The organism is Sphaerospermopsis reniformis (assembly GCF_005402885.1).
Classification (GTDB): Bacteria; Cyanobacteriota; Cyanobacteriia; order Cyanobacteriales; family Nostocaceae; genus Sphaerospermopsis; species Sphaerospermopsis kisseleviana.
Map to the genome: position 1 here is coordinate 1 of NZ_BJCE01000017.1, position 42,343 is coordinate 42,343.

Below are 42,343 nucleotides of genomic sequence, written 5' to 3' on the forward strand. Positions count from 1 at the left end.
TAACTTTTTTAGATTCTGCCAATTCCTTTTTATTATTATGTAGCTCTATTGCTTTCTCTATAAGTTGCTTTAGCTGTTCATAATGCAGTCCTAATAACCGTTGTGATTCTTCAGGATTATTATGAATTTACTCAACTATGTTGCTCATAATCTCAGGGTAGATGCACGATTTTACCTTGTTATACCATAATTTGATTCTTTTTCGGAGATGTCTAATGATAGCCAAAGAAAAGTTAGCAGAAGCTATTTATGTTACGTACAAAGAAGAACATTGGTTAGATTCTGCGATCGCTAAAATATTAATTCAAAATTTACACCCTCAAACTATGGCAGTTCTTCCCAGTATGAAAAAGAAACGAGTTTTCCACCAATATTCACTTAGTTCTAGGGAATTAGAGATTTTGCAGATGATTGCTATTGGTGATAGAAACAATCAAATTGCCAACAAACTTTTTTTGAGTGTAGGTACTGTGAGGTCTCATGTCCATCGCATCCTAACTAAACTCGATTGTCAAAATCGCGCTCAAGCTGCTACGAAAGCAATTGTAGAGGGACTGATAGATAGTCCAGAAACGAATCAAATCAGTTTAACGGCTTGATTTTGATTTTTGATTTAATTGGTCTAGATAACGTTGTCTTTCTTCGTTATTCACAACCCAGACCATACATCTGCCTTTTAATTGAGCTTTTTTTGCTCGACAAACACTCAGGTCAAAATCGTTCCACTTCATAATTTGACGAGCAAATTCTCCGTCTTTTGACTTAGCCCAATTCAGAATTTCCTGTTCTTCCACGGTCAAGCGAACTGGTTCTGTTAACCCTCTACCTCTCCAAAGGAAAAATATATTACCAGTCAGCATAACAATACCAAACAAACCAGATAATACCAGACCAGTGGCTATTAAAGGATTAAAGACGGATCTAGATTTTTTCTGTTCTGCTTTGCTTAACAAGGTTGATATTGCTTTGGCGATCGCGCTTTTTTGTTGAACAATGGCTACACTTGATGCTTTATCAAGTTTGTCATCTATTTCTGTTGTCCAACCCTCTACTACAGTGTTAAGTTTTCCTGGTATGTCTTCCATTAAGACCTCAAATTTACCCAGGGAACTTAACACCAAAAACAACGGATCTTTAGGATTGATACCAGAACGTCTAACTACATCTAGAACTTTCTGTTTAAAATGGTCTGACTGTCCTGCTAATGTTGTATCTAAAGTAGATTCTACAGATGTATTCATAAGCTAATGTTCGTTTTTAGATATAAGGTATCGGGTTTTTATACTAGTTAGCGAAAATAGGGCAACATATAAAAATTAATTGATAATTTTGATTAATAATATACATAATGCTTGTTGGATTTGTAATTGACTAATATAAAATATTTCGGTTTTCAAAAAACTTTGAAAATTAACTTGGATTAGGACTTATATCAATTCTGTATGATAGCGTAGCGTGTCATAGCCATAGATGTGCTGAATTAAAATAAACGAACCACAGAGGCACAGAGAAGCCAGTGCGTTGGGCGGGTTTCCCGACTTGTTAGCGTTCGCGCAGCGTGCAGTAGGCATAGCTCCTCTGAAAGAGGCAGCAACTGGCGCTACACAGAGAGAAAAGCTCAATCTAAAATTTGGCGCAGCCTCACAAAGAAATGGTATTACGTACAAGTCATGGAATAATGAATCATGAAGACATGAAGACATGAAGACACGAACGAAATAGAGTTTGAGAGATATTTTGCGTAAGTCCTGTTTTTTAAACATTTTGAGTCTCAATTTGTTATGATTCTAAATCTTTAATATTGATCAACAGATTCAATCCTTGAAACATAACTTGGTACAGTCTGTTTGTAATATTGAAACTAAAAATTAAAAATCGCCATTTAATTGATTTGATAAATCCAATGACGATGTAATGTTTAATAAACCCAATAATTCCTCAATATGTTTATTCTTGCTAATTTGCTCACTAAATTCTTCCATCCAGTTAAACACACGAGAACGGTTCATAAAATCTATCTCGTAATTTTGCACTGCATAACTATAAGGTGAATCCAAAGATTCTACTAATTCATAACTATCCCTCCATAACCTCCCCAAATACAATTCATTACCTCCATTTGCTTGGATATGCTGTTGGATATCAGAACCGTCATAGTAAGGAAATTCATCACCAAAATACAGATTTTTGATAATGATGTAATCCGCTTTATCGCCATAACAATTAAAAAGTTCTTGCAAATATTCTGTGCAATCTCGACGATATGATATTGGATGCACAAATGTAATGCGATAACCTAATTGTGCAATGGCATCCCACAGCATAACTTCTTGTGCAAATTGTCGGAACTCTTCAAAATTTTGTCCTGGTAAGTCACTCAAAGCTACTTGGACATCAGAAAAAGTTTCTAAATCAATTAATAATTGGTCTGCACCACCTTGGGTTAATGGCAATTGAGCAATAGGTAATAATAGCTGATAAGCATATAACTTATTGCGATTACCACTGTAATAAACTCTGAGATTTAGTTTTGATTCTAGATAAAGTTCAATCAACAATCGTGCTATAGTTGACTTACCTACCCTAGCATCACCAACTGTCATCACCAGTCGTTTAGGATTGGGGATAATCCTTGAATTATTTTGGTTATGCTGCTTGATCTGTGACGACTGCATTCTCTTTTATCCCCAATAATTGATTAGCAGTTAACACGCTTTGTTCAAACTCCTTCAACCAAGCTGAAACACGAGATTTGATGACAATGTTGGCTTCTTTATCCTCTAAAACTTGACCAAAAGTTAAGTTTTTCTCATCAATATAGTCATAGGGTTTGAAAAACAAATCTGGCATTTTAATTTCTACTGCACCAGTAGCTAAAAGTTTAGTCCGAGTATCGGAACTATCGTAGCGTTCAAATTTATCAGCTTCACCGTGAAAAAGATTTTTTACAACTACATAATCAACGCGATCGCCACAGTATTTGTGAAGAATTCGTAATATATTCACTGAGTCTTTTACCCTAGATAGTACACTCACCATTGTGACTCTGTATCCCAAGCCTTTGACAGCATCAAATACACCCAAGTCTTTCTCGAAATTCTCAAAAAACAGACCTGATTGGGCTGGTAAATCTACTAATACCAGTGGGGGAAGTTCTTTTTCTAAGTCTATTAGTAAGTCATCTGCACCACCTCTTGTAAAAATATCAAGTAGCTTTACTCCAGGTTGTGCTGAGTCGTAATGTCTATACAATTGGGCATTACGATGATCTGAGTCATAAGCTAAATACTTTAACTGTTTGTTGAGATATAAATGTAGTAATCCCCTTGCAAATGTGGATTTACCTACACCTCCTTTATCTCCTGTGATAATTACTATTCTTCCTGTTGGATCAGTTTGATTTTCTACTGTTTGATTATCTGTTGTTGCCTGTTGATTTTGTGTAGTGTCTTCATTTGATTGATTCTGTTCGTTTTCATTCACGGTTCTGAGTTTCCTTTTTCTAGTCATAAGTTAAGCTTTCAGTTGCTTAAATTCGCAAATGATTCAAAGTAAAAATAAATTTGCTGATCAATTTAGTTCAGTAGTTAATTTGAATTGTAAGTTTTATTTTGACTAATATTTATTGATTAATAACCTATCATTTGATGTAAACTTGATAGGCTTTTTGATATAATTTACTGTCGGTTATAGTTTTAATTTAATCGTAATGCTACTTCTTGGCTAGGTAATTAAGGTATTATCTAATTGCTTTTGTGGGTTAATTATAGCCAGTAATTTATGTAAATATGAAGTACAAAAGTACCAGAAGTGTTGAATGTTAAGAAATCTGTGATAAAAATAGCCCAAAATATATTAAAATTTGAGCAAGCTATATCAAAATATTGATTTGATCATGATTATAAATTCATTTCCCAAGATTGTCAAAGACATCCTCAAATCCTTGCCAAAAAATGATTATCCGGTTTTGAACACCCGTCTTTACGTTGAGTGTTGGTTGGGTTATGCCTTGGATAATAGTTTAACAAGTATGAGGGACTTATTTAAAAGATTAAACAATACAGGGATTGATGTAAGGATTTCGACTTTTTCCAAGGCTAACACACACAGAAATCAAGAAATCTTCCAAAAGATTTATCATCAATTGAATAAATTAGTCCAGAAAAAAGCTCACAAAAAGTTACATGATAAATACGCCATTTGTCCAATTGATTCTACAGTAATTACCTTAACAAGTAAGTTACTATGGGTTTTAGGACATCATCAAGTAAAACTTTTTAGTTCCCTCAATCTGTCAACAGGAAGTCCAGAAGATAATTTGATAAATTTTGGACATAATCATGATTATAAATTTGGTTCATCAATGATGTCTAATTTACCGCAAGATGCTGTTGGGGTAATGGATAGAGGTTTTGCGGGACTAAATTTTATGCAGGAATTAGTGCAAAAAGACAAATATTTTGTAGTGCGAATTAAGAATAATTGGAAACTAGAATTTGAATCGGGAACTGGATTAGTCAAAATCGGTTCAGCGAGTGATGCTCCCGCTTATAGGGTAGTTAATTTTTGTGATTTAGAAACTAAAACTGAATTTCGCTTAGTCACGAATTTACCGTCAGATGGAGAGGCAGCAGTTACAGATGATGAAATCAGGGATATTTACCGTTTACGTTGGGGAGTTGAATTATTATGGAAATTCTTAAAGATGCACCTAAAACTAGATAGATTAATTACCAAAAATGTTAATGGTATTGGCATACAAATTTATGCCAGTCTCATCGCTTATCTAATTTTACAACTTGTATCTGTTCCTCAAGAATGGGGTAATAAAATGTTAGATAAATTCCGCTATCTTCAAGCTTGTATGTGTCAACAAATTAGTTATGTTCATTGGATGGAAGATATCATGAGATGTTGACATTTTCACCCTTAATAGGACTACTATAACTGAATATGTAAACTTTTGTAACGACATTCAACATTTCTGGTTGAGAATATTACTTTCACCTTTAGTTGTAGCGTAAGCGAAAGCAATTTCACTTTTGTTAGGTGTATAAATTAGCGTCAGTTCTTTGGCGGTGAATTGACGTTTAAATCTTGGATAGGCGGTACGTTCTATTGATGCCACTTGTTAATATGAATATGTGTGTATAGTTTTTAGTTTCAAAAGATATATATCACTAACAAGCGATGAATCTTTGTTTCATGTATAGGAACATTACCAAAAAGAACTATTTTTGGGCAAGTTTTTAAGATGGAATTTGTGGGGAGTTGATTGTGTTGATGATTCTGTCAGAGTACCCAATTATCTTTTATGGGCAAGTTGGTTTTTATGACTCACAATTCTCCTCCTCTGAAAGTTCCCAACTTGGAAAAACGCACACGAGAACATTTGCTGCCCAATGAAGTGGAAGCTATGATTAAAGCGGCTTCAAGAGTGGGTAGGCATGGTTTGAGAGATGGGACTTTAATTTTACTGGCTTATCGTCATGGTTTACGGGTATCAGAATTGGTAACACTGAGATGGGAGCAGGTAGATTTTTCTAGTGGCACGATCTATATCAATCGGCTCAAGCATGGTCTTAGTTCTACCCATCCGTTACGTGCAAGAGAGTTAAGGTGGCTACGACAATTAAAACGAGAGTATCCTAATTCCCCTTACCTGTTTGTTTCTGAGCGTGGAACTCCGATGGCTGCTGCCACAGCTTTTAACATTATTAGGCGCTGGTACTCAGGCTGGCTTGGCGATAAGTGTGCATCCGCATATGTTACGTCATGCTTGTGGGTTTTATCTCGCATCTAAAGGTCATCTTCAGATTCAATTAACTTCTGTTGATTAAGATTTATATAGGCTTCTTTGAGTTCACTGCGTTGACGTTCACACTCAGATTTATAAAAGTTTAATTCTAATTGTAACTGCGGAAAATCAATAAGTTGTTGTTTTAATACATCGTTCTCAGTAATCAAATGTTTGATTCTGTCACCGGAAACAGTGGTATCGGCATTTTGGTAGGCAAGTTTGTAGATTGCGATCACCAACTGTCTCATAGAGTCCAAAAAATCACCGGGGATATCAGACTCATCGAGAACACCGTCATTAGAGAGTTCAAGAATTGCAGTGATGAGGTTGTTGTGGGTTTTGGATTGTTTGAGAACCGCGAGATTATCAGCCCGCCATTCCTTGAGTAAATAGCAAACAGTATCAGCACTGCCACCAATACCATAGATGTATTTTAAAGCAGATTGAACACTACGGGTAACAATACCGATCTGATTTTTTTGGAGAACAGCACAGGCGATGTCTAGCATTTCCCGTGTAATACTATTGTACTGTTTGGTTTCAATGTTAAATCCAGTGAGGTCAAGTTCCTGAAAAGTTGTTGGTAGTTTCATAAAGCACCTTACTCATTATACACAGTATGTAAGGTTAAGTTTACATTGTCAATGGGAATCATCCTCATGAGGAAAAGCCAAAGCAAGTTCGGTGAGGGTGCATTCAAGGATTTCGAGAACTACCAAAGTTTCAACAGGGGAGAATTGGGGTATTGCATGACCATTTACCCAAGCACTAACAGCCTGACGGGAAAGTTTACGACCGGAAATGGTACACCAGGCATTTTCTACGAGTTCAGCAAATCTTTCTTGACTTAAACCACGTCGCTTTAACAGTTTTACAAACTTTTCTTTTTTCATACCTCAAACCGTAAAACTGTTTTTTATGTCAAGTTCACTTTACATATTTATCCATGATAATTACATACAATAGTAAAAAATTTATTATGAAAATATAAAATTTCTATATCTTAATGGTTAGAAATTTTAACAGATGATTTGGAGTCTTAGAGGAAAAAGTCAGTAAATTCACCAATACACAACAAACCCCACCCATAAATGGATGAGGTCACGGAAACTGAACTCTTTTAATAAATGTATTTTTGCTGAATCAATAGGAACAACAATATCAGTCAATACCTTATGGGTATCCTCTAAGAATTTCTGATGACTTGAGCAATTGCTAACATGATATCTGATAATTGTTCTATAGAAGCAGACTGAATATTAAAGAAATTAGTAGCATTTACTTGCGATTGTCCAAATATTACCCTTAAACCACTGTCGCCCAATAACTGCTTAACCAGTTTTGCTTTGACATCTGCACTTACGCCAAAAGTTAAGTATTCTAAAAGATGAGATTTTTGCTGATTATCTAGTTTATCAGCTAAATTTTTGATCACACTAGTAATAGCTACCTGGTCTAAATTATGGCACTGACTAAGGATTTGATTTAGTTGATCTTGGCTCATCCTAATTGCTCTCTATTTTTCTAATGTTGACTTGCATAAAGTTATTGGCACTGTAAAATTATAGCTTTTGATTCTAGGAATACCCTATCAACACTATTGCTGACTCAATGTTTGCAATCCTAAATTGGTAAGAAGTTGTACTATTATGTACTTATATCATCATATAATATTTTGATTAAATTTTTAAACTTAATACTATTAATAGTATTTTTACTGCTTTCTTGACAAGTCTTAGCATATATTAAACTTATAGTCTAAATACTTAGAATTTATTGTTTTATATCAGCATATAAGTAAAAGACTACAAATTACTGAATATTATTCCTAACCACAAATAACTCAATAATTATGGTATTTGTTTAAACGTAAATATTTTTACTATTACTCCGCATAGACAAGGCTATAGCTTCAGCAATATCGGCTCTGTCATCACCATTCAATAACGGAATCAATTGCGCTATTTGTCTACCTTTCAAATATTTCACCATTTCTTCTGGTTTAACTTCAGTTTTTATCCCCAGTTTTGTCATTGCTTCTTTCCGAATATCCTCATCTAAGCAATCCAGAATGTCAAAATAAAATTCTGTCATGATGTCATGCTGTTTCCCAGATATCAAGCGTGAAATAACAGCAGCATTCACACCGGATTGTTGCGCTATATGTGATGCTTTTGTTCCCCGCGCGATCGCTTTTTTTAGGGCATCTACCAAAATTTCTATACGAGTCATTTGATTTATTTAAATAAATGGTATATTATTTAATTGTATCAAGATCCTGATGCTTTGCCAACAGTACCACGAAAGTATCGGACTCATTGAGCGTATAACTTAGAAATTTCCATAAGTTACACATCACTAATTTTAATCTAATTACTTTTAGTTTGCAACGGGGGGCTGAAATTAAATGTAAGAAAATACCTTAACCATAACAGTGGCTAAGGCAAAAAATCAAAAATTAAAATTTCTTAATTACCATTATGAACCATAAACAGGAATTGTTCTACTGTCTTCAGATAGAACTAAGAGATTTTTTACCCTTTTTTGGCAGGTTTTCTGTTACTTCCCATAGTTTCCTGCAAGTTTCCGCAGGATTAAGCAGGTTGCCGACTTTGGTGATAGCTTGCGTGGCGTAACCATACTGACTCAGCTTTTTTCTACCACTATTATTTAAACAAGTTAAGGTGCATTTATGACAACAACTATCGCGCCTAAACCCAATCAGCATTACCGTCTGTCGTTAGCGAAAGCAATCCAGGACTACAAAGACGGAATCATTACCGCCACCGGTCTTGTTTACTATGCTGTTGGGATTTTCCGTGCGCCGGGGCAAAAACTGCGTATCAAAGATGTTGAAGTTTTCTGTGAAAAGATTTGTATATCAGTTAGCACATTTTATAAGGCTATCAGCAAATTAAAAGAACAGGGGCGAATAGACTGGCTGGAAATAAATAGTAGGGAAAACATGGAGTTTATTGTCCGCGATAACCTCAAGTCTCAGCTAGGCGGACTAACGAAAGTCACAACCCCTGCTGGTCGAATTGATTTATTAACCGACACTGAAATCATTGAAGTCAAACGGGTTAAAGACTGGAAAGCTGGCTTAGGTCAAGTTCTTATTTATTCAGGATTCTACCCAGAACACCAAAAACGTCTGCATTTGTTTGGCACTGCCGAATATGAACAACAAATACCTAATATTGCTGCTTCTTGTGTTGCTTTTGATGTGTTAGTAACTTTTGACCAAGTAACATTTGCGGAGTTGGGTTCATGACAAAGCGGAGAATGGGTAATCGCAAATTTTGTCCTCTGACCGCCCAAACCGCTAAGGACTGGTATCAAAAAAAATACCTTTCTACTCCTGGTTATTTGTTGGTGATCAAAGAGATTTTAAGACCTCCGGGCATAGCCCTCAAAATTGACAATATCTCAGAATTTTGTACGGAATGGGGAATCAGCAGATCCGCCTTTTATCGAGGAATTAGCACCATTTCCTCTAACAACGATGGTAGTTGGGAAACTACGGGTTCAATCATCATCAAAACCGACTCAATTACTGATGACTTTGATGATTTCGATTCGCCAAAACCATCAGATCCTAGTCCAGAACCCGGTTCTAACAATGATTCTCAGTCTGTCCCACCACCGGAACAACTGTCCCACGCATGGGACACAGAATCCCACACACGGGACACAGAATCCCACACGCGAGACACAGAATCCCACACGCGAGACACAGAATCCCACGCACGGGATAAAAACACCGCAGAACCTTTAACACAAAAAAGCTGTGGCTCTCTACAGACATTACAGACATTACAAACTTATAAAGACTCTCTCTCAGACTCAGAAAGAGAAAGTTTTGAAAATTTTTGTTTGGCTCAGGTCAAAAAGTTACCGAACCCCCCAACATTCCCGCAGAAGTTGATTGAAAAACAATGGGAAGATTTGCGATCGCAGTGGGAGAAATCCCAAGGCAAAGTTTCAGCAGCACAGACCATGAAATGGCAAAACCACCCACTTAGGGAACAATGGCTTACCAGAATACGGGTGATTGGGCATTACTCGTTTATGTATGAGATTGCAGAAGAAAGAACGGAACGCACCAGTTTTTATGAATGGGCTAGTGCCAACAATTTGATTTGGATTCCAGGTTGGGAAAAAGAAGCAGAGGAGGGTTTAAAAAATGAACCAGGATATGGAACTACCGTTTTTTGACAGGATGCCCCTAGAACCTCCACAACAACAGGAAGACAAGGAAATCTTTTATCCTAAATGGTCTTGTTTTTGTTGTCATGATTACGGCGTAATTTACAGCACCCTAGTTAAACGAATCATACCTGGATACAAAGAAAATGAAGATAAATGGCCAATGTGCCAAAATCCGGGGTGCAACGCCTTTAATAAAAGGTTTGGGGCAAATGTAAGCATGAACAATTTTGATACTCGGTTTTCTAGTTTGATATGTCAGAAGTTGGATTTAATCGAGCGCCAGGGGTGGCAGGAAACTGTGGAAACCCAACGGATTAACAGAAAACTCAAAGAAGCCTACAACAAAGTCAAAATGTCTGGTTGTCAAGACCGCACAGAAAATCAAAACCAAGAAATCGAGCAGCGCAAACAAGAAATCGAAAACTACGACTGGGCAGGTGCTTCAAAGGCATACTTAGGAGATGACTAACTATGAATACTTTGCTTGCTACACCCTGGAATTACCGTCAATCCTGGAATGATGGTTTATGTTCCTACGATGGTCACACTATCTTCTGCGAATACGGAGTTATCACTGTCACCGATTACATCAAACAACGATATTTAAGTCCTGTTTGGTTTCTCAATCAACTCAGTGAACATTGGCAATTGTTGGGGGCGATCGCCTTATTCCTCAGTGACGGTTCAGCAGCTTCAACACAGGAACTAAGTCAAGCTTTGGGTGTTGAGTTGTCAGCTATCAGTAATGCGGTGGAACTGGGGTTTACCATTGGGTGGTTTGAGGTCAGTGACAAAGTTAGTTTGATTTTCTTAGAGGAAAAATGCGACAACTCGACTTATGCTCCGGCGTTGGTGCAGGTTTTGGAATTGCAGGACTCCAGACAGGATGAGAACTTGTGGGTGTCTGTGAAACCGATAACTACTGTGCAGACATCCTTTCAAAACGATTCCCCGGTATCCCCAACTACGGAAACGTGCGAAGCATACCAGTTAGGGAAATCCGAAAACAGGGAGTTGATGTCATCACCGCTTCCCCACCCTGTCAACCATTTTCAGTCAACGGTAAACGACTTGGTGCAGCCGACGAGCGAGACTGTTTCCCCGCCGTTAAACGTGCCATTGAATCAATCAGACCCGAGTTCTTTATTATCGAAAACGTCCCCGGATTGCTCAGTTGCAGACTCAAACCAGGAAGTCAAGCTCTCTATTTCCAGCAGTTTCTTAGACAAATTACCAAGCTCGGCTACGATGCGGAATGGCTTTGTGTATGCTCAGGAAACTTTGGCGCACCCTTCCTTAGAGAACGATTACTTTTGGTTGGAATCTCCCGCCGCCTTGTCATCAACTGGGAAAACACGACCCCCTGGACAGAGCAAGTTAGAAACACAATTAAAGAAGCTGGGATTATTACCCAAAGGCGAGGTGCTAAACCCGGTTATCCTCAGCGATTGGTACGATATCCCCAAGAGTTGGCTAGACCCCTTGGAGTCCCGTCCGGCAACGGCACTGTTAGAAAACAAAGACAGGCAGCAGGAAATCTTCTTGACCCCAGAGTTGCATCTGTCGCTGTCTCCAGAGTCCAGTACCTCTCAACTATCGCCGGAGTTGGTGACTACTGAAAAATTCTTAGAGGAAAGTTTAAGTACGGATAAATCCCGTGCCTGTGGTTGTTTGTATCAGTACATTGAAAACAAGAAATTAAAAGATGGCAGAATCGCTAGTTATCCCCGTGTTGATGGAACAAGAGATAAGCATAATTATTTACATTGGCGTTGGGGGTATTCTTGGGAGGAAAAGATTGATGGACAATGGAAAAACCGTTCTGTGGGAGTCCCTGCCAAAATCGCTCACACTGTCGCCACCATGATCAGTAAAGGTTATTGTGTACGGGAAATCAAAAACTTTATCACACTCAGTAAAAACAAGGGGAAATCCAATAAATAATATTTTTCCTCTAAGAATTTTTGTTAGGTAATTCCCCAGCACTAAATTAGACTTGGTATCTCAATAAAAAAACTCCCAAAAAGGAAGTTTATGTAGTATTAAATTTGTACTGCTTGTCTTTGCTGTAGCGGTATCTGTGGTTGTGGCATATTTTACTCGACTTTATCATCAGAGTTATTTCTGATTCTGTCAGCGATCGCCCCCCATAAATCAGCTATTTCATCTTTACTATTAAGATTAAATTGGTAAACAGTATTAGCATGAACCTGAGAATTTCCCATTGTAATCGTACAACTATTATCGTCTTTGACAGGCAATAATTTTTTAACTAACTTGGCTTTTTCGTCTATTGTCAAATGTTCCAATGCCTTTTCTAAAAATGCTAACTTTTCTTCACCACTTAATTTGTCGTAATGATTTCTGTCCATTGGAAAACCCTAGATATAATGTTATTATATTTTACCTGATGTTAATAGATTATGGTAAATTATTGAATTTGTTCAAAACGAATCCGGTGATATAGATTGGATACAATTTCAGATGATGTACCCCTTAAAATCAGATGTAAAGTTAACTTAGTTTCCTTAATCCTGCGTTGCCAACGTGGTGTGAGTTGACTAAAATACTTACCATGCAAATCGCCAAAATAGTCTAAACCATCTAATGTGAAATCCTGGTTTATAAATTCTTTAAATGTAATAATTCTTTGTGTACCATCTATAATCACCCATTGTTCATCATTGGTAGCATCAATATAAAAGACAGACAAAGGTAACTGTAACAACAAGGATTCAATTAATTTACCTTTAGCTTGGGTATTCCAAATATGTTGATTGTGAGGGAACTCAGCAGGAATTAAACGATTGTTCACAAATCTATCAACAACCTGTTGCACCGTCATAATTTTAGTTCCCATACTAATGTTAGCAGGGTCTAAGGATGTAGTGCGTTTTCGGGTTTCTTGGGGTTCAAAAGAGTAGTGGGATTGGGGCATAATGAATAAAAGTATAGTAAAATAAAAGCATAAAAGATTATAATATGATTATGAAACAACTGAGTTTATTTGGGAATACCGAATACAAAATATTAAGAAACCAAAAACCAGTGATGGATGCTGAATTTTTACAACAGTGGAAATCGCGGGTGTTTAATTATTAACAAAGTATTAGAAACAGTGAACCACCAAAGCAGGTAACTTTATTTGATGTTGTACCATCTCACTGTAACCCTGACACCATAGATCCGTTTAAATTGCAATTACAATCAATGGCATTTTACCGGATGCCTGATGATTACGGACAAGCAGCCCTGTATTTTATCATTGATAGTGCATCTGAATTATTATTGTACATTGGGGAAACAAAACACAGTAATAAAAGGTGGAAGGGGGTTCATGATTGTAAGAGCTATATTGAAAATTATCAAGAATTACATCACCGTTATCAACTACAAACAGCAGTGAATATCGCGTTTTGGTGGGATGCCCCAGTGGAGAGAAAACCACGTCAAGATTTAGAACAAGCGTTAATTCAAATGTGGCGATCGCCATTCAACAAAGAAATGTGGGAACTGTGGGGTCAGCCTTTTGGAAATTTTTAGAGGAAAAATAATTAATTGGGGTCATTCCTGCCAATTCCTAGCTGACGCAATTTAACTTTAACATCTGCCCAATCAGAACCACAGTAGTAATGTTGTTTATCTCGAATATTGGCAATATAATAACCGTTTTTACCACCGTTGACTCTGAATAATTCAATCAATATCTTAGCTTTGGTTAATCCATTCCTTTATAAAGTTGAATCTAAATCAGTAGCAATTCCATGAGCATTATAAAACACCTTGCCTGGATAAAAAGACCAGGTAGTGCCTTCGCGGTGATAAATTTGCAGGTAGAGAGGGGAATAAATTGATTGAGTCATGAAAGCATTGTAAACAATCAAAATCAGGGACTCCCCAAACAGAAATCCCAGAGTTACTGTTAATGACAGTGATACCCACCGGTTCTAGAATCATGGTGACACCCCGCACTATTGGTTCTGCCAGAATGGGCAAATGCTGGACTTACTGCTGCTACCAATACCATTGCTACCAAGGGCAATACTACTAACTTTTTCATGATGTTTTGTAAATAAATGTAACTACTGCACAATAACATCAATGTTGACGGGAAACCCAAAGAACATTAAAACTTTAAAAACAATGAAATACTATGTACATTCACTTAAATGGAGATTCCCAACTTAAACATTGTGGTGGTACTGAGAAATTCTTAGAGGAAACGTCAATATGATATTTAATACCAGGGTAATTACTGGGAAATTTTCTTAGAGGAAACCATAAATTACAATTTAGCAGTGAGATTGGGGGAATTAACAGCTAAGGAATTTGGAGAGTTGGCAATAGTGCAAGTGCTGACTCGTCAGTTCGCTTTGCTAACCGTAGATATTTCTATTCCTATTTAACAAAGGAATTTAAAAACTGTAAGGGCAACCTTTATAAATATTGAAACAATAAAAACAGGGATTACCACAGCAAAAATTCCCTGGAATTAATATCTATCACAATTTGACTAACTTAAATAATAATTTTTTATATAATTTTGCTGTTTTTGATACTTTTTAAATTTCTTGGAAATTATTCAGGATTATAGTGTAAACCCTTGGAAATTATTAGATGTGTAAATTGGGTGTTTCGGATTAATGCGTTCATAATCAAAATCATTCGTTAGATGTATTTTATTGTGCAATAAAGTTGAGACAATTAGTAAAACCTATTAAAAATAAGGAGATGATTTCATGGATTCTATTTCTCTTATTCTCACAGCCTTAGTAGCTGGCACAGCCAAAACAGCGGGTAGTGTAGTTCAAGATACTTATGAAGGATTGAAAGCTTTAATTAAACGTAAATTTGAGAACCAAGGTAAATCAGGTTCAGTGACTATTCTGGATAAGTATGAACAAAAACCTGAAAAAACAAAAGCTCTTTTAGAAGATGAATTAACTGAAGTTGGTGCTGATAAAGATGAGGAAATTATTAAATTGGCTCAAAAGTTAATGGAGCAATTAAATCCTCAAGAATCAGCAGAGGGAAAATTTAGTGTTCAAATTTCTGGAGGAAAAGTTCAGGGTTTGACACAGCAGAATACTGGTACAATTAATCAAAGTTTTAGTTAATTTATGGAGTGATTATAACATGAATGATGATAATGTTGTTAACATTTATGGTAGTAATATTCAAGGGTTTATTCAAGAAAATAATGGTACTGTCTCTCAATATTTCATTTCCCAAGTATCTGAGTTATTTAATGGACAAACATCTGGTATACAACAACCCTTAACTTCGGTAGAATATGGACACAGGAAAGTTTTACTCAGTAAAGTTAAAGAATATTGGATCGAAGGTGTTTTAGAAAAATCAGTGCATACGCAGGCCATGATTGAACTTGGTCTAGAAAAACGATTAGATGTAATAGAGCGCCCATTTAGTGGTTTTGAGGAAATACCAGAAGATTCCAGACAAATTTTGCCTACGGGAAGCGATGCAAGTGATTTCTTTAATCAGATAGGAGAAGGACGAACTCTACTTATTTTAGGAGAACCAGGAGCAGGTAAAACCATAACGCTCTTGAAATTAGCACAGAATTTAATTACTCGCGCTGAGTCAAATTTGAGTCAGCTAATTCCAGTAGTATTTAATTTATCTTCTTGGGGAAGTAAAAGGCAAACCATTGAAGATTGGCTGCTACAAGAACTTTGGAGTAAATACCAAGTTTCCCAAGAAATTGCTAAAGACTGGGTTAAAAATCAAAAATTACTACTGTTACTAGATGGTTTAGACGAGGTAAAGACTGACCTGCGGGAAGCCTGTGTTGAAGCTATCAACCAATTTATACAAACGCATGGACTGACTGAAATGGTGGTCTGTAGTCGTATTGCTGATTATGAAGTTCTTTCTAACCGTTTGCGATTACGAGGCGCGATCTACATCCGTTCTTTGACTCCTGAGCAGGTTCATCAATATTTGGATACTGCTGGTCAACAACTAAGTGCAGTTAAATCTTTGTTGAAAGATGATACCACACTGCAAGAAATAGGTAAATCTCCTTTGACACTAAGTGTTATGACCCTGGCTTATCAAGGTAAACAGGTAGAAGAAATACTTCAAACAGGTTCACTAGAAGAGCGTCGTGAACATCTATTCAATGCTTATATTGAGCGGATGTTTAAACGAAAGGGAGTTAATCAGAAATACCCAAAAAATCGGGTAATACATTGGTTAAGTTGGTTGGCACAAAGAATGTTTCAGACTTCTCAATCTTACTTTCTAATTGAGAAAATACAGCCTAATTGGTTGCAGTCTAATGTTCAAAAAAGACTTTACAGAATTGGAACTATTTTAATTGGGATACTGGCTATTGGATTGATATTATTTTTAGTTCATTTTCTAGATTTATATAATGATAAAATTAACATTTTTAATGTCTTAACCATAAATGCAATAATGTGGGGTTTAGTTTTATGGTGGACTTTTGGAAATTACAAAGCAGAAATAGAAACTTTTGAAACTTTGACCTGTCCTTGGAAAAAAACACGAAAAGATTTGCTTAATGGATTAACCTATGGACTAAGGTGGAGTTTAATTTTGTCTCCAATGGGTGTATTATGGTGTTATTTAACTTGGAAAACCCCAAAATGGCCAAGCGGTTACGAGAAAATAGTAATATTTGGATTAATTTTGGGATTAATCTTTGCACTGATTATAGGATTGATTTGTGGGTTGAGAGGCTCAGAAATAGAAACAAAAACTATTCCAAACCAAGGGATTTGGACATCTGCTCGCAATGCAATAATTATTGTATTACTTAGCTGGTTAATTTTGTTTCCAATTATTTTTATATTTTTTCCTAAAGGGTTGCAATCAAGAATTTCGATAATAAGTTGGGGACTGATGTTAGGGTTGTTTTTTGGAGGTGGTATAGCCTGTATCCAACACTTCAGCTTACGTTTTATCCTCTGGGGTGAAGGTTTGATTCCTAATAATTTAACTCATTTTCTAGACTATGCCACTGAGCGCATTTTTCTACAAAAGGTTGGTGGTGGCTATATCTTCATCCATAGGATGATACTGGAACACTTTGCAACGCGAATCAATTCTACACAATCCGAAATAAGAAATGCCTATAAAGCTATAAAAATCATTCTTGTTGGGGGAGCGATTATTGTTATTGGTCTAATTTATGGCAATATTTGTTTAAATTCTGCGGAGTTTCAACTGAAATCCCAAGCAAATATGTTAATTTCAGCGATGGATTCGGTTCGCAAATATCATAATGATTATATTACACCTTTATTAAAAACACAATCAGAACAAAAATTTTTACAAGAATCAATTCCAATGTTTGCAGTAAATCAAGTATTTGATATATTTACTAGTGCCTATAAAAATAATTATGGAGATTATATTTATAAGTCCGCGATGATTAATCCGACTAATCTCAAGAATAAAGCTACACTTGAAGAAATCAAAATTATTGACACACTTAAACAACAAGATTTAGATACTCAACGACAGCCAGGATTGCAGAACATTGATCAAGGATATTTAAATATAAATGGTAATAAATATTTCTATATATCTCGCCCTATCAAAATTACTGATAAAAGTTGCTTGAATTGTCATTCGACTCTAGATAAAGTACCTCAATCATTACAACTTCTCTATAAACAGGGTAAATATCTTGCTAATCAAGGTTTGAACTGGGAATTTAATACAGTTATCGGAACTAAGATTGTGTATGTTCCTACCAGCCAAGTATATAAAGTAGCTCAAAGAGATTTTATAATTTTTCTAGCAGTTTTTATTGTCATATTTTGTATAGTGATAGTTATTATGAGCATTTTACCCAGCAGTTTTTAAAAGTTTCTTTTCAGGTTTCCCCTAAAAATTGCTAAGGTGATCGCATATTGAACATCATACCCAAGCCGAGATATGTGTAATTTCCTGCAAGATGGTCTAGAAACCCTTGTGATATCTACATTCTAGCCTTAGCGTACAATTTACCCTTTTTGGTGCGGCGGCGATGATTGTTAGGGTTTTCCTCTAAGAATTTTGTGAATTGGGTTTTCTTATGGCGATCGCCTACGGTGTGTGTTGTTAATAAAGTTCAACTATCTTTAAAGTTTCCCCCAAGAATCCCCAAATCCCCAGTGTTCACCGTTTAATTAAAACCATCACGTCGCAAGTCCCAAGGCAAAGACCGTCTACCCTGCTTTAAAATTGATTCATAACCTTCAGGAGAAAGCCAAGAACCGTCTTCTAACTGTACATAATCATTTGGTACTTGTTCTGGTGGTGTGGAAGCTGGCAGAGTCCAGGGGCGTTTGGGTTTGATATCAAAAATTAATTGCAGTTGCTCTTGAAGAATAGTGGAAATCATAGTGGCCAGTTCTTCCTTGTTAATCAAGACGTGAGAACCCGTATTGATTGGGGCATACCCGGTTTGTGACCAGATATAGACCCTTAGCCCAGCCTTGGCAATCATGCGATAATTATTAACTGCTATTTGTTTACCTTTATACTTTCTTGCTTCCAGTGCGTAATATTCCAGGACTGCATGACAAACTTCGTCAATAATAAAAACTTGACCGGATCTTTCATTCGTCAACAGCCTCCAGTCATTACCAGCATAGGGTTTCAGCGCAGTTTGAAGATCGTTCGCCAACGGGTCAGAATTACTTATTTGGTTTAGAAATTTGGTAATAGTAGATTTATCTACCCCACAAAACTGAGCTAAAGCTGTTACACTCATGCCACTGACACCATCACTAGAACGGGTACAGTAACTTTGGTCTGGGTTGGTTTTCTCTATTTGTGTCATGATCTAATTAACCTTTGTATGAGGTTTGGGCGATTGCAACTTCTTGGCGGGAGGGCGGTCGCCTTTGTTATAACTATTATCTCTAATTTTATGGTTTTTATACAGATAAAATACGTAAAAAAATGTACAATAAAAAATAGCTGATGTATTTTGCTTTAATAAAGGCGTAAGTATAACAATAGCCATTGTGGGAAGACCAAGAAGAAACCGATTAACCGACCGTGTTAATTACAAACTTGATAGGGACATTAGAGAAATTTTGTCACTAATAGCCGAGCGTCAAGGTAGAACCGAGGGCGCACAGGTCGAGCAAATGATTCTTTTTTACGAAGCCTGTCAACGTTTGAATAATGAAGGTGAATCCATCACAATGGATGCCATTAACGCCAAAGTTAACCAAATATGGGATGAATTAATAGCTAATGAGTAAACTTTATCTAGTTATCAGAGATTTTACTGTATTTGATTTTTCCTCTAAGAATTGTACTGAGATATGCTAGAACCACCAACGCTCAATAAATTCCAGGAAATCTGGACAAGCCAGAACCCCCAATATCTGAATACACCTTGGAAACAATGGTTGTATAATATATATCAACAGGGTACTTTACATTTAATCACCAACAGACAAGAAGCTGCTTTAGACAGGGATATCAATAAACTTCTTGATATTGCTGAATTGGGGTGTCAACAAAAACTGTTAAATGAGTATTTAAAACTCAGTCAAAAACCAATGTACCAAAATTCCTATATTGCTTGTGATTATTTAGCAAATGCCTATGATTACATCAGCAGCGCACAGTATTTGTTGATATTATCTTTGGGGGTAGATATCAATATTTTTGAAGATTTTTAAGAGTCAGGGTATAGGTTATGCAGTACGCAATTTTCACAAAAATCGGTGGTGAATTAATACCAGCATCAAAAGCCGATTATCAAGATTATTATGGGTTTCTTAAATGCCCCGTATGTAATGAACCCGTTTTCTTGAGAAAATCACATTTACGAAATGGTAAGGAAATCACTGCTAGTTTTGTACATCATAAAGCAGTACCAGAAATTAGTACCTGTGAACTCAGGGTAGGCAATTATAGTAAAGAAGATATTGAAATCTTTGCAGCCAAAGCCAGAAACCAGAGATTACAAAAACTAAATATTAGTATGTGGAAATACTTGAAAACTAATATGTCTGTACACTTCAGGGGTTATAATCAGGTAAAAGACAAGACTAAGGGTAATCCAGCTTTTGAGTTTTTGTTAAACTATGCTGATGAGTGTTTAATGAACAACAGTGATTTAATTGTTGATGAATTTATCCCTGTTCTCGGTAAAATGCTTAAAACCCAAGATGATGATATTGGTATAATCAAACAAACATTAGGTCAGTTCAATGAGTTTCTGAATGATTTAAAATCAGACTGGGAACTGCACGAAAAAATAACCAAAGAAGCCGCCAAATTGTTTTTGTCACCAGCAATGAAAGAAATTAGATATCGGGTATTAACAGTGCTTTGTTACCCTGGAAATATGCAATTATTGGACAAGGATTTAGTAGAATTAAAAATGGGAACAGAGAAATGGCAGCAAATTTTTGGTAATTATTTGAATCAACAAATATGTTTGATTTTCTTGAGTGTTAATTGGATAAAATTGTTAGCATAGTTCTGGATTCCAGGTTTCTGTGGATTGGCGATCGCCTACCACATTAATATTAGTACAGTTGCTTGCTCAACAAACAAATAAACAATAAAAACCAACAACCATGTTATTATTATATTACTGTGGTGTTGAAAATACTGTCATAACGTTAATTATTACACTTTTCATGCTAAATCAAATATTGATTAGTTAATTATTGGTTTAATTATGTCATTTTGACGCAACAAATTGAATTTGATTTTATAACCAACAATATGATTGGAATCATCAAGATGAACATCATTGAAAGGATAAAATCAAGATGAATAATGATTTAGTAACTTCTAGTGTACTGCGACCACAAGAACGGGTTAATGGAGTTTCTCAAACAGAATTATCTGTTAGATGGTGGCAATATGTTTATAATATTCCAGCACCAGATAATCCTTTTCGTTATGATGAAACTAATGATCCTCAAGGGAAAAAAGCCGAAATAAATCAAGCACCTCCCGTTTTTAATTTAGTAGGCACTTTAGAAACATCAAACCCAGTTGTAAGAACAGTTGAAATTAAACCAAATCAGGGATATGAATATATCTTTTTTCCCTTAATTAACAGTGAATGGGATAGACTGTTCCCAGAGGGTGCAAGCGATAAACAACTTCAAGGACTTGCGAAAGCAGTAGGGGATACAGCCCTAGCAAAAAATGGTGGGAATCTCTTTTTGAAGATTGATGATATAGCGATCAAAGATTTGGAAAACTACAGACAAACATCTGATAAATTTATATACAATTTACCAGATAACAATATTGCAGGGCAGCCAAGTAAGATAATTGATAATGCTTTTTCTGATGGGTTCTATACAACAATTCAGCTATCTGCTTTATCTCCTGAAGACCACACTATAAAATTCGGTGGAACTTTAAATCTTAATAACCTGGATATACCCAATAATTTAGGACTGGAAGATGTCGAAATAATTCTGAAAGAAGCATATCCAGATGGAAGATTTTCTCAAGATATCACCTATAATATTTCTTTTGAACTTAATCCAGTAAATGGTACAAACAGGCAAGACAACCTTTTTGGTACTCAAGGCTGGGACAAAATTAATGGACGTGCTGGTGATGACCACCTTTATGGTTTAGAAGGCAACGATGATATTTATGGTGGTAGAGGTTCTGATATTTTGGTTGGTGTAAATCCCAGTTCCGCTAATCCAGGACGAGGTGAAATTGACATTTTAAACGGGGGTATAGGTCAAGATACTTTTGTGTTAGGTAATGAACAAAATATATTTTATAGAGGTAATAGATTAGAAGACTACGCTATTATCAGGGATTTCACCAGTCAAGATACCATTCAACTTCATGGTAATCGTCGCTTGTATGAATTAAACGAAAATTATTACCTGGGAGGTAAAGAAGGAACAGCAATTTTCATGCGAAATAGTTATGAACTTATTGGATTTGTTGAAAATGTTGATAACTTAAATTTAGCTAATAGTAGCGATTTTAGTTTTGTTCAGTAGTCTAGGTATCAATGTAAAAATTTTCTTGAGGGAAATTTACTTTTGATCTTGTCCAGTTTCCAATCTTTGACTTCGAGAATAAATAAACCACGACTAGGATGTAAAACTATGAAATCTGGATGTAATTGTTTCTTACCGATGGGTACGTCATACCATAACAGGTAATCATCATCTAGTTTTTCCTCCATGCGCTGCGCTAACCTCCTTTCGCCGGAGGTCATTCTGGAACTGCAACTACTAAATGAAGGAATCAGTGTGGCCATAGACAGTATGATTTGGGGTTTCCTCTAAGAATTTGGGGGTGTTTTGGGAATGGCGATCGCTGATGGTGGTTAACCTAGTGTTAACTATTTCCAAGAGTAAATACCACCCCGACGTAAAAAAGCATCTGTGTTCCAACCAACTTGAGCGAGGGCAGCACCTACACCTACTTCTAAAATTGGTGAACTGTATGAATGCCCATTGTTTTTAGTGATGTTGTAAAATTGCCCTTGTGGATTGACCATTACATAAGAATCTTTCATCAAGTCATTTGATTCTGGAATAACTTGAAATCCTTCGTTTATGAGGGGTTGGTGTCGCTCAACAAATTCTTGAAACTGTTGTGGTGATATCAGCAATTCCTCAACGCTACCATCATTTTGACCTTGTACTGGTAATACTTGAAATATTTTCCATCGCTCTGGACTCACCCGCCTGACAAAAGTTGACATATTTTCTTGGTGGTTCAAGCGTGTAACTACTGTATTAAGTTTAATGCGGATACCATATTGATGTAATTTATCAAATAAAGCAATTGATTGTATTACATGATCACCATTCCCTCGTCCTAAATTCTTTTGGACTGCTTCTGAAGCAGAGTCTACCGATAATGCAACCCAATCAATTTTATCAGCGTGTTTTTCTAGTAATTGAGTCATTCGCGCACCATTACTCACAAGACTGGTTATAAATCCCAAACGATGCGATTCAGCTACAAGTTCACCAATGTTAGGGTGTAGTGTTGGTTCTCCCCCAGCAAAGTTAAGTTTTTCTGCTCCTGCTTCACGTAATAGAAAAAGAAGACGTTTAGCATCGTTTAAAGTTAAAGCTCCTTCGATATCGGGAAAGGTAGCAAAACAAAATCTGCAATGATAATTGCATGGTTTCCACAGATGAAAATTTACAGAAATTGGTTTCATGATAATTATTTTTGATACATTAAAATTTGAAATTAGCTAATTAACATCGAAATTTATAGACCTTATTACGGGTATACTTTCGCTAATTTTGTGTAGTTCATAGCACAAATTAGAATATGCTTGCTCAGGATTTGAATTAGTTGTATCAATTTGTATGATTGGTATATTGACTAATCCAAATATATGTTTATATGAGTCATCAAGATTATATTCAATAGAAACTTTATCCCCATACCATTGCATAGGGACTTTCTGACTTCGTTGGATAATACGTTGGTTAATTATTGACTGAGATGCTGTTACATAAACAATGACATCAGGTAGTAAAAATTTTTGTTCTGATTGCAGTATTTTTAGATAAAAAGACAAGTCTTGTTTCATTAACAGACTATGATAAGCAAGAGTAGAGAATACATATCTATCAGCTACAACTCCTAAATCATTCAATTTTAGTGTGTATTCACAACTACGTAAAATGTTGCACAAACTATAAAAATGGAATGTGCTAATTGGGGATTTAGTTGTTGCTATTTGCTCCCGTAAAGTAATCAATTCTGGTGGTATACTACTATAATAATGAAAGTTTTGTTGCTTTGCAAATAGTTGTGCTAGGGTAGTTTTACCCGCCCCGTCTAATCCTTCAAATGCCAAAAAAGGAAACTTTGTCATAGTTGAGCTTCTATTTAATTAATGAAAATCTTTTTACTTGGTTATTAGGGTTTTGTAAAAATGGAGTGGGTAATGCTGATAGCGATCGCCCATATTTTACTCTTGACTTTCCAATTGAGGAGGGGAGTTCAAAGCATTTTCCATCAAGTCAACAATGGAGTTTTTGGTATCGTATAACATTACTAAATGATCCCTTGCCCTCGTCATAGCCGTGTAAATCCCAGCTTTTTCTTGAAAATCAGCATCGGGGTCATGGGGAAACTCATTAGCCATATCTAAACCTGCAATAATAACAGCATCAAATTCAACACCTTTTAGGGCATTCCAAGAATCAACAATTACAAAAGGTCTATCTACAACATTCATGTCCCTCTCTCTAGAACCTCTGGGAGCATGATGCCGAATATTCAGTTTTAATAATTCTGCACTAATTAAATCTTTAAGTCGCCAATTCTGTGGATGTACTAAAACACCAATTGAAGATTGTTGATGACTTGATAACGCTAATTTAACCTGTTGGGCAACTATTAATGGTAATTCATAATTCGGAATTTGTAATAGTAACGGCTGAATATTTGAACTTCTGGATTTTTTTGTCTTGGGTTCAATAATAGCTCCTATTCTGGTTTGCACTTGTTCTTTTTTGGATACTTTCATATTAGCATCAAATAATGATGTCAGTATAAAATGCCAAGCAGATTCAAGAATTTCTGGGGAGTTTCTATAATTAACATCAAAAATTTGAGAACGACCTACAACATTAATTCCTAGTTTCCGCCAAGACCAATCTTGTTTTCTTCTATGTGGCTGACCATAAACAGATTGAGTGTTATCATAAACAAAAAAGAGAGAGTTAGTATCAGTATCTAATACTTGTAAAACAGCTTGAAACCACTCATCATAAAAGTCTTGGGCTTCATCTATTAAAATGGCTTGGTATTTCAAACGTGATTTTGTTGCTAATTCTATTACTTGTTTTCTTAAATTATCATCTTGATCAAAATTATAGTCATATTTTAGGTTATAATAAGCCCAAGTATGAAATGTCTTACAAGTGATTTTTTTACTAATGCCTTTTTCTCTAAGTTTTGAGGTAAGCCAACCATTCATAAAACGATTGTAGCTAAGAATCAAAATATCATCATAGTCATTAATAATTTTTTCAACTCTATTTCTTAAAACCAAAGACTTACCAGAACCTGCAATACCCCGAACAAGTCCATGTCCCTTTATGTTCATATTTTTGACTTTGGTTTGTTCATTGTCTAAATATTCTCGGAGTAATCTTTGATTAACGGTTTGTTGAAAATCTATCCATTGTCCCATGTTATTAATCCTAATATTCAAGGTAAGCTAATTACTATTCACCAAATAATCACTGACTTAAAAAGTCATATTTTTGTATTATACGAATTATTGGAAGACCCCAATTCCAAGTTTTCCTCTAAGAATCAACAAATCATACAAACCCCTCTTCCAGCAACTCAAAGCCCTGAGTAGTGATTTTGTGTCTTTGACCAGAACCGCCGACGACCCTACTCCAACTCTCGGTAATCAGAGTTTCTTGTTCCCACCAATAACTAAAACCGCCGTACATCCCTGGAATTGGAAACCAATGTTGTTCTTGATTCACGGTAAATTCTAATTTGGGGAGTTCCAAGTTCTGACTATCAATTAAATCCCTGGACCGTTGTCTCATTAGTTCATGAAAGTAATGTTCAATTTGTTGTAGGCTTTCTGGTGTCTGGTTCATAAGATAAATATGATGTTGATGATGTTGGGGCGATCGCTAACTTTCCCTCAATAATTTAGTAAGAGCGATCGCATAATATAATTTCCTCTAAGAACCTGAATTATCGTGGTTTAGGAGCGCCCAGAGCAGCGCGGATTTCTTTGTCTATTTGGGGTGTGGGATCATAGCCAACGTGCAGTACAGTTTCCCATTTCCAATATTGATAATTAGTGGGTTTGCACTGACTAAATATTTTTTTCATCAATTTTAAGTCCGATGCTGAAATAGGGAGTTTTGTGTCACTAAAACCAGACATTTCACCAATAATTTTACCATCTAATTTGACATCCAATGCTCCAACTAATTCACAGATATTGGTAGTTATCATATTAAAACAACCACCTGTACCGCATTGATTTAAGTTGGTGAAAAGCTCTTTGAGTTGACGTTTGACTTGTGCTACAGACTGTATGGAATCTACTAACTTTTGTCCTTGTGTTTGTTGTGCTAATCCTTGATTATGCCAACTCAATGATAATACTGTAATAACTGCTAATGTTGTGGTTCTGAAAATGGGTTTCATGGGGTTTCCTCAATAATATTTAAAATTAATCAATAGGTTCGTCACAAGCCAGATGTTAGGTTTGTCAAAGGTTTCAGTCCCCTTGCGGGGATTAGGTAATCAGAAACTTCAACCAATGGATGTTAGTAGGAGTTACGTTGACCATCTCTGTTTCAGTCCCCTTGCGGGGATTAGGTAATCAGAAACCTAATTCTGTTATTTAGAAAGAATTAGAAGTGTTAGATGCAGGTTTCAGTCCCCTTGCGGGGATTAGGTAATCAGAAACTAGGAAAGATAATAAATCTAAAGTTCAAGAGGAAAGTTTCAGTCCCCTTGCGGGGATTAGGTAATCAGAAACATCATATAGCGTAATGCTGTCGATTCCCATATTTTCAGTTTCAGTCCCCTTGCGGGGATTAGGTAATCAGAAACAGAACAAATACAAGAGAAAGAAATTAAAGCAATAGTGTTTCAGTCCCCTTGCGGGGATTAGGTAATCAGAAACATTTGTCAATGTTAAGAATAAAGTCTATAAACCCGTTTCAGTCCCCTTGCGGGGATTAGGTAATCAGAAACAACGGTTTCAGGGGGTGTCACCAACGTCACCACCGTGTTTCAGTCCCCTTGCGGGGATTAGGTAATCAGAAACTGCGGTTGTCACGCGGTCACCATAAAGAAGTTGGAAAATGTTTCAGTCCCCTTGCGGGGATTAGGTAATCAGAAACAAGATTGAAAAGCGTTTTGTTGTTAGACGTTATACTGTTTCAGTCCCCTTGCGGGGATTAGGTAATCAGAAACCGGAGCGATTCAGCTTGGCGTTGACAACTGCAACCTTGTCGTTTCAGTCCCCTTGCGGGGATTAGGTAATCAGAAACCCCTATGGTTAATTGGTAATCAAGGTAGTGGGAAGTTTCAGTCCCCTTGCGGGGATTAGGTAATCAGAAACCTAGAAGGAGACTCTGCAGTTAACATCAAACTACGCTTTGTGGGTTTCAGTCCCCTTGCGGGGATTAGGTAATCAGAAACAATATGTAAGAAACTAGCAAGTTGACCCTTTTGGTTTCAGTCCCCTTGCGGGGATTAGGTAATCAGAAACTTCTTTTTTTCTAAGAAAAGGGCGAAAGCTGTTAGTTTCAGTCCCCTTGCGGGGATTAGGTAATCAGAAACAGCTGAGAAAGTGGCTCTTGAGACTGCTTTAGAAAAGTTTCAGTCCCCTTGCGGGGATTAGGTAATCAGAAACCTTGAAATTACAGGAGCACGAGATTATGGTGGATATTGTTTCAGTCCCCTTGCGGGGATTAGGTAATCAGAAACTTAGGAAGTTCTTGTTTTAGTGAATTTAATAATTCTTGTTTCAGTCCCCTTGCGGGGATTAGGTAATCAGAAACTTTATCTACTGTATCGTCTAAATCTTTTGGGGGATAGATGTTTCAGTCCCCTTGCGGGGATTAGGTAATCAGAAACCCCGGCGCTTTGAAACATAGTCTAGAACCGGAGTCTAGAGACGAATTTGGCAGACCTCTCAAAAAACCTCATTTCAGGCTTCGGGTGAACCGCCAACTGAAACTGATGAAACGCTAGAACTATTCAATTATCAAGGTTCTGTCGATTTGGCGGACCCCCTGGGGTTTTTGCCCCCGCTTCGGTTTGCCAAATTTATCCTTATTTAAGGGTAAAATTGGTTGCTTTACCTGTCAAGCTAAATTCGGTTAAGAATTATCAAGCTGAAATTTACAATTTCAAACAGATTATTACTCAAATAGTTCTTTGATCACTCGTTCTAATTCTTGTGTCATCACATCAGAACCAGTCTGTTGATAAACCTCCAGCAATGATTGGTAAAACCACAAAGTTTTCTCCTTACCACAACTAAAGTGATGCCAAATTATATCTCCCCTTTGTTGCCAATCTGCTAGTAAAGACCTAGCATTATGCAGTTTATCCGCTAAAGATACCAATCGCACTGAAGGAGAAGCACAACGCAGATGATCCAAATATCGCTGTTTACGTTCTTGCCAAGGTGGTTTAGGTGGTGTATCCCATTCTGTACAACCATCAATAATTGTAACAACTGTTTCACCAAAAAGCTGACGAATTTCCTCACGGGTAGATTTTCCACCCTGGTCTTCTATACTATCGTGCAGTAAAGCTGCGATCGCTTCTTCCTCTGTTCCTCCTGCTTCTAACACCAACGCTGCAACACTTAATAAATGAGAAACATAAGGAACACCGCTAATTTTGCGGACTTGATCACCATGAAGATGGGTAGCATAAACTAAAGCTTCTGTGAATTTCTCAGTTAATAGGGGTTGATTTTGTTGATTCATAAATTGAGTAAATCTTGATAAAGTTCCAAATTTCTATGTATATAAATTCCAAGTATTTTGGAGTTCTAGCAGCATTTCTTGTCTTAATTCCCAAGGGAGTAAAACTTCAACTTTTGAACCTAAAGCTCGTAACCATCTAATTACATAATAATCGGTATTCCGATAATAAACCTGGTAATAAGCATCATCATTTGACCGAGAATCAAGAATTGGTAAAATATATTGATGTAGTGAATTAGATGTGTTTTGTTTTATTAGTATTTGTGCTTGCTCATGGCTAATAGCTTTAAATGTTTGGTGGATGTTGATTCCTTTGATATAATTTTGGTGAAAATTTTTCTCAAACCGCAATATCATCAATATTTTATCTTTATAAAAATCACAACCCCAAGCTTCTCTTAACTTCATATTCACTGTTTTAGGAGTTGGTAATTGTTCTTCTTTATATTTGTCTCTTAGTAGTTGGGGAACACGATTATCTTCCCAATCTAACATTTCTAATTGTTGGGAGATTATTCTGTCTAAACGATATTTGTACCAGTTGATATCACCTTTAGGAGTTTTACCATAGGCACACAGATATTTAGCGCGTTCCATAAAATAAATACAAACTGGATAAACAACACATTCATAAATTTTATTTTGATGGGCGCTGAGATAAGTTAAAAGTAAAGGTTGGATTTTTCCTGAATCCCAAATATCCTGTAAATCACTTTGAATTTCATCTACTGCATCTTGTATTGGACTTGATTCAGGTACTACATAATCAGCATATAAAAAAACTCGATGATTGTCTTCATCTATTTCCTCTTCTGAGATTTCTTCTGCAAGTAATGGTAAAGTAGGGTCAAGAAAACTAAACATACCTAAAGTTCCAGCTAAATAGGCTTGTTTTTTATTACTTAAATTCGTTTCGTAGCTAAAATTTTCCGATTTTTGAGAAAATGGTAATACCTCTACTCGACGGTAATATTTGCTTCTACCAGAAACATAATCTACTCGTTGCAAGCAGTTTTTACTGACTAATAAATCTAAGTCGCTTTGAAGTGATTTGCGAACTTGGGCAAATAACCGTTCCTTGAGGATTTCTTCTACAAGTTTTTCTAAATCAGAGTTATATACTGGTATATGTTGTTGTAAAGAATTTTGCCACTCATCTATAGATACTTCCAATTCTACTAACCATTGTCGGGTGGTTTTGAGACAAGCACAGTCAGGGTCTTGATGGTTGATGATATCGGTTTGTTTTTCATCCTTGTGGGTTTTGGTAAAGAAAGCTTGTCGCCAGTCAGTATAAGTAAAGGTGTCACCAATAGCAGCTTGTCCTTTCTCACTGTATAACCAATGTAATAATACCCACAGTCTAATAGAGCGAGTGAGGTTGTGACTTTGATCAAGAGATCCATTGGCTAATTGCTGTAAGATGTTGGGGGATGGGGTGGTATGTGAGAGTATATTCACTGGATATCAATGGTTTTCAGGTATTTTTTACAATTTAGCAGATATTGGAAGGGGGTATTTCCAATGCTATGTATACTGGTAACAGAAATTTTGATAGAAGGATACATTAAAGATTATGAGTACACCTGAATTAGATAAGTATAAAGTTGATCATCTGTTTTTGTTGATAGGTGAAAATCCTTTACCTAATTATGTGGCGGCAAAACTTTTAGTGAATAAAGGTGGAACTGTTTATTTAGTGCATACAAGAGATACAGAAGATAAAGCAAAACGACTACAAGGCATTCTCATTAGATCAGAAAGCCATTTAAAGACTATACAATTGTGGTCTATTGAAGATTATGAATCTGATGCTCATAATATTAGGGTAAAAATTAATGAAGTTATAGAAAAAATATCTAATGGAAAAATTGGACTAAATTACACAGGTGGTACAAAAGCCATGTCTGTACATTCTTATCGGACATTATTCTATGAGGAAATTGAGGAAAATAACAAAAATATAGATAAAATATATAAGCAGCGTTCAAATCTTATTTTTAGCTATCTAGACCCACGTAACTTGGAAATGTGTATAGATAGAGAAAATAAGGAAATAGAGAAGATTAAGATTGAGCCAAATATTTTGCAAGTAGATATTCAAACTATTTTTGAGTTACACGGCTGGAAATGGCATCCAGAACCGGCTAAAAAACCTGAACAACCCAAAGCAGCACAAGTTTTTGCGGAATTTCATGCACAAGAGGATAGTTTAAACACATGGAAAAATTGGTGTGTTAAAATTTTCCGTCCTGTCACAAAAGATACAAAATCTAATTGGTTAGAAGATCAGGAACTTAAAAAAGTTCCTCCTTTAAATTTAGATATTTTACAATGTGATAATTCAATTATTAATGCTTTGCATGAATTGGGGCTGACAGGCGAAGAATTATCGCTTCAAACTCTCAAAGAAAATGGATTTAAAAATATCAAGCAAGTTTGTAAATGGCTTGATGGAGAATGGCTAGAACATTATGTTTTGCAAAAAGTTCAAGAAATCTCTGAGAATTTGTTAATTCACGATAGTGCAACTTCATTTTGGATGGCTACTTATAAAAATCCAAAACAAAATAAATTTCAGTTTGATGTAGCTTTTATGAGGGGATATCAACTATTTGCTATTTCTTGCACTACAGATCAAACAAAACAGTTGTGTAAGTCAAAATTATTTGAAGCATATATACGGGCGCAACAGCTAGGAGGGTCAGAAGCAAGAGTAGCTTTAGTATGTTGTGCTAATAAAAAGGATGTACTTGCTCTAAGAACTGAAATTACTAATGTTTTTAGTACAGAGCCTGATTCTCAAAAAAAAGATGAAAAAATAGCTGTTTTTGGACGTGAGCATTTACTAAATCTATCTCAAGAAATTGCTGATTGGATTCGTAACAACGAGGCTAAAAAGAAATGAAAATGTTTACTGTAACTATCATAGATACATCTGGTATTCAAGACTATATTTTTAGTAGTAATCGTTTACGTGAAAATATAGGAGCATCTCAGTTAGTTTCAGAAGTATGTAATCAATGGTTAAAAACAATTCTTCTCCAAAAATTAGGATTAAGTGAAAAACAATTAGAACAACCAATTGAAAGTAGTAACTTAGATGCTGAATTAGTCTATTCAGGTGGCGGTAATGCTCTATTAATATCTAAATCTCGAGAAATAGCTGTTGATTGCATTGGTGCATTAAGCCGAAAAATATTAGAAGATGCTCCAGGTATCAATTTAATAGTTGCTCATGAAGATTTTAATTGGGATAAGAATAACCTATCTCAAATAGTTGAAGATTTAATAAAGGTAGAAATTGAAAGTCGAAAAAATGAGCGAATTCCTTCAGTACCAATTTTAGGACTAGGTGTAACTTTGACTTGTGATTCAACTCAACTACCAGCAGTAGATAGCAGCCAAAAATATGTTGAATATGATGAAGAAGACGAAACCACAGATAGTTACTTAATCTCAACAGAAACCCGACAGAAATTAAAAGCTGTTCCCAGGGCTAAAAAAGAATTACAAGAAATTTTTTCAGGAATAGTAGATAGAAATATTTATAAATTTCCTTTACGAACAGATCATCTTGGACGTTCTTATGGTGAATCAAGTTATACAGCAATTATTCATGCAGATGGGAACAGCATGGGTAAAAGATTTCAAAAATATGGTCATGAAGCAAAAACTAACCGTGAATATATCCAAAAAATCCGTGAACTATCTAAAAGTGTACATAATAATAACAAAGCTGCACTTAGAAAAGTTGCAGAAGTAGTTATAAAGTCAATTGAACAAGGGAAAATAGTAGGTAATTTAGGTGAGTTCTTACTCAACGGAAATTATTACTTACCATTCCGTCCTTTAGTTTTTGGTGGAGATGATATCACTTTAATTTGTGAAGGAAGATTAGGTATTGAATTAGCAGCTTTATTCCTGAAAGAAATTGAAAAAACTATACTACCTGATGGTGAGAAGATGACTGCGTGTGCAGGTGTTTGTGTAGTTAAAACTCATTATCCTTTTGCTAGAGCATATCAAGTTAGTGAAGAATTGTGTAGTAATGCAAAAAAATTTGTTAAGAGTAAAAAACAATTTGAACCCGATGGATTTTCTGCTCTTGATTGGCATTTAGCCGCAAGTGGTTTAACAGGCTCAATCACTGAAATTCGTGAACGTGAATATAAAATCAAAATTGATAATAAAACTCAAAATTTAGCAATGCGTCCCCTGCGTTTAAATCCTCATTATAGTGAGTGGAGAACTTGGGATTTTATAACAAAAGTAATTAGAGAATTTAAAGAAGGAGAAGATTGGAAAGATCGTAAAAATAAAGTTATGGCGTTACGAGAAATTTTGAGAGAAGGCTCTGAAGATGCTGTTAAAGATTTTTTACGAAGCTATAACTTACCAAGTTTGCCAAATTATGGTAATACCACTGAACAAATAGTTACACAAGGTTGGTTAAATGGGGTATGTGGCTATTTTGATGCAATAGAAGCAATGGATTTCTATATTTCTCTGGAGGAATAAAGAAGTGAATAAATATCAATTAAAAATTAAACTGTTGAGTGATACTACCTTTGGTAGAGGTGATGGTGTTGCTGGCTTAATTGATCAGGAAGTACAACATGATGCTTTTGGTTTTCCCTATTTACAGGGACGAACTTTAAAAGGTTTATTAAGTGAAGAATGTGATAATTTAATCTCAACAATTTCATCTGACAAACATCGCGCATATTGGGAAAATATAGCCTGTAATTTATTTGGTATTCCCGGTAGTGATTTAAACAAAATGGGAATTATGCACGTAGGAGATGCTTGTTTACCAAATGATTTACGTCAAGCTGTAGGATGGCAAATTAACCAAGAAAACCCAAATTTAACTACTCAAGAAGTTCTAGATTCATTAACTACAGTTCGCCGCCAAACTGCAATTGATGATGAATCAGGAGTATCTGCTAAGGGTAGTTTAAGGTCATTTCGTGTAGTAATACGAGATTTAGAATTTACCTCAGAGTTACATTTTCAAAGTGAACCAAATAATGAAATTTTATCACTTTTATCTGTTGGTACACTAGCTCTTAGACATATAGGCAGCGGAAGAAACAGAGGACGTGGATCTGTACGATGTACGTTGCATAATAGTTCAGGTGAGGATATAACGCACAACTATATAAATTTATTTGCAACAATTTCAGGAGAGAATTAAATGAAAGCTATTATATTTTCATTACATACACAACAACCATTACTAGCAACATCTTTTCAGGGTGATCCAAATAGTGATGTATCCTATAGTTTTATTCCTGGTAGTATGATTAGAGGTGCAATGATTGGACGTTATATGAAACAGCGTCAAATATCAAATTTAGATTTGAATAATGATGAAGTTAAAAGATTATTTTTTGATTCCAGTAAGACTCAATATTTGAATGCTTATTTATTAAGTCATGAAGGAAAGCGCACCTTACCGATACCCTATTCATGGCATAAACACAAAGATGATGAATTTTCAGAAGTATCTGATTCAATATTAGTTTATGACTGCGCTCAAAAATATGAAATACCAGAAGATGTTGAACCAAAGAAACTAGAGAAACAATTCTGGTGTCTTGAAGAACAAGAATATACCCTTTATACTATATCTCGACGTATTAATATTCATAATCAACGCGATCGCCAAAAAGGACGCTCTACACAAACTAAAATTAATGAGATAACTAAACAATCAAAAGGTGAAGGTAAAATTTTTAGATATGAAGCTATTGATGCTGGGCAAAAATTCCAAGCTGTTATCCTATGTAGTAATGATGCTGATGCACAAATGATCAGTAACTTACTAAACTCATCACTAAATATTTGGATGGGTGGTTCTCAAAGTGCTGGTTATGGACATATAAAAATTGAAAGTTTAAAACTGACAAGTAATTGGAATGAAATAGATATTTCAGCTAGTGATCGTATTGAAAATGATAACTTTACTGTCACTTTATTAAGTGATTTAATTTTACGTGATGAGTGGGGACAATATTCTGTAATACCTCCATCTCATACTAATAAAACTCCAGTACCTTTAACTCAGGAATTGGAAAAAGCATTAAATACAAAGTTGAAACCTAAGTGTAGTTATGCTAGTAGTAACATAGTTGGTGGATTTAATAAAAAATGGGGTCTTCCTTTACCTCAAATTCCCGTATTATCAGCAGGAAGTGTATTTGTTTTTGAAAATATTGATGATATAACTCCAGAACAAATTCAACAATTAGAAAATCAAGGTATTGGTGAGCGGAGAAATGAAGGTTTTGGTAGAATAGCGATTAATTGGTTAACAGAAGAATACTTTCATTTAAGAAAGTCTCAACAAAAACAATCTGACAAACCAGCATTAGAAAATGAAATATCTTTTAATCTAGCACACAAAATGGCTGAAAGATTACTATCACAAAAGCTAGAACAAGTTTTATTAAAAGAAATAGGAAGATTAAAAATAGAAGGAAATATTAGCAATAATCAACTATCTAGAATACAATTAGTAGCTAGACAGGCATTATCAACTGGTGATTGTAATATGGTTTTATCACTTTTAGATAATTTACCTACAAATGCAAAAAAACAGTTAGACAAGGCATCTATTAACAATATACTTCTCAGAAAACAAATAGAAGAATGGTTAAAAAATCCTGGCGTTTGGATTCCTAATCAACATTATTTAACAGTTACAGTTGCAGGAATAGAACGCAAAATTACAGATGAAATAGCCAGAGAGAATAAATTACTTGAGAAATATACACTTCAATTAGTTATGGCATTGGCTAAAAAAGCAATCAAGGAGAAAAAATAATGGATTGTAACCGCATTAACAACCGTAATCAACGAAAAATATACAAACGTATTATTATACGTGGATCATTAGTATTAGATACTCCAACTTGTTTAGGAAGTGGTGATACAGATGGAAATATTGATTTACAAATATTACGAGATAGTATAGAAGATAAAGCCTTACTCATGGGTTCATCTATTGCGGGTGCATTACGCAATTATTTACGAGAATACCAAAACAGTGATGAATTTTCATTATTTGGAGGACTACGTACTGATGAGGATGGTGATCAAAGTCCACTGATTATCAATGATGCAATTAGTAGTAAAATAATTCAACCTGAACTAAGAGATAGTGTAAAAATTGATAGTGTCACTCGCACAGCAGCAGATAAAGCTAAATATGACTTAGAACTTCTGCAAGCAGATACAGAATTTCCCCTATGCTTTGAGTTATTGATAGAAGAAAAACCTGAGAATCCCAATTATGAATCTAGCTTACTAAAAGGATTAGCGATCGCACTCAAAGGTTTAGAAAAAGGTGAAATCAGCTTAGGAATCAAAAAACATCGCGGTTTTGGTCGTTGTCATGTCAAAGAGTGGCAAGTTTGGCAATTTGATTTAAGAAATGCAAGTGATCGCATAGCTTGGTTAACTCTGGATCATTCATGGTCAACGGACACACCTTGTACTAAATTACCGTCTAATGGAGCTTCAATTGTTTTAGTAATGAAAGAAGCAGGTCTTGAGTTTCCAGAAGAATGGGAAGATCAGCGCGAGTTCTGTAAAATTCACGCTACATTTACCCTCGCTAGTCCTTTATTAATTCGTTCTGGTCAAGCATCCAGTGATAAAGCACCCGATGTAGTACATTTAAAATCACGACGTAATGGAGAATTAAAACCTGTTTTATCTGGTACATCTTTAGCCGGAGTTTTACGTCATCGTGCAGAGAAAATTGTTAATACTTTAACCGAATGCAAAAAACCTCTAGTTACAAAGCGAATTATCAAGGAAATATTTGGTTTTGTTCCTGATAAAAAAGATCAATCTGAAATAGAGGATATTGATCAAAATAACGAAAAAGCAAAAGCTAGTCGTTTAATAGTTCATGAAAGTATCATTGAAAACTATACAGATTTAGTACAAAATCGTATAGCTATTGACCGTTTTACAGGGGGAACTTTACATGGTGCATTATTCAATGAACAGCCAATATTTCCTAAAGATGGTACACATTTAGAATTAAATCTTGAATTACGTAATCCAGAAGATTATGAAATTGGGTTACTTCTATTATTACTAAAAGATTTATGGACTGGTGATTTACCAGTGGGAGGTACAAGCAGCATTGGTAGAGGTAGATTACAAGGTAAAAATGCAGCTATTAAATTACGAAGAGAAGGAAAAACTGAAACATTTACTATTGTACAATCTTCAGAGAACTTAGTTGTAAGTGATGCTAAATCTTTACAAGATTTTGTTTCTGCCTTAAACGAGGAGGTTAACAAATGAATCAACCAAAATGTGAACATTTAGAGATATCGAATAATGTTGACTTGAAAACATGGATAGAAGAACAAACCAAAGTTAATCAATTAACATACCTTTTAGCTCATGCTGATGATGGGGTAATTTGGGGTAAATTCCAAAATGGTGAATTGATTACAACTACTGAACCAGTTAAATTATTTCCTAAATGCGATTTTCCAACTTTGAAAAAAGAAACTTTACAACAATGTCGTATTTTTGGGCATAAATCAGAAGTAATGATTTGGAGAATAGAAGGAGGTTTTAAAGCACGTTTAATTCAAGATGACAATTTAAAGAATGATGACTATATTACTGAAAATCAAATTCTGTGGGGAACACACGGGAAGCATCATGAAAATGGCTTTACTTTATTATGGGATGATTCACAAGGACTGAAACACGCTGTACCTTTTACAGATATTGAATTAGGAGAAAAGGGTGAACTAAAAAATAAAGTTAGATTAATAGTTCGTCATTACATTAATTATGATGATTCGGGGGTTGCTCGGATTTATCTAAGTCGTTTAGTTGATTTAACAAATAAGGAGATTTAAAAATGAATCCTAAACATATTTCTAAAGTTCCAGATTATCGCAAGGCGATCACTCCTTATAATTTTGTAGAATTGCCAGAATCGGTTGTAGAAGTATCCCCAGATTCTCTACCACAAGAAAACCGTTATCATTCGCAAGAAGAAAATCGTTATACCGGCAGAATTGAATGTACCTTAACTACTGAATCTCCTCTTTATATTAGATGTGGATTTACAAAAGAAGAATTTGAATGTGGTGCAGAATCAAAAGATTTACCAGAATTCTTTTACACAAATCCTTTAGAAAAATCTACAAAGCCTGTTATTCCTGGTAGCAGCTTGAGAGGAATGTTCAGGAATTTGATTGAAATTATTACGTTTAGTAAGATTGATAAAGTTATAGCTAATAAACTTTTTTATCGATCACTAGGAGATCCAGCATTAAGAGAAATTTATCAAGCAAATTTTGTTGAAAATATTGGACAAATTGAACATTCACCCAATCCTAAAGCTTATTGCTATGGGTCAAAAGTGCGTGCTGGCTTTTTACAAAAGCAAGGAAATTCATACATAATTGAGGAATGTGGCTATGGTCGTATTAATAGTCATTTTAATTCAACCATTAATAATCGGGTTTTCTCTATTCTTTCTAATTCAGGAATTTATCAAGGAAGTGGATCTGGAAAAACCCCTGTATGGAATTTGCAACACAAAACAATTTACGTTCAAATAGACACTCAAGAGCAAGATTATTTCTTTAAAAGAAAAATTAACAAAAGTGGTGGACACCGTCATCCAGATATGTATTTACGGTTTCGTAAAGTTCATAATGCTAGTTTTACTCCTGCCGAAAATTTTCAAAAAGCAACTCTTGTAATTACAGGAGATATGCAACATAAACATTTAGAGTTTGTATTTTTAGATGAAAGTCTTAAAAAATACGAAATATCAGGAGAAATGGTGAGACGTTTTTTAGATGATGATCAGTTAACTAAATGGCAGGAAGACGCTTTTCCTAAAGATAAGCCTACTGTTAATTGTCGTCAAAAAAGTGGATTTTTACAAACTGATGAACCTGAACCTGTATTTTTCCTATTAAATGAAGATGGTGAAACAGTTCGTTTTTTTGGCAGAGCGCAGATGTTTCGTTTACCATACGATTTATCTCCATTAGAATTAGTACCAGATATTTTAAAAGATTCTTTAGTCCTTGATTTAACTGATACTATATTTGGTTATATAAATGGCAATGGACGTGGTATAGCGCGTGCAGGGCGTATTTTTATTGACAATGCTACTTGTAATTATAAAGGTAATGTATGGTGGGAAGGTAGTTATGAAAAGACGATAACACCTAAAATTTTAGCTAGTCCTAAACCAACTACTTTTCAGCACTATTTAGTACAAGATAGTACACATAAAGAAAACTTAAAACACTATTCCCCTCAATCTGAATCTGAAAAAACAGTGATTCGAGGACATAAGTTATATTGGCATAAACCTCATGGAAAAGAGGAAATTAAAGAAACTAATCAACAAAACATAGATCGAGCTAAATCTCAATATACAAAAATAAAACCTATCAAAGCAGGTGTTTCTTTTACTTTCAATATTCATTTTGAAAATTTAACTGATATTGAATTGGGAGCATTATTATGGGTGTTGAGTCTAAGCAGTAACAAATCACAAATATTAGGAACAGGTAAAATAGGTGAAGAATACTGCTTTTCTATGGGTATGGGTAAACCATTAGGAATGGGTGCAGTAAAGATTAATTATGATTTACATCTAAGTGATCGCATCTCTCGATATAAAAATTTATTTCATAATGGAGAATGGAAAACAGGAGAAGAAATACAAATAGAGGTTGGACAAAAAGAATCGGAATGCGTGAAAGCATTTACAACTTTTATATTACATTCCATAAACAAAAGTATTCACGAAAATTTTCCAACAGAAATAATAGTGACTAATTTAAACCAAATTCCTAGAATTGAAATGTTACTTGCAATGTTGCGGTGCGATAAAACTCCAGATACAAGCATAACTAGATATATGACTCTCGATGAGAAAAAATACCAAAATCGTCATGTATTACCTGACCCTTTACAAGTAATTAACGATGGTAAAAACATCTCTAATACTCCAAAGCCTAAACCTAAAACTACTAATGTAGAAAAACCAATCAAAAAAGATAAACAACCTCAAAAGCCAAAGGAAAATTCTGAAGGAGGTAATTCTGCCGCTATAGTCAGACCACCAAAACCACCAAAAACATAAATGCGATCGCCTCCCTGAAACCACCATCTTCCAAGTTAATATTCAAACCAATGAACCTACCGCACTTAATGATAGATGCACACTTCCAAACCCTAACCACCTTTCCCCCACGCAACTTTCAACGAGAAGTTATTACCAAACTCCTCAACCGTCAAGACATCCTTCTCCGCGCACCCACAGGGTCAGGGAAAACCGAAACAGCGATCGCCCCTTTTCTCTTTGCCAAAACCCTCAACCTCTACTTCCCTAATAAATTAATCTACGTCGTCCCCCTGCGAACCCTGGCCAACAGTCTGCGACAAAGAACAGAAATCCTGGTTCAACGCTGGTCACAAGCTCAAAATGTACCTTGTCCAGTCGTTACTCTACAAACCGGAGAAAACCCAGAAGACCCCCGTTTTGAAGGTGATATAGTCTTCTGCACCATTGACCAAATGTTAAGCAGTTTTTTGAATATTCCCTACTCCGTTGGTCGGGGTTCAGCTAACGTTAACTCCGGGGCAATTTTCGCATCTTATCTAGTATTTGATGAACTGCATTTACTTGACCCTGACCGTTCCTTTACCACTGTCCTCAAAGTTTTACAACAAGTCAAAGGTATTTCCCCATTTCTGCTAATGACCGCCACATTAACCAACGAACTAGCAACACAAATTCAAAATTTAATAGACAATGGAAATAATTCAAATTGAAGACACTGATTTACAAGCAATTGAAGGTAAACGCTGCCGTACTTTTCAAGCAAAATCCCATTCTTTAAATGCCTTAGAAATTATAGAAGATATACACACACGCCAACGAAAACGAGTTATTGTTATTTGTAACACCGTTTCTCAGGCGCAGGGATTATATAGAGATTTACAAGAACTTAATCATGATTATACACTAAATATTACCCTGTTACATTCTCGATTTTTACCAGAACATCGCGCCCAAAAAGAAACATTTTTAAAAGAAACCTTTGCTGAAAATTGGCAAGATGATGGTAATTGTTACGTTCTTATTTCCACCCAAGTAATTGAAGCAGGAATTAATATTACTTGCCAAGTAATGCACAGTCAACTTTGCCCCATGAACTCATTATTACAAAGGGCAGGACGTTGTGCAAGATTCCAAGATGAACAGGGTCAAGTTTTGGTTTATCAGACAGTAGAAGTTAACCAAGCTTATTCTACCCTTGCAGAAGCAGATTTAGACCCAGAAACACAAGAAACTCCTGAGAAAAAACAAAGTTTTCTGCCATATCCTAAAGAAACCTGTGAATTAACATGGCAAGTATTACAAGCACATACTGAATCAAATCAAGTTAATGACAATGTGGGATTTCGCACCGAAGAAAATTGGATTAATCAGGTACATACAGCAGAAGATTTATTGCAACAACAACGGCGGCAAAATAATCAAATGTTGTTTGAGCAGAACTTTGAAGCGGCATTTTTCAGGGGTGATCAATCTTTTGCCAGTGAGTTAATTCGTTCAGTTGATAGTCGGAATTTATTTGTTTGGGAAGAAACCGGATTATTTATTGATTTTGCACAAGAACCCATTGATCCCCGCAAACTAATCTCTTTTTCAGTTCCCGTCTCTACACTGTGCAAAGTTTGGCGAGATTCCAAAAATTTAGAATTTGGCACTGATTGGATTTTCCAAAGAATTGAAGCACCCAAGGATAAAGCAGAAACCTATAGTCAACCTGTTTGTACAGAAATTAAATCCCGTGATTCATTGGTTAACAGCATCAATATTTTAGTAAATCCCCGATTTATTTATTATGATGAAAATGTTGGATTATTGATTGGTATTAATGAATTTGGTAATGGTTTTGTTTCACCACCAAAATCACAGCGTTCAATTGTCAGTGAATATCGTTATCACATGGATACTTATGTTGGACATTTGGGTTCTATGTGGACTTGTTGGAGAAAACCATTTAAAACCTTACGTTTGAAAAACGGTGAAGCTGAACCAACGATTTACAGTAGTGTCAGGAATGAACTACTACCAGCAGGGACAAAATTAATTAAAAACAAGATTTTTCCACATATCCAAGAGTCAGAAGCAGCAGCATTATTTGAATTATTAGTGTTTTTTGCTATCTTTACTCATGACCTGGGTAAACTACAAGTTAAATGGCAACAAGTGATGCGGGGATGGCAAGGGATCGCCCATTCTTCATTCCAAGGTCAAAACCCCAAACAACATTTACTAGCACACACTGATTATAACCCAGAAGATAGTCAGCAAAAAGCAGCACTTAAAGACCACGAAAAAAAACACAAACGTCCTAACCACGCTGTTGAAAGTGCATTCCTAGCTAGGGATATTCTCACACAATCTTTAGTTCCCCTACTGCACGATGATTTTGCCGCCGATGATGAACAAATTCGGTATATCTGTTATGCCATCCTTATGGCTGCTGGTCGTCACCATTCTGCTTGGGCTGGTGGTTGGAAAATATCAGATATATCCAAGATTAAAAATATACAATTACACTTAGAAGCACAAAAGGCGATCGCCCAAAGTTGGCAAGGTATGACACGCTTTCTAAATCAGAGTTTACCATTAACACCAGCAAATTTAAGTAAAAGCAATTACCCAGCAAAAGAGTTGGACTTGAATCAGTTAAACACTGGTGATGAGTTTGAGTATTTTCATTTGTATTTGTTGGTAGTGAGAGCATTAAGACTATGTGATCAGCGTTCAGTACAA

At 35.6% G+C, this 42,343-nt stretch carries 45 protein-coding genes and 1 CRISPR repeat array; of the genes, 24 read left to right on the plus strand and 21 right to left on the minus strand.

Annotation, left to right across the window (positions count from 1 at the left end; genetic code table 11):
• The first annotated feature begins 215 nt into the window (after nt 1–215).
• On the plus strand, nt 216–599 hold the full coding sequence (locus FFR48_RS04205; protein ID WP_236103985.1) for a response regulator transcription factor: 384 nt from the start codon (nt 216–218) through the stop codon (nt 597–599).
• Here FFR48_RS04205 and FFR48_RS04210 read toward each other — a convergent pair.
• The 3 genes from FFR48_RS04210 to FFR48_RS04220 all read right to left on the minus strand — a co-directional run bounded on the left by FFR48_RS04210 (nt 588) and on the right by FFR48_RS04220 (nt 3,510).
• Nucleotides 588–1,241, minus strand: coding sequence for a DUF6753 family protein (locus FFR48_RS04210; RefSeq protein ID WP_096573086.1), 654 nt, complete (start codon nt 1,239–1,241; stop codon nt 588–590). The genes FFR48_RS04205 and FFR48_RS04210 overlap by 12 nt on opposite strands.
• Nucleotides 1,242–1,868: 627 nt before the next feature.
• The gene (locus FFR48_RS04215) at nt 1,869–2,675 is read right to left on the minus strand and encodes a hypothetical protein (RefSeq protein ID WP_137666486.1); all 807 of its coding nucleotides are present in this window, start codon (nt 2,673–2,675) and stop codon (nt 1,869–1,871) included.
• Nucleotides 2,647–3,510, minus strand: a complete 864-nt coding sequence (locus FFR48_RS04220) for a nucleotide-binding protein (RefSeq protein WP_137666487.1) — start codon at nt 3,508–3,510, stop codon at nt 2,647–2,649. Before FFR48_RS04220 ends, FFR48_RS04215 begins: the two co-directional genes overlap by 29 nt.
• Before the next feature lie 385 nt (nt 3,511–3,895).
• Here FFR48_RS04220 and FFR48_RS04225 point away from each other — a divergent pair, with 385 nt between their 5' ends.
• Entirely contained in the window at nt 3,896–4,918 is a 1,023-nt protein-coding gene (locus FFR48_RS04225) for an IS4 family transposase (protein WP_096566207.1), read from the plus strand.
• 57 nt (nt 4,919–4,975) lie between these two features.
• Here FFR48_RS04225 and FFR48_RS04230 read toward each other — a convergent pair whose 3' ends face one another.
• Nucleotides 4,976–5,128: a DUF4158 domain-containing protein gene (locus FFR48_RS04230; protein ID WP_137666488.1), complete on the minus strand. Its 153-nt coding sequence runs from the start codon at nt 5,126–5,128 to the stop codon at nt 4,976–4,978.
• A gap of 204 nt (nt 5,129–5,332) precedes the next feature.
• Here FFR48_RS04230 and FFR48_RS04235 point away from each other — a divergent pair, with 204 nt between their 5' ends.
• Complete coding sequence (locus FFR48_RS04235; RefSeq protein WP_162501840.1) at nt 5,333–5,803, plus strand: tyrosine-type recombinase/integrase; 471 nt, start codon at nt 5,333–5,335, stop codon at nt 5,801–5,803.
• Here the strand turns inward: FFR48_RS04235 and FFR48_RS04240 are convergent.
• The 4 genes from FFR48_RS04240 to FFR48_RS04255 all read right to left on the minus strand — a co-directional run bounded on the left by FFR48_RS04240 (nt 5,800) and on the right by FFR48_RS04255 (nt 8,032).
• The gene (locus tag FFR48_RS04240; protein ID WP_190651170.1) at nt 5,800–6,393 is read right to left on the minus strand and encodes a hypothetical protein; all 594 of its coding nucleotides are present in this window, start codon (nt 6,391–6,393) and stop codon (nt 5,800–5,802) included. The genes FFR48_RS04235 and FFR48_RS04240 overlap by 4 nt on opposite strands.
• Nucleotides 6,394–6,441: 48 nt before the next feature.
• Nucleotides 6,442–6,693 carry a helix-turn-helix transcriptional regulator gene (locus tag FFR48_RS04245; RefSeq protein WP_096573088.1) on the minus strand — a complete coding sequence of 84 codons (252 nt, stop codon included), beginning with the start codon at nt 6,691–6,693 and terminating at the stop codon, nt 6,442–6,444.
• A gap of 293 nt (nt 6,694–6,986) precedes the next feature.
• Nucleotides 6,987–7,304 (minus strand): hypothetical protein, encoded by a 318-nt coding sequence (locus FFR48_RS04250; RefSeq protein ID WP_096573089.1) that lies wholly within the window; start codon nt 7,302–7,304, stop codon nt 6,987–6,989.
• Nucleotides 7,305–7,663: 359 nt separating this feature from the next.
• The gene (locus FFR48_RS04255) at nt 7,664–8,032 is read right to left on the minus strand and encodes a hypothetical protein (RefSeq protein WP_096573090.1); all 369 of its coding nucleotides are present in this window, start codon (nt 8,030–8,032) and stop codon (nt 7,664–7,666) included.
• 460 nt (nt 8,033–8,492) lie between these two features.
• Here FFR48_RS04255 and FFR48_RS04260 point away from each other — a divergent pair, with 460 nt between their 5' ends.
• From FFR48_RS04260 to FFR48_RS30515, 5 genes are all read left to right on the plus strand, one after another.
• Nucleotides 8,493–9,074 carry a hypothetical protein gene (locus FFR48_RS04260; protein ID WP_096573091.1) on the plus strand — a complete coding sequence of 194 codons (582 nt, stop codon included), beginning with the start codon at nt 8,493–8,495 and terminating at the stop codon, nt 9,072–9,074.
• Nucleotides 9,071–10,018: a hypothetical protein gene (locus FFR48_RS04265; protein WP_190651173.1), complete on the plus strand. Its 948-nt coding sequence runs from the start codon at nt 9,071–9,073 to the stop codon at nt 10,016–10,018. Before FFR48_RS04260 ends, FFR48_RS04265 begins: the two co-directional genes overlap by 4 nt.
• On the plus strand, nt 9,987–10,481 hold the full coding sequence (locus FFR48_RS04270; RefSeq protein ID WP_096573092.1) for a hypothetical protein: 495 nt from the start codon (nt 9,987–9,989) through the stop codon (nt 10,479–10,481). Before FFR48_RS04265 ends, FFR48_RS04270 begins: the two co-directional genes overlap by 32 nt.
• A 427-nt stretch (nt 10,482–10,908) precedes the next feature.
• Entirely contained in the window at nt 10,909–11,631 is a 723-nt protein-coding gene (locus FFR48_RS30510; protein WP_096573093.1) for a DNA cytosine methyltransferase, read from the plus strand.
• Nucleotides 11,621–11,956 carry a hypothetical protein gene (locus FFR48_RS30515; protein ID WP_096573094.1) on the plus strand — a complete coding sequence of 112 codons (336 nt, stop codon included), beginning with the start codon at nt 11,621–11,623 and terminating at the stop codon, nt 11,954–11,956. Before FFR48_RS30510 ends, FFR48_RS30515 begins: the two co-directional genes overlap by 11 nt.
• A 152-nt stretch (nt 11,957–12,108) precedes the next feature.
• Here the strand turns inward: FFR48_RS30515 and FFR48_RS04285 are convergent, their stop codons facing one another.
• Nucleotides 12,109–12,384: a hypothetical protein gene (locus tag FFR48_RS04285; protein ID WP_096573095.1), complete on the minus strand. Its 276-nt coding sequence runs from the start codon at nt 12,382–12,384 to the stop codon at nt 12,109–12,111.
• A gap of 59 nt (nt 12,385–12,443) precedes the next feature.
• Entirely contained in the window at nt 12,444–12,950 is a 507-nt protein-coding gene (locus FFR48_RS04290; protein WP_096573096.1) for a DUF262 domain-containing protein, read from the minus strand.
• Between the two features lie 272 nt (nt 12,951–13,222).
• On the opposite strand from FFR48_RS04290, the gene FFR48_RS29270 reads away from it, so the two are divergent.
• Entirely contained in the window at nt 13,223–13,555 is a 333-nt protein-coding gene (locus tag FFR48_RS29270) for a GIY-YIG nuclease family protein (protein ID WP_236103987.1), read from the plus strand.
• An 11-nt stretch (nt 13,556–13,566) separates the two neighbouring features.
• Here the strand turns inward: FFR48_RS29270 and FFR48_RS29275 are convergent, their stop codons facing one another.
• Nucleotides 13,567–13,716: a hypothetical protein gene (locus FFR48_RS29275; RefSeq protein ID WP_236103988.1), complete on the minus strand. Its 150-nt coding sequence runs from the start codon at nt 13,714–13,716 to the stop codon at nt 13,567–13,569.
• A 218-nt stretch (nt 13,717–13,934) separates the two neighbouring features.
• Nucleotides 13,935–14,072 (minus strand): YHYH domain-containing protein, encoded by a 138-nt coding sequence (locus FFR48_RS04305; protein WP_096573097.1) that lies wholly within the window; start codon nt 14,070–14,072, stop codon nt 13,935–13,937.
• Nucleotides 14,073–14,751: 679 nt separating this feature from the next.
• On the opposite strand from FFR48_RS04305, the gene FFR48_RS04310 reads away from it, so the two are divergent.
• Both FFR48_RS04310 and FFR48_RS04315 read left to right on the plus strand, forming a co-directional pair.
• Nucleotides 14,752–15,129: a Het-E N-terminal domain-containing protein gene (locus FFR48_RS04310; protein ID WP_096570852.1), complete on the plus strand. Its 378-nt coding sequence runs from the start codon at nt 14,752–14,754 to the stop codon at nt 15,127–15,129.
• A 19-nt stretch (nt 15,130–15,148) separates the two neighbouring features.
• Nucleotides 15,149–17,872, plus strand: a complete 2,724-nt coding sequence (locus tag FFR48_RS04315; RefSeq protein ID WP_096573098.1) for a c-type heme family protein — start codon at nt 15,149–15,151, stop codon at nt 17,870–17,872.
• A 301-nt stretch (nt 17,873–18,173) separates the two neighbouring features.
• Here the strand turns inward: FFR48_RS04315 and FFR48_RS04320 are convergent, their stop codons facing one another.
• Nucleotides 18,174–18,833: a hypothetical protein gene (locus FFR48_RS04320; RefSeq protein WP_096572909.1), complete on the minus strand. Its 660-nt coding sequence runs from the start codon at nt 18,831–18,833 to the stop codon at nt 18,174–18,176.
• Between the two features lie 187 nt (nt 18,834–19,020).
• On the opposite strand from FFR48_RS04320, the gene FFR48_RS04325 reads away from it, so the two are divergent.
• From FFR48_RS04325 to FFR48_RS04340, 4 genes are all read left to right on the plus strand, one after another.
• Nucleotides 19,021–19,263 (plus strand): hypothetical protein, encoded by a 243-nt coding sequence (locus FFR48_RS04325; RefSeq protein WP_096572910.1) that lies wholly within the window; start codon nt 19,021–19,023, stop codon nt 19,261–19,263.
• A 63-nt stretch (nt 19,264–19,326) separates the two neighbouring features.
• Nucleotides 19,327–19,689, plus strand: a complete 363-nt coding sequence (locus FFR48_RS04330) for a hypothetical protein (RefSeq protein WP_137666489.1) — start codon at nt 19,327–19,329, stop codon at nt 19,687–19,689.
• 17 nt (nt 19,690–19,706) lie between these two features.
• Nucleotides 19,707–20,495, plus strand: coding sequence for a hypothetical protein (locus FFR48_RS04335; RefSeq protein WP_096572912.1), 789 nt, complete (start codon nt 19,707–19,709; stop codon nt 20,493–20,495).
• 298 nt (nt 20,496–20,793) lie between these two features.
• On the plus strand, nt 20,794–22,005 hold the full coding sequence (locus tag FFR48_RS04340) for a calcium-binding protein (protein WP_096572913.1): 1,212 nt from the start codon (nt 20,794–20,796) through the stop codon (nt 22,003–22,005).
• A gap of 8 nt (nt 22,006–22,013) precedes the next feature.
• On the opposite strand, the gene FFR48_RS04345 is transcribed toward FFR48_RS04340, so the two are convergent.
• The 8 genes from FFR48_RS04345 to FFR48_RS04380 form a co-directional block, all read right to left on the minus strand.
• Nucleotides 22,014–22,226, minus strand: coding sequence for a nuclease-related domain-containing protein (locus tag FFR48_RS04345; RefSeq protein WP_236103989.1), 213 nt, complete (start codon nt 22,224–22,226; stop codon nt 22,014–22,016).
• A gap of 126 nt (nt 22,227–22,352) precedes the next feature.
• The gene (locus FFR48_RS04350) at nt 22,353–23,186 is read right to left on the minus strand and encodes a viperin family antiviral radical SAM protein (protein WP_236103990.1); all 834 of its coding nucleotides are present in this window, start codon (nt 23,184–23,186) and stop codon (nt 22,353–22,355) included.
• A gap of 36 nt (nt 23,187–23,222) precedes the next feature.
• Complete coding sequence (locus FFR48_RS04355; protein ID WP_096572914.1) at nt 23,223–23,855, minus strand: deoxynucleoside kinase; 633 nt, start codon at nt 23,853–23,855, stop codon at nt 23,223–23,225.
• A gap of 96 nt (nt 23,856–23,951) precedes the next feature.
• Entirely contained in the window at nt 23,952–25,181 is a 1,230-nt protein-coding gene (locus FFR48_RS04360; protein ID WP_096572915.1) for a UvrD-helicase domain-containing protein, read from the minus strand.
• 133 nt (nt 25,182–25,314) lie between these two features.
• Nucleotides 25,315–25,608 carry a hypothetical protein gene (locus FFR48_RS04365; protein ID WP_096572916.1) on the minus strand — a complete coding sequence of 98 codons (294 nt, stop codon included), beginning with the start codon at nt 25,606–25,608 and terminating at the stop codon, nt 25,315–25,317.
• 100 nt (nt 25,609–25,708) lie between these two features.
• Complete coding sequence (locus tag FFR48_RS04370) at nt 25,709–26,170, minus strand: hypothetical protein (RefSeq protein WP_096572917.1); 462 nt, start codon at nt 26,168–26,170, stop codon at nt 25,709–25,711.
• 70 nt (nt 26,171–26,240) lie between these two features.
• Nucleotides 26,241–27,613: a CRISPR direct-repeat array (repeat unit 37 nt; unit sequence GTTTCAGTCCCCTTGCGGGGATTAGGTAATCAGAAAC).
• A 287-nt stretch (nt 27,614–27,900) separates the two neighbouring features.
• Nucleotides 27,901–28,476 (minus strand): HD domain-containing protein, encoded by a 576-nt coding sequence (locus FFR48_RS04375; protein WP_096572918.1) that lies wholly within the window; start codon nt 28,474–28,476, stop codon nt 27,901–27,903.
• Between the two features lie 33 nt (nt 28,477–28,509).
• The gene (locus FFR48_RS04380) at nt 28,510–29,937 is read right to left on the minus strand and encodes a TIGR03985 family CRISPR-associated protein (protein WP_096572919.1); all 1,428 of its coding nucleotides are present in this window, start codon (nt 29,935–29,937) and stop codon (nt 28,510–28,512) included.
• A 115-nt stretch (nt 29,938–30,052) separates the two neighbouring features.
• On the opposite strand from FFR48_RS04380, the gene FFR48_RS04385 reads away from it, so the two are divergent.
• From FFR48_RS04385 to cas3, 9 genes are all read left to right on the plus strand, one after another.
• Entirely contained in the window at nt 30,053–31,384 is a 1,332-nt protein-coding gene (locus FFR48_RS04385) for a Card1-like endonuclease domain-containing protein (RefSeq protein WP_137666490.1), read from the plus strand.
• 2 nt (nt 31,385–31,386) lie between these two features.
• Nucleotides 31,387–32,997: a Cas10/Cmr2 second palm domain-containing protein gene (locus FFR48_RS04390; protein WP_236103991.1), complete on the plus strand. Its 1,611-nt coding sequence runs from the start codon at nt 31,387–31,389 to the stop codon at nt 32,995–32,997.
• Between the two features lie 4 nt (nt 32,998–33,001).
• The gene (locus tag FFR48_RS04395; protein ID WP_096572922.1) at nt 33,002–33,676 is read left to right on the plus strand and encodes an RAMP superfamily CRISPR-associated protein; all 675 of its coding nucleotides are present in this window, start codon (nt 33,002–33,004) and stop codon (nt 33,674–33,676) included.
• Nucleotides 33,677–35,308, plus strand: coding sequence for a type III-D CRISPR-associated RAMP protein Csx10 (gene csx10 / locus FFR48_RS04400; RefSeq protein ID WP_096572923.1), 1,632 nt, complete (start codon nt 33,677–33,679; stop codon nt 35,306–35,308).
• Nucleotides 35,308–36,804, plus strand: coding sequence for an RAMP superfamily CRISPR-associated protein (locus FFR48_RS04405; protein ID WP_096572924.1), 1,497 nt, complete (start codon nt 35,308–35,310; stop codon nt 36,802–36,804). Before csx10 ends, FFR48_RS04405 begins: the two co-directional genes overlap by 1 nt.
• Nucleotides 36,801–37,376 (plus strand): type III-D CRISPR-associated protein Csx19, encoded by a 576-nt coding sequence (csx19, locus tag FFR48_RS04410; RefSeq protein WP_096572925.1) that lies wholly within the window; start codon nt 36,801–36,803, stop codon nt 37,374–37,376. Before FFR48_RS04405 ends, csx19 begins: the two co-directional genes overlap by 4 nt.
• Nucleotides 37,377–37,378: 2 nt before the next feature.
• On the plus strand, nt 37,379–39,634 hold the full coding sequence (locus tag FFR48_RS04415; protein ID WP_137666491.1) for a TIGR03986 family type III CRISPR-associated RAMP protein: 2,256 nt from the start codon (nt 37,379–37,381) through the stop codon (nt 39,632–39,634).
• A gap of 50 nt (nt 39,635–39,684) precedes the next feature.
• Nucleotides 39,685–40,326, plus strand: coding sequence for a DEAD/DEAH box helicase (locus FFR48_RS04420; protein ID WP_096572927.1), 642 nt, complete (start codon nt 39,685–39,687; stop codon nt 40,324–40,326).
• Nucleotides 40,307–42,343, plus strand: a 2,037-nt coding sequence (gene cas3, locus FFR48_RS04425) for a CRISPR-associated helicase Cas3' (RefSeq protein ID WP_137666492.1), incomplete at its 3' end; no start/stop codon positions are given. The genes FFR48_RS04420 and cas3, both read left to right, overlap by 20 nt.

Bases quoted from the DNA above. Each gene is read 5' to 3' on its own strand.
- FFR48_RS04270 (WP_096573092.1), top strand. From the start codon at position 9,987: ATGAACCAGGATATGGAACTACCGTTTTTTGACAGGATGCCCCTAGAA.
- FFR48_RS04205 (WP_236103985.1), top strand. From the start codon at position 216: ATGATAGCCAAAGAAAAGTTAGCAGAAGCTATTTATGTTACGTACAAA.
- FFR48_RS04290 (WP_096573096.1), bottom strand. From the start codon at position 12,950: ATGCCCCAATCCCACTACTCTTTTGAACCCCAAGAAACCCGAAAACGC.
- FFR48_RS04345 (WP_236103989.1), bottom strand. From the start codon at position 22,226: ATGACCTCCGGCGAAAGGAGGTTAGCGCAGCGCATGGAGGAAAAACTA.
- FFR48_RS04405 (WP_096572924.1), top strand. From the start codon at position 35,308: ATGGATTGTAACCGCATTAACAACCGTAATCAACGAAAAATATACAAA.
- FFR48_RS04350 (WP_236103990.1), bottom strand. From the start codon at position 23,186: ATGAAACCAATTTCTGTAAATTTTCATCTGTGGAAACCATGCAATTAT.
- FFR48_RS04315 (WP_096573098.1), top strand. From the start codon at position 15,149: ATGAATGATGATAATGTTGTTAACATTTATGGTAGTAATATTCAAGGG.
- FFR48_RS04240 (WP_190651170.1), bottom strand. From the start codon at position 6,393: ATGAAACTACCAACAACTTTTCAGGAACTTGACCTCACTGGATTTAAC.
- FFR48_RS04245 (WP_096573088.1), bottom strand. From the start codon at position 6,693: ATGAAAAAAGAAAAGTTTGTAAAACTGTTAAAGCGACGTGGTTTAAGT.
- FFR48_RS04330 (WP_137666489.1), top strand. From the start codon at position 19,327: ATGCTAGAACCACCAACGCTCAATAAATTCCAGGAAATCTGGACAAGC.
- FFR48_RS04385 (WP_137666490.1), top strand. From the start codon at position 30,053: ATGAGTACACCTGAATTAGATAAGTATAAAGTTGATCATCTGTTTTTG.
- FFR48_RS04225 (WP_096566207.1), top strand. From the start codon at position 3,896: ATGATTATAAATTCATTTCCCAAGATTGTCAAAGACATCCTCAAATCC.
- FFR48_RS04265 (WP_190651173.1), top strand. From the start codon at position 9,071: ATGACAAAGCGGAGAATGGGTAATCGCAAATTTTGTCCTCTGACCGCC.
- csx10 (WP_096572923.1), top strand. From the start codon at position 33,677: ATGAAAGCTATTATATTTTCATTACATACACAACAACCATTACTAGCA.
- FFR48_RS04250 (WP_096573089.1), bottom strand. From the start codon at position 7,304: ATGAGCCAAGATCAACTAAATCAAATCCTTAGTCAGTGCCATAATTTA.
- FFR48_RS04320 (WP_096572909.1), bottom strand. From the start codon at position 18,833: ATGACACAAATAGAGAAAACCAACCCAGACCAAAGTTACTGTACCCGT.
- FFR48_RS04365 (WP_096572916.1), bottom strand. From the start codon at position 25,608: ATGAACCAGACACCAGAAAGCCTACAACAAATTGAACATTACTTTCAT.
- FFR48_RS29270 (WP_236103987.1), top strand. From the start codon at position 13,223: ATGGCATTTTACCGGATGCCTGATGATTACGGACAAGCAGCCCTGTAT.
- FFR48_RS04310 (WP_096570852.1), top strand. From the start codon at position 14,752: ATGGATTCTATTTCTCTTATTCTCACAGCCTTAGTAGCTGGCACAGCC.
- FFR48_RS04420 (WP_096572927.1), top strand. From the start codon at position 39,685: ATGAACCTACCGCACTTAATGATAGATGCACACTTCCAAACCCTAACC.
- FFR48_RS04285 (WP_096573095.1), bottom strand. From the start codon at position 12,384: ATGGACAGAAATCATTACGACAAATTAAGTGGTGAAGAAAAGTTAGCA.
- FFR48_RS04390 (WP_236103991.1), top strand. From the start codon at position 31,387: ATGTTTACTGTAACTATCATAGATACATCTGGTATTCAAGACTATATT.
- FFR48_RS04370 (WP_096572917.1), bottom strand. From the start codon at position 26,170: ATGAAACCCATTTTCAGAACCACAACATTAGCAGTTATTACAGTATTA.
- FFR48_RS04215 (WP_137666486.1), bottom strand. From the start codon at position 2,675: ATGCAGTCGTCACAGATCAAGCAGCATAACCAAAATAATTCAAGGATT.
- FFR48_RS04415 (WP_137666491.1), top strand. From the start codon at position 37,379: ATGAATCCTAAACATATTTCTAAAGTTCCAGATTATCGCAAGGCGATC.
- FFR48_RS04220 (WP_137666487.1), bottom strand. From the start codon at position 3,510: ATGACTAGAAAAAGGAAACTCAGAACCGTGAATGAAAACGAACAGAAT.
- FFR48_RS04335 (WP_096572912.1), top strand. From the start codon at position 19,707: ATGCAGTACGCAATTTTCACAAAAATCGGTGGTGAATTAATACCAGCA.
- FFR48_RS04235 (WP_162501840.1), top strand. From the start codon at position 5,333: ATGACTCACAATTCTCCTCCTCTGAAAGTTCCCAACTTGGAAAAACGC.
- FFR48_RS04360 (WP_096572915.1), bottom strand. From the start codon at position 25,181: ATGGGACAATGGATAGATTTTCAACAAACCGTTAATCAAAGATTACTC.
- FFR48_RS04340 (WP_096572913.1), top strand. From the start codon at position 20,794: ATGAATAATGATTTAGTAACTTCTAGTGTACTGCGACCACAAGAACGG.
- FFR48_RS04260 (WP_096573091.1), top strand. From the start codon at position 8,493: ATGACAACAACTATCGCGCCTAAACCCAATCAGCATTACCGTCTGTCG.
- FFR48_RS04255 (WP_096573090.1), bottom strand. From the start codon at position 8,032: ATGACTCGTATAGAAATTTTGGTAGATGCCCTAAAAAAAGCGATCGCG.
- FFR48_RS04355 (WP_096572914.1), bottom strand. From the start codon at position 23,855: ATGACAAAGTTTCCTTTTTTGGCATTTGAAGGATTAGACGGGGCGGGT.
- csx19 (WP_096572925.1), top strand. From the start codon at position 36,801: ATGAATCAACCAAAATGTGAACATTTAGAGATATCGAATAATGTTGAC.
- FFR48_RS04210 (WP_096573086.1), bottom strand. From the start codon at position 1,241: ATGAATACATCTGTAGAATCTACTTTAGATACAACATTAGCAGGACAG.
- FFR48_RS04305 (WP_096573097.1), bottom strand. From the start codon at position 14,072: ATGAAAAAGTTAGTAGTATTGCCCTTGGTAGCAATGGTATTGGTAGCA.
- FFR48_RS04375 (WP_096572918.1), bottom strand. From the start codon at position 28,476: ATGAATCAACAAAATCAACCCCTATTAACTGAGAAATTCACAGAAGCT.